Origin of the sequence: Hominimerdicola alba, from assembly GCF_900112155.1 — a bacterium.
Lineage (GTDB): Bacteria > Bacillota > Clostridia > Oscillospirales > Ruminococcaceae > Hominimerdicola > Hominimerdicola alba_D.
This window is the reverse complement of record NZ_FOKQ01000012.1, coordinates 1-57,671: the sequence shown is the minus strand read 5'-3', so window position 1 is coordinate 57,671 and position 57,671 is coordinate 1. Positions and strand designations below refer to the sequence as shown.

At 43.5% G+C, this 57,671-nt stretch carries 42 protein-coding genes (1 of these 42 running past the window's edge); 26 read left to right on the top strand and 16 right to left on the bottom strand.

Annotated elements, in window-relative coordinates:
- The 4 genes from BM265_RS08345 to BM265_RS08330 all read right to left on the bottom strand — a co-directional run.
- Window positions 1-91 carry the 5' end (the start) of a ribosomal-processing cysteine protease Prp gene (locus tag BM265_RS08345; RefSeq protein WP_074961118.1) on the bottom strand. The gene continues 221 nt to the left of window position 1, outside the view, so the window shows 91 of its 312 coding nt (coding positions 1-91); the start codon lies at window positions 89-91; its stop codon lies beyond the left edge, outside the window.
- 14 nt (window positions 92-105) lie between these two features.
- Window positions 106-417: a 50S ribosomal protein L21 gene (rplU, locus tag BM265_RS08340; RefSeq protein ID WP_024857193.1), complete on the bottom strand. Its 312-nt coding sequence runs from the start codon at window positions 415-417 to the stop codon at window positions 106-108.
- A gap of 158 nt (window positions 418-575) precedes the next feature.
- Complete coding sequence (radA, locus tag BM265_RS08335; RefSeq protein ID WP_074961117.1) at window positions 576-1,952, bottom strand: DNA repair protein RadA; 1,377 nt, start codon at window positions 1,950-1,952, stop codon at window positions 576-578.
- Window positions 1,953-1,960: 8 nt separating this feature from the next.
- Complete coding sequence (locus BM265_RS08330) at window positions 1,961-2,251, bottom strand: Dabb family protein (RefSeq protein WP_074961116.1); 291 nt, start codon at window positions 2,249-2,251, stop codon at window positions 1,961-1,963.
- A gap of 596 nt (window positions 2,252-2,847) precedes the next feature.
- Here BM265_RS08330 and glpK point away from each other — a divergent pair.
- The 7 genes from glpK (at window position 2,848) to BM265_RS08295 (ending at window position 14,280) form a co-directional block, all read left to right on the top strand.
- A complete protein-coding gene (gene glpK, locus BM265_RS08325) occupies window positions 2,848-4,338 on the top strand; it encodes a glycerol kinase GlpK (RefSeq protein WP_074961115.1) in 1,491 nt (496 codons plus the stop codon).
- 113 nt (window positions 4,339-4,451) lie between these two features.
- Window positions 4,452-5,738 carry a hypothetical protein gene (locus BM265_RS08320; RefSeq protein WP_242940807.1) on the top strand — a complete coding sequence of 429 codons (1,287 nt, stop codon included), beginning with the start codon at window positions 4,452-4,454 and terminating at the stop codon, window positions 5,736-5,738.
- Window positions 5,739-5,820: 82 nt separating this feature from the next.
- Entirely contained in the window at window positions 5,821-7,077 is a 1,257-nt protein-coding gene (locus tag BM265_RS08315; RefSeq protein ID WP_074961113.1) for a dockerin type I domain-containing protein, read from the top strand.
- 115 nt (window positions 7,078-7,192) lie between these two features.
- Window positions 7,193-7,918, top strand: coding sequence for a DUF3592 domain-containing protein (locus BM265_RS08310; protein ID WP_143098696.1), 726 nt, complete (start codon window positions 7,193-7,195; stop codon window positions 7,916-7,918).
- Between the two features lie 210 nt (window positions 7,919-8,128).
- Window positions 8,129-10,399: a polyphosphate kinase 1 gene (ppk1, locus tag BM265_RS08305; protein ID WP_074961111.1), complete on the top strand. Its 2,271-nt coding sequence runs from the start codon at window positions 8,129-8,131 to the stop codon at window positions 10,397-10,399.
- Window positions 10,400-10,790: 391 nt separating this feature from the next.
- Window positions 10,791-12,530 carry an ABC transporter ATP-binding protein gene (locus tag BM265_RS08300; protein ID WP_074961110.1) on the top strand — a complete coding sequence of 580 codons (1,740 nt, stop codon included), beginning with the start codon at window positions 10,791-10,793 and terminating at the stop codon, window positions 12,528-12,530.
- A complete protein-coding gene (locus BM265_RS08295) occupies window positions 12,523-14,280 on the top strand; it encodes an ABC transporter ATP-binding protein (RefSeq protein ID WP_074961109.1) in 1,758 nt (585 codons plus the stop codon). Before BM265_RS08300 ends, BM265_RS08295 begins: the two co-directional genes overlap by 8 nt.
- A gap of 179 nt (window positions 14,281-14,459) precedes the next feature.
- On the opposite strand, the gene BM265_RS08290 is transcribed toward BM265_RS08295, so the two are convergent.
- Window positions 14,460-15,272: a hypothetical protein gene (locus BM265_RS08290; RefSeq protein WP_074961108.1), complete on the bottom strand. Its 813-nt coding sequence runs from the start codon at window positions 15,270-15,272 to the stop codon at window positions 14,460-14,462.
- An 820-nt stretch (window positions 15,273-16,092) separates the two neighbouring features.
- Here BM265_RS08290 and BM265_RS08285 point away from each other — a divergent pair.
- The 9 genes from BM265_RS08285 to thrC all read left to right on the top strand — a co-directional run bounded on the left by BM265_RS08285 (window position 16,093) and on the right by thrC (window position 24,365).
- Window positions 16,093-17,958, top strand: coding sequence for a TIGR03960 family B12-binding radical SAM protein (locus tag BM265_RS08285; RefSeq protein WP_074961107.1), 1,866 nt, complete (start codon window positions 16,093-16,095; stop codon window positions 17,956-17,958).
- Entirely contained in the window at window positions 17,933-18,640 is a 708-nt protein-coding gene (locus BM265_RS08280) for a TIGR03936 family radical SAM-associated protein (RefSeq protein WP_074961106.1), read from the top strand. Before BM265_RS08285 ends, BM265_RS08280 begins: the two co-directional genes overlap by 26 nt.
- A gap of 170 nt (window positions 18,641-18,810) precedes the next feature.
- Window positions 18,811-19,155, top strand: coding sequence for a 50S ribosomal protein L19 (gene rplS / locus BM265_RS08275; protein ID WP_074831251.1), 345 nt, complete (start codon window positions 18,811-18,813; stop codon window positions 19,153-19,155).
- Between the two features lie 196 nt (window positions 19,156-19,351).
- Window positions 19,352-20,353 carry a signal peptidase I gene (gene lepB, locus BM265_RS08270; RefSeq protein ID WP_143098695.1) on the top strand — a complete coding sequence of 334 codons (1,002 nt, stop codon included), beginning with the start codon at window positions 19,352-19,354 and terminating at the stop codon, window positions 20,351-20,353.
- A 2-nt stretch (window positions 20,354-20,355) separates the two neighbouring features.
- Window positions 20,356-20,931, top strand: a complete 576-nt coding sequence (gene lepB, locus BM265_RS08265) for a signal peptidase I (RefSeq protein ID WP_074961105.1) — start codon at window positions 20,356-20,358, stop codon at window positions 20,929-20,931.
- 37 nt (window positions 20,932-20,968) lie between these two features.
- A complete protein-coding gene (gene ylqF, locus BM265_RS08260) occupies window positions 20,969-21,865 on the top strand; it encodes a ribosome biogenesis GTPase YlqF (RefSeq protein ID WP_074961104.1) in 897 nt (298 codons plus the stop codon).
- A 1-nt stretch (window position 21,866) separates the two neighbouring features.
- The gene (locus BM265_RS08255) at window positions 21,867-22,481 is read left to right on the top strand and encodes a ribonuclease HII (RefSeq protein WP_074961103.1); all 615 of its coding nucleotides are present in this window, start codon (window positions 21,867-21,869) and stop codon (window positions 22,479-22,481) included.
- A complete protein-coding gene (locus BM265_RS08250; RefSeq protein WP_074961102.1) occupies window positions 22,456-22,824 on the top strand; it encodes a YraN family protein in 369 nt (122 codons plus the stop codon). The genes BM265_RS08255 and BM265_RS08250 overlap by 26 nt, the downstream gene beginning before the upstream one ends.
- Window positions 22,825-22,871: 47 nt before the next feature.
- Window positions 22,872-24,365 carry a threonine synthase gene (thrC, locus tag BM265_RS08245; RefSeq protein WP_074961101.1) on the top strand — a complete coding sequence of 498 codons (1,494 nt, stop codon included), beginning with the start codon at window positions 22,872-22,874 and terminating at the stop codon, window positions 24,363-24,365.
- Between the two features lie 26 nt (window positions 24,366-24,391).
- Here thrC and BM265_RS08240 read toward each other — a convergent pair whose 3' ends face one another.
- Entirely contained in the window at window positions 24,392-24,565 is a 174-nt protein-coding gene (locus BM265_RS08240) for a DUF1540 domain-containing protein (RefSeq protein WP_074961100.1), read from the bottom strand.
- A 93-nt stretch (window positions 24,566-24,658) separates the two neighbouring features.
- Between BM265_RS08240 and BM265_RS08235 the strand changes: the two genes are divergently transcribed.
- The 4 genes from BM265_RS08235 (at window position 24,659) to clpX (ending at window position 28,678) form a co-directional block, all read left to right on the top strand.
- On the top strand, window positions 24,659-25,369 hold the full coding sequence (locus tag BM265_RS08235; protein ID WP_074961099.1) for a metallophosphoesterase: 711 nt from the start codon (window positions 24,659-24,661) through the stop codon (window positions 25,367-25,369).
- 72 nt (window positions 25,370-25,441) lie between these two features.
- Window positions 25,442-26,722 (top strand): trigger factor, encoded by a 1,281-nt coding sequence (gene tig, locus BM265_RS08230; RefSeq protein ID WP_074961098.1) that lies wholly within the window; start codon window positions 25,442-25,444, stop codon window positions 26,720-26,722.
- A gap of 82 nt (window positions 26,723-26,804) precedes the next feature.
- The gene (gene clpP / locus BM265_RS08225) at window positions 26,805-27,395 is read left to right on the top strand and encodes an ATP-dependent Clp endopeptidase proteolytic subunit ClpP (RefSeq protein WP_074961097.1); all 591 of its coding nucleotides are present in this window, start codon (window positions 26,805-26,807) and stop codon (window positions 27,393-27,395) included.
- 11 nt (window positions 27,396-27,406) lie between these two features.
- Window positions 27,407-28,678 carry an ATP-dependent Clp protease ATP-binding subunit ClpX gene (clpX, locus tag BM265_RS08220; RefSeq protein WP_074831223.1) on the top strand — a complete coding sequence of 424 codons (1,272 nt, stop codon included), beginning with the start codon at window positions 27,407-27,409 and terminating at the stop codon, window positions 28,676-28,678.
- Between the two features lie 54 nt (window positions 28,679-28,732).
- Here clpX and BM265_RS08215 read toward each other — a convergent pair whose 3' ends face one another.
- On the bottom strand, window positions 28,733-29,293 hold the full coding sequence (locus tag BM265_RS08215; RefSeq protein WP_081358402.1) for a hypothetical protein: 561 nt from the start codon (window positions 29,291-29,293) through the stop codon (window positions 28,733-28,735).
- A gap of 25 nt (window positions 29,294-29,318) precedes the next feature.
- Window positions 29,319-30,119 carry an alpha/beta fold hydrolase gene (locus tag BM265_RS08210; protein ID WP_242940806.1) on the bottom strand — a complete coding sequence of 267 codons (801 nt, stop codon included), beginning with the start codon at window positions 30,117-30,119 and terminating at the stop codon, window positions 29,319-29,321.
- Window positions 30,120-30,494: 375 nt separating this feature from the next.
- On the opposite strand from BM265_RS08210, the gene BM265_RS08205 reads away from it, so the two are divergent.
- Window positions 30,495-32,141, top strand: a complete 1,647-nt coding sequence (locus BM265_RS08205) for a GGDEF domain-containing protein (protein WP_074961095.1) — start codon at window positions 30,495-30,497, stop codon at window positions 32,139-32,141.
- A 135-nt stretch (window positions 32,142-32,276) separates the two neighbouring features.
- Here the strand turns inward: BM265_RS08205 and BM265_RS08200 are convergent, their stop codons facing one another.
- The 7 genes from BM265_RS08200 to BM265_RS08170 all read right to left on the bottom strand — a co-directional run bounded on the left by BM265_RS08200 (window position 32,277) and on the right by BM265_RS08170 (window position 39,866).
- Window positions 32,277-32,501: a hypothetical protein gene (locus BM265_RS08200; protein WP_002851980.1), complete on the bottom strand. Its 225-nt coding sequence runs from the start codon at window positions 32,499-32,501 to the stop codon at window positions 32,277-32,279.
- Window positions 32,502-32,513: 12 nt separating this feature from the next.
- Window positions 32,514-32,969, bottom strand: coding sequence for a hypothetical protein (locus BM265_RS08195; RefSeq protein WP_074961094.1), 456 nt, complete (start codon window positions 32,967-32,969; stop codon window positions 32,514-32,516).
- Window positions 32,941-35,895 carry a signal peptidase I gene (locus BM265_RS08190; protein ID WP_242940805.1) on the bottom strand — a complete coding sequence of 985 codons (2,955 nt, stop codon included), beginning with the start codon at window positions 35,893-35,895 and terminating at the stop codon, window positions 32,941-32,943. Before BM265_RS08190 ends, BM265_RS08195 begins: the two co-directional genes overlap by 29 nt.
- 81 nt (window positions 35,896-35,976) lie before the next feature.
- Window positions 35,977-37,566, bottom strand: coding sequence for a hypothetical protein (locus tag BM265_RS08185; RefSeq protein ID WP_074961092.1), 1,590 nt, complete (start codon window positions 37,564-37,566; stop codon window positions 35,977-35,979).
- A gap of 50 nt (window positions 37,567-37,616) precedes the next feature.
- A complete protein-coding gene (locus BM265_RS08180; protein WP_074961091.1) occupies window positions 37,617-38,306 on the bottom strand; it encodes a signal peptidase I in 690 nt (229 codons plus the stop codon).
- Between the two features lie 18 nt (window positions 38,307-38,324).
- Complete coding sequence (locus BM265_RS08175; protein ID WP_074961090.1) at window positions 38,325-39,056, bottom strand: hypothetical protein; 732 nt, start codon at window positions 39,054-39,056, stop codon at window positions 38,325-38,327.
- 51 nt (window positions 39,057-39,107) lie between these two features.
- Window positions 39,108-39,866 (bottom strand): EAL domain-containing protein, encoded by a 759-nt coding sequence (locus BM265_RS08170; protein WP_074831177.1) that lies wholly within the window; start codon window positions 39,864-39,866, stop codon window positions 39,108-39,110.
- Window positions 39,867-40,372: 506 nt separating this feature from the next.
- Here BM265_RS08170 and BM265_RS08165 point away from each other — a divergent pair.
- The 5 genes from BM265_RS08165 (at window position 40,373) to BM265_RS08140 (ending at window position 56,998) form a co-directional block, all read left to right on the top strand.
- Entirely contained in the window at window positions 40,373-41,377 is a 1,005-nt protein-coding gene (locus BM265_RS08165) for a hypothetical protein (protein ID WP_074961089.1), read from the top strand.
- 789 nt (window positions 41,378-42,166) lie between these two features.
- Entirely contained in the window at window positions 42,167-43,351 is a 1,185-nt protein-coding gene (locus BM265_RS08155; protein WP_074961087.1) for a hypothetical protein, read from the top strand.
- 32 nt (window positions 43,352-43,383) lie between these two features.
- Window positions 43,384-44,343, top strand: a complete 960-nt coding sequence (locus BM265_RS08150; RefSeq protein WP_074961086.1) for a hypothetical protein — start codon at window positions 43,384-43,386, stop codon at window positions 44,341-44,343.
- Between the two features lie 36 nt (window positions 44,344-44,379).
- Window positions 44,380-45,465 (top strand): hypothetical protein, encoded by a 1,086-nt coding sequence (locus tag BM265_RS08145; RefSeq protein WP_074961085.1) that lies wholly within the window; start codon window positions 44,380-44,382, stop codon window positions 45,463-45,465.
- Between the two features lie 28 nt (window positions 45,466-45,493).
- Window positions 45,494-56,998 carry a hypothetical protein gene (locus BM265_RS08140; protein ID WP_074961084.1) on the top strand — a complete coding sequence of 3,835 codons (11,505 nt, stop codon included), beginning with the start codon at window positions 45,494-45,496 and terminating at the stop codon, window positions 56,996-56,998.
- 397 nt (window positions 56,999-57,395) lie between these two features.
- Here the strand turns inward: BM265_RS08140 and BM265_RS08135 are convergent.
- The coding region (locus tag BM265_RS08135) for a hypothetical protein (protein WP_074961083.1) at window positions 57,396-57,671 on the bottom strand (276 nt) is incomplete at its 5' end.

The following is a 57,671-nucleotide window of genomic DNA, read 5'->3' as shown; positions in this document are numbered from 1 at the left end:
CATAACCGAAATCAGCTAAGCCTGCATGACCCGTAACGCGAAAACCTGTGAGCATATCGCTCTCATTCCTGAAAAAATCTGCGGCGATCATTCGACCATCACAAATTATGCGTTGATAGCTTCGATAACTACCTTTGTGTAGGGCTGTCTGTGACCCATCTTCCTCTTCTCACCCTTCTTGGGCTTGTAGGTGAAGACTGTGATCTTCTTAGCCTTGCCGTTCTTGACTACCTTTGCGGATACGGTAGCACCCTCAACATAAGGAGCACCAACCTTGATACCTGCATCAGAACCAACTGCCATTACCTTGTCAAAAGTAACGCTCTCGTCTGCATTAACGCTGAGCTTCTCGATGTAGAGCTCGTCGCCTGCCTTTACCTGATACTGCTTTCCGCCTGTTTCAATTACTGCGTACATCTATATGCACCTGCCTTTACATGAACTCGCTACGCACGGTGGAGCACGACTTCGTCATGACACACTTAAAGAAACCGTGAATATGCGGCTTTATTATCATACCATACTTCCCTATAAAAGTCAATACATCTTCTGAGATTAACAAAAAATTTACATCTCTATCCAAGCTCCTTGAAAGCGTCCTTTATCGACTTTGCACCGATGACTTTTATTCCGTACTTTGCGGTGTTTATCTTCTTAGCCGCATAATAGGGGATTATGCACTTCTCGAAGCCCATTCTCTCGGCTTCCTGAATTCGCTGCTCTGCGTGGGTGATGTTCCTCAGCTCTCCGCCCAGACCTATCTCGCCCAGCGCGATGGTCTTATCATCAACCACTTTGTCAGTCACGCTTGAATACAGTGCCATAGCTACCGTAAGGTCTGCCGCTGTGTCGTCCAGCTTCAGTCCGCCTACTATATTAATAAATACGTCCAGTCCGCCGAAGAAATATCCCAGCCGCTTTTCCAGCACCGCCAGTATTATCGACATCCTGTAGTAATCAAAGCCCGTAGCCGTCCGTCGCGGCTGAGAGGTGCTGCTCTTTGATATCAGCGCCTGAACTTCCGCCATTATCGGACGTGAGCCCTCCATAACACAGGCAACACAGCTTCCCGAAACGTTCAGCGGTCTGCCCTCAAGCATCAGCATCGAAGGGTTGTCCACTTCCACAAGACCACCGTCAGCCATTTCAAAAACGCCTATCTCATTGGTGGAACCGAAACGGTTTTTTACCGCACGGAGTATCCTGTAAGTCATGTTCCGCTGACCCTCAAAGTACAGCACGCAGTCAACGATATGCTCCATTACCTTAGGACCTGCTATTGCGCCGTCCTTGTTGACGTGACCTACTATAAATATAGGTATCTCCTCGGATTTCGCCGTCCTCATGAACATATTTGTACACTCACGCACCTGAGTTACCGAGCCCTGTGCCGAGGATATGCCGCTTATGCTCATGGTCTGTATGGAGTCGATTATGACTATCTCGGGCTTTTCCTTGACTATCGCCGCGCATATGCTCTCAGCGTCGGTCTCGGCAAGCAGGTAGAGGTTCTCATTGTCCACACCGAGCCTGTCAGCTCTCAGTTTTATCTGCCTTGCGGATTCCTCACCCGATACATAAAGTATGGTGTGGTCGTCACCCATGGTCTGGCAAATCTGCAAAAGCATGGTGGATTTGCCTATGCCTGGCTCGCCGCCCAGAAGCACCAGCGAACCCTTTACAAGCCCGCCGCCCAGCACTCTGTTGAGCTCTTTCATGCCTGTGTCATAGCGTATCTCCCGTGTGCTGGCATCAACAGCACCGATATTCAGGATGCTGTCCGAGATATCCTTTACCGCCGAAGCCCTGCCTTTGCCCGCAGTTCTCGCCGATACCTGTATCTCAACCTCTTCAAAGGTGTTCCACTCGCCGCACTCGGGACATTTGCCGTTCCACTTGCTTGCCTCAAAACCGCAGTTTGAGCATACATACGCGCTTTTCGCCTTAGCCATCACTCACCTCAGAATTCGTAGTCGATGCAGGCTCTTTCTTCCTTGACGGTGGCAACAAAGCCGCCGAATTCGATGTGTGTGGGTGAAGTCTGATAAGCGTTCAGGTCTTCAACGTTGTCAAAATCGAAGATCAGCGAAACATCATAGTTGCTGTTGGGAGTTCTCTTGTCGTTGTAAACTACCTCATATCTTTTCAGCTGAGGGATAGTTTTCAGATTCTCAGCCCTCTCCAGAAATTCCTTTATAAGTGCGTCCTTGTTCTCGTTTTTCAGTTTGAACATACAAATATGTCTTATCATTTTTTTGACCTCCTCAGATCATTACTGCAACCATTATAACACCTGATAATGCAAATGTAAAGCCCCAAAAAGCATAAGTCCGTTTTTTTACCCTGAAACAGATCTCTTTTGCGAATGAACTTCTCTGTCGATCTCCTATAATTTACCATTAATTATATGTGGTAACTGCCCATATACTAACCTGTTACGCTGTGCAAACAACTGTTTTTTGATTTAACTCGGACATATTTCTGCAAGAGTTGTACAAAAACGTACAACTCTTCCGCTAAGATCACTTATAGTGAAAAACATATTCACCCGACCTGTGCGCACGATGGCAGGCAGCCGCCGACTATGACTACGAGGATATGAGGCGGCGTGTTATACTGCATAAGACGGGTTCAACTCAGCATCTTGACAATACCCGCGTGAGTCGTATATCGCTGTTTACTGCAAGCATCTCCGCGGGCTCATAAATTTAGGACGCACAATACTTTTCGGCAGCTGCAAACAGATTTTAATTATAAACATCAAACAAAGACCGCGGTTGACAACTTCGGTTTTTGGTAGTATCATATACAAAAGGTTTCAAAACGTAAAACGAAAGGATGATTATCATGAAAAAATATATACTTTCCCTCGATCAGGGTACAACTTCTTCACGCGCCGTGCTTTTTGACAGAAAAGGCGAAAAGGTTTTCTCGGCACAGTACGAATTTCCACAGATATTCCCGAAAGCAGGCTGGGTGGAGCACGACCCCAGGGATATCCTTGATTCTCAGCTTCGCGCCGTTAATGACTGCACAGCTTACCTCACATCAAAGGGTGAGGATATCTCCGAGATAGCCGCCATCGGCGTGACCAACCAGCGCGAGACCACCATGATATGGGATAAAAACACCGGAGAGCCCGTCTATAATGCCATAGTATGGCAGTGCCGCCGCACCGCATCGACCTGCACCCACTTCACCGAACAGGGGCTTGGAAAATTCTTCCGCAGCAAAACAGGTCTGCTCATCGACCCATATTTTTCAGCAACGAAGATAAAGTGGATATTCGATAACGTTGATGGTGTGCGCGAAAGGGCACAGCGGGGCGAACTTCTCTTCGGCACGGTGGATACATGGCTGATATGGAACCTCACAGGCAGAAAAGTCCATGCTACCGATTACACAAATGCTTCACGTACTATGCTGTTCAATATCCACACCCTCGAATGGGATAAGGAGATACTTGGTCTTCTCGGCATACCCGAAAATATCCTCCCCGATGTAAGGGATTCCTCGGGAGATTTCGGCACTACCGATAAGTCGCTGATAGGAGCTGAGATACCCATCTGCGGCTGTGCAGGCGATCAGCAGGCGGCACTTTTCGGACAGTGCTGTTTCCTTAAAGGTGATGTAAAGAACACCTACGGCACAGGTGGATTCCTGCTGATGAATACAGGCAACGAATGTGTCGAGAGCGCCAACGGACTGCTGACAACCATCGCGTGGGGCATGGGCGGAAAAGTCACCTATGCGCTGGAAGGCTCTGTTTTCGTGTCGGGAGCAGTGATAAAATGGCTTCGTGATGAACTTTGCATAATCAGCACAGCCGAGGAGACTGCCGCCATAGCCGAAAGTGTTCCCGATAACGGCGGAGTATACTTCGTTCCCGCCTTTGTGGGACTTGGTACCCCCTACTGGGACAGCGATGCCCGCGGCGTGATATGCGGTCTTACCAGAGGTTCGGGCCGTGCACATATCGTCCGTGCGGCGCTTGAAGCCATCGCCTACCAGACCGCAGATGTCATAAAAGCCATGGAAGAAGACACCTCAGCCCTCGGTCTTATAAAGGTCGATGGCGGCGCTTCGCAGAACGATTTCCTCATGCAGTTTCAGGCTGATATCCTGGGCAGAAGCATAATCCGTCCCCGCAACGTTGAATCCACCGCCACAGGCGCTGCATTCCTTGCAGGACTTCACTGCGGTTTCTGGGAAAGCCGCGAGGAACTCAACCGCGTATCCCAGAAATTCCGCGAATTTATCCCTGCTATGGCTGAAAACAAACGCGACGAACTCATAAGCGGATGGAAAAATGCTGTGGGCAGGAGCGTTATGAAATAAATGAGATAATACCGTAATTTATAGGAGGAGAAACATTTATGGGGAGCTTTTTTCACTCAGTTCATTTTAAGATCAGCGACAAAGAGAAACTTATCAAGGGTTTCAAAGCACATATGAAAAAGAAAGGCTTCGTGCCATGTGTTGATGACGAAGCCGTGAAAACTTACATTATTGCGTTTTCTGAAAAACAGGATTGGGCAACACTTGCAGATCAGGAAAGCAGTGATGATACGAGAGCACTTTTCAGTGAAGCAAAAGCTATTTCAAAAAGTATGAAACTTCCATGTATTACAGAGGAAGTAACAGACAGCGATATCGCTATACTTGAACTTTTTGACAAAACAGGAGAGCGTGCGGACAAGATCGTTGTTGGTGATGGTGAGATCTACGGCATGGGAAATAATGAAATAAAGCCCGAATGCTGGAAACCACTGCTGAATAACAAAGCAGATATCCAAAAACTCATTGAGTTGACCGGCGAAAGTGATCTCATGGCTGATGAAAGACTTAGCAAAATATCATCGCTTTTTGGCGTGGATATGCTTGCTGATAGTGATGAACTCGGCATAAGAAATGACGAAAGTATACTAAAACTCAGTTTTAAAAAGGCTGAAGAAAAAAAGCCGACGTTAAACACTTTGTTTACGCAGATCTATGGTGAGGCACTTGAACCATTAGGCTTCAAAAAGCCAAAAGTTCGTATGCCACTGTACGTTCGTGTTATCAACGATGAGATCCTACATATTGTCGGAATACATGATATGAAAACTCATCTGGTACCGTTTGGCGCGATCGCCACTGTTTACCGTGAAGATCTTTGTATTGACCGTACATTCCGACAAAATGAACTATGGTATAAAAGTTTAAAGGAATTTTATCTTAATTGGCATATATCTGATAAGCCCTTTGATAAAGGCTTTTTTAAATACTATGCTGATTATATGCCTTTATCAGATGCTGTTCAGGATTCATTGAATGAAACAAAGACATGGATACTTCCTGTTCTGGATAATGCTAAAAAGCTTAAAGATGTTGCAGATTATGATGATCGTGTATTTAGGAAATATCTTGCTATATGTTCATTACCACTAAATGAAAACCCTGGCGCATCATATAGTGACTCAGCGATTAGGTTTCTTTTAGACGATCTTATTAATGACCTTGAAAAGCGATACTCGGCTTTATTAAAACGAAGCGATGAAGCAAATAAACGTTTCAATCTTTCACAGGAAAAAATATCACAAAATCGTTTAGAATTAGAACAGTGGTATAATGAAGCTCGCAAAAGATTGCAGACATTTCTTGAAGATGAAGAAATACATAACCAGACAATGGAAGAACTCGCAAGGCGAAAAGAGCATAACCTTGAATTGCTCAGAAAATACAAGGTCATAAAATAGCATTGACATCTGGAAAAATATGTTATATAATATGTGCACGGTAATTCTGCCGTTTTTGAGATCATTGAAAAGGATGAAAAATATGAGAACGACCCGAACACGTTTATTCAGTTTTGCCGCGGCATTCGTTATGCTGTTGACTCTCGCCGCGTTCTTTCCGTGCTGTGCTGTTAAATCGGGTGCTGAAGCCCTTGAAAACCATTTTGATAAACAGGATGACCAAGAAGTTATTTATGATAAGTCAAAATGGATACAGCCCCGTGAGTGGAATAGTCCCAAAATAGATCCGAAGAATTATGAGGGGTATACGATGCTGTATTTCGACAAGATAGGTGTTTATGAAACAGCAGCAGGAAAGACCCAGAGAGTTTACTGCAGTATATCAAATGCCGAAGACCCTGTCAGCCAGATGAAGTTCCACGTTTTTTACGATACAAGGCTGAAAGTCAAGAATAACAGTCAAGGCTATCCCATGAATCCCGGAAAAGCCGTTGCTGATTTTTCAACAGGTTCTGCCATGATCAAAGAAGGTCAGCTGGTATTCTATGCCTATTCGCCAACTGATGTGAAGCTGGGTCGCGGCAGTGTTTTCACGATAGATTTTGAGATCCCCGAAGACTGCGAGGCGGGTGATTTATATCCCATCGGTATTTCATACGTTGATGACGGCATAGCCTACGACACTTTCATGAATTCAGCACAGGACGATCTGGGAAAACTTCACATGACCTACCTTTTTACCAGAGCTATAACTAACGGTTATCTCAGGATCTTGGGTGAACCCAGAATTAAAAAGGCTGATCTTACGCTGAAGACTCCAAGAGACGGCGTAAAATGCACAACAGACCCCAAAGAATGGTTTGGCAATATACCAAGCGGTGTCAATGTTACCGATCTCATGTGGATAGAAAGCGAGTCGATGGCACTGGGTACAGAGGGCGATGTGTTTGAAGAGGGCAAGACATATACACTGCAATTTAAACTTACCCCCGCCTACGGCAGGAACTTTTCCAAGAAATTTCAAGCTTCGGTAAACGGAATAAATCTGCCGTATAATGGCGATGATATAACCATGGGAGGAACTTTTTATTTTGACATCAAAGCAGAGGCCAGGATACGCGGCGATCTTAACAATGACGGCTTTGTCAATATCACCGACCTTACACGCCTTGCCGCTCACATCAAGGGCAGAAAACTTCTCCCGGACCCGACTCTTGCCGATTTTAACGGCGACGGCAAGGTGAATATCATCGACCTTACAAAGCTGGCAGCACATATCAAGGGAAAGAGACTGCTTATCGATCCGGAATATACCGATATCATTGATATACCTGATTGATCTGTGCTATATCGGAACATTAAATACTAAGGCTATTATTCTCCTCCCGACGCAGGCGGGGGGAGAATAACGTCAATACGATATTTACAGCACTTTGTAGTGGTGCGGTAAAGGGATGACCGTTATTAATAATTATTGTCAGGGCAACAACATATTTTTGATAGCAATTGAGGATAGTAAGACAAGGAGAACCAAAATGAGCAAAAAGAAATACAAGAAGAATAAAAAGAAAATCGAGAAGATCGAAAATAACAAAAAGAATAAAAAGTACCAGTATAACCAAACGCCGCCCAAAAAACCAAAACGAAAAGTTTCCAAAGCCACAGAAAAGCCGAAAAAGACCTCACCTGTCAAGGCGGTGATCATCGCTTCTGTCTGTTGCCTGCCATTTCTGATCTTCGGAGCAGCTATGATAAAAATGGGTATATCCGAGATCGCACACCAGATCGACTGCTCAGCCGAAGTTAAGGGCATAATAGTCACGGATGTATCAGTAAAAAAAGTAAGGGGAAGAACCAGTAAGGGGATCCGTTATACAAGACATGATTATTCAGCCAATTATACTTTTGAATACAATGGCGAAACTTTCACTGATACAATTAAAACCAGCCACAAAATCGAAAAGGGAGATGAGATCAAAGTCAGATGTGATCCAGATGACCCTAAAGATCATTATGTCAAGGATCTTGGTGATTCGGTAATGTATGTATTTCTTATCATTTTCGGGATGATCTGGGATGCAATATGGGTCTTCTTGATCCTTATGATATGGCGGCTGTATCAGAAACCTAAGCAAGAGGTCAAAAAACAAGAGATCAAAAAAGATGATGCTGTGCTCTGAGATCTTTGATTTGCAGTGAATTCTGTGATACGTGACCTTATCTTCAAAGATTCAAAACTAATTTATCAGTATCCGTCTTCACCATTGTGGCATTTCTTTCTGTATTCTCCTGTCTCAAAATAGAAATAACCTGTCCTTGAACTGTTGACAATTCTGTCACAATGTACTATAATATATAATAGCTTATTATATACGATAGGAGAAAATACCGTGAAAAACAGGGTATACGATAACCGTGAGCTTTCATGGCTCAAATTCAATCAGCGCGTGCTTGAAGAAGCCCGTGACGAGAGCAATCCTCTGCTTGAAAGACTGCTGTTCCAGTCTATCTATTCAAGCAATCTGGATGAGTTCTTTATGGTCAGGGTAGGTTCGCTGTATGATGCTTCTCTGGTGGACGATTCCCATAAAGACAACAAATCCAAGATGAAGCCCTCGGAGCAGCTCAGTGCCATATTTTCAAGGGTGAGGGAGCTTATCTCCACCGAGGACGAAAGCTTCAAGACCATACATAAAGCCCTAGAAACCAAGAATATCATGCATAAAAGCATGAAAAATCTGACTATCCAGGAGCTTGAATTTCTCGAAGCTTACTATGCTTACGAGATCAAGCCTTTTCTTAATGCGCTCATAATCGATAAGCGCCACCCATTCCCGTTTTTACCTAACAAGAGCATATACGTTGCGGCAAAGCTGACTTCCAAAAGCGGCATTACTCTGGGCATAATCGGGTGCAGTGAAAAATTTGAGCATGTGATATTCCTGCCACGTCAGGACGATTCCATAGCCTATGTGCTGGTGGAAGAACTTATATTCCACTTTACCGACAAGATATTCTCAGGCTATAAAGTCGAGGAAAAGACCCTCATGCGCATAACCCGAAATGCCGATATCGATGTTGACGAAAGCTTCGACCGCGAGCTGGATTTCAGGCAGAATATGTCCGTGCTGATAAACAAGAGAAAGCGCCTGTGTCCCGTGAGATTACAGCTTTCCAAGCAGATCTCAGAGCCTTTACAGAAAGAACTTTGCACAAGGCTGGAACTGTCCAAAAAACAGGTCTTCGTTGAAAAGACACCTCTCGACCTTTCTTATGTGTTCACGGTGTTCGATAAAGCGGCAGACAAGAAAGAACTTTTCTTTGAACCCCAGACATCACAGCTTTCACGCATGATAGACGAGAGCCGTCCCATGATAGATCAGATCGATGACGGCGATCTTTTCCTGTCATATCCTTACGAATCCATACAGCCTTTCATAAGACTGCTGAATGAAGCCGCAAAGGACGAAAGTGTTGTCTCTGTAAAGATGACACTATACCGTGTGGCAAAGAATTCCAAGGTGATAAAAGCACTGTGCGCCGCCGCCGAAAACGGTAAGGAAGTCTGCGTACTGGTGGAACTCCGCGCCAGATTCGACGAGGAAAACAATATCGGCTGGTCAAAACAGCTTGAAGAAGCGGGCTGTCGGGTAATGTACGGTCCCAAGGGGCTGAAAGTCCACTCGAAGCTCTGCCTGATCACCCGCAAGACCCCCGAGGGTGTTAAGTATACCACCCAGATAGGCACAGGCAACTATAACGAAAAGACAGCGGGTCTTTATACCGACCTCTGCCTTATGACCGCCAACAGGGATATCGCCAAGGATGCCGAGGAAGTTTTCCGTGCCCTGTCCATAGGCGAACTTGTGGAGAAAAGTGACCTTTTGCTGGTAGCACCACGTTGTCTGCAAAACCGTGTCCTCGAAATGATGGATAACGAGATAGCAATAGCCAGAGCAGGCGGAGACGGCTATGTTGGCGCTAAGCTGAATTCTCTCACTGATAAGGTGATTATGGATAAGATAATAGAGTGTTCTCAGGCAGGCGTTAAAGTCGAACTGGTGATACGCGGCATATCCTGTCTTGTTGCAGGTGTTGAGGGTGTTACCGAAAACGTCCGCATACGTTCTATCGTGGGTCGTTATCTCGAACACTCACGTATCTATATATTTGGCAGTGGTGTTAGGAAGAACGTGTATATCTCTTCCGCGGACTACATGACCCGCAATACCACCCGCCGTGTCGAGGTCGCCGCACCTGTTCTCGATGCCGAGATCAAAAAGCGCATACTCGATATCTTTGAAACTCAGATGAATGATAACGTAAAGGCAAGGGATATGCTTCCCGACGGTACCTACGTCCGCAAACCCGCATCGGGCGCGGCAGTTGATGCCCAAAGCAGGTTCTTCGCAGAAGCCTATGCGAATGTACCCAAACCCAAGCCGAAACCGGAACCAAAACCCGAACCACAACCCGAACAAATGACAGCCGCACCCACCGTGACTGCTGTGACCGCACCCGAGCCCAACCCCGAGGATACCCCCGCTGTACAGCCCGATATCCCCGAAAAGCCCGAGCCTGCACCCGAAAAAAAAAAAGTCTCTGGTCAAGGTTCATCGGATTGTTCCGTCGTAAAAGTAAAGGTTAAGAAAATTAAATAGCTCCCGTTCACGCCGTGTATTGCTGCTAACGCTGTTCTATCCCACGGACTGCGTATCTCATTGAGGAAGACCCTTTTGAAAAAGGGTCCTCCTCAAACTCATCCCCGAAAACTTTTAACTCTTTTTGGCAGGGGGCAGATATCTTTATAAAATTCACTTAGTACGGTCACTAACTGCACTTTATAGAAATAGCTGCCCCCTGCCCAAAAGAAATAGAAGTCTTTGGAAAGGGGTCTGGGGAATAACCTTTCTTCAGAAAGGTTTTCCCCAGTAAGATACGCACTCGGTAGGATAAAGCAGTGTTTACGGCAATATAGGGCGTGGACGGGAGACAGTTAATTATCGGACGGATGGTGTTGGGCTGTCCGTTTGTCTATGTATGGAGAAAAATATGTTCAGACTTTTTCGTTACCTTAAAAACTACAAAAAGGAAAGTGTCATAGGGCCGCTGTTCAAGCTTATCGAAGCCTGTTTCGAGCTTGCAGTGCCTGTTGTCATGAAACGCATAATCGACATCGGTATAGCAAACGAGGATATGCCCTATATACTGCGCATGGGCGGTATAATGGTGCTTCTTGGATTTCTGGGGCTTGCCTGTTCGCTGACGGCGCAGTTTTTCGCGGCTAAAGCATCGGTTGGTTTCGGCACTGCGCTCCGCACCGATTTGCTGCGCCATATCGACCGCTTTTCTTATTCCGAGATTGATAAAATAGGCAGCAGTACCCTCGTCACCCGAATGACAGCGGATATAAATACAGCCCAGTCAGGTGTGAATATACTGCTGAGACTGCTTCTGCGATCGCCGTTTATCGTGGTCGGCGCGGTTATAATGTCACTCACCATTTCGGTGAAGATAACGCTGATATTCCTTGTGGCAGCAACCTGCCTTGCCTTTGTTATCTATAAGATAATGAGCATCACCATACCAAGATACAAGCATATCCAGAAGACCCTCGACCGTACCAATCTGCTTACAGGTGAATCACTTTCGGGCGCAAGGGTTATACGTGCGTTTTCAAGACAGCAGGACGAAGAGAAAGACTTCGACAAGCTGACCGATGAACTCACCGACCTGCAGATAATGGCGGGCAAGATAAATGCCCTCATGAATCCCATGACCTATGTTATCGTCAACCTCGCCATAGCAGTTATACTCAAAGCGAGCGCACATCAGGTCAATATTGGCAGCATAACTCAGGGCGATGTATTAGCCCTGATAAACTACATGAACCAGATCTTGCTTGCACTCCTTGCCATGGCGATACTCGTTACCAATATCACGAAAATGCAGGCTTCCGCCATGCGTATCAACGATGTTTTCGATATTGCACCCACCGTCACCGATGACGGCAATACCGAAGTCACAGCAGATACATCAGCCCCCGCAGTTGAGTTCCGCGGAGTAAGCTTCTCCTACCACGACAGCGAAGAATATGCCCTTGAAGACATTAGCTTCACCGCAGGCAGGGGAGAGACCATAGGCATCATTGGCGGTACAGGTTCGGGAAAAACTTCCGTTATAAACCTTATCCCCCGATTTTACGATGCTTCAAAAGGCGAGATACTCGTTGACGGTATCGACATTAAAAAATACCCCTTCCGCCAGCTTCGCGGTAAAATAGGCATCGTTCCCCAAAGGGCTGTGCTTTTCAAAGGCACTATCCGCGATAATATGAAATGGCGCAACAGTTCAGCCGACGATACCGAGATAATCAACGCGCTGAAACTCGCCCAGGCTTATGATTTCGTCATGGAAAAGCCCGATAAGCTGGACGAAATGATACATCAGGCAGGCAAGAACCTTTCAGGCGGACAAAGACAGCGTCTCACCATAGCAAGGGCTTTCGTGGGTCATCCCGAAATAGTTATCCTCGATGATTCAGCCTCTGCCCTTGACCTTGCCACCGATGCAAGGCTGAGAAAAGCCATCGCCGAACAGACAGGGGATATGACCGTGTTCATTGTTTCCCAGAGGATATCCTCAATCAGGAATGTTGATAAGATCATAGTCCTTGATGACGGCAAGATCGCGGGGATAGGCACTCACAAAGAGCTTTATAAGTCCTGTGACATCTACCGCGAGATATGTCTGTCACAGCTTTCCGAAAAGGAGGTGAAGGAGATTGGCTGATACTAAAAAAGTACAAAAACCTGTACTCAAACCTCTGCTTTCATACGCAAGACCATATATCTGGCTGTTTGTGATATCGATGCTGCTGGCAGTAATAACGGTCGCCACCACCCTCTATGCCCCTATCCTTATCGGTCAGGGCTTTGACCTCATCATAGGTCCGAAAAACGTCGATTTCAAGGCACTTACGCCCATAATCATAAAACTCTGCATAACCGTTTCCCTGACAGCTGTTTCACAGTGGCTGATGTCCCTGTGTACCAACAAGATAACTTTCAATGTTGTCAGAGATATCCGCCGCAAGGCATTCGCAAAACTGGGCAGACTTCCACTTTCCTACATCGATGCCCACCCCCACGGTGATATCATAAGCCGTATCATCACAGATATCGACCAGATATCCGATGGTCTGCTGATGGGTTTTGCACAGCTGTTCACGGGTATCTGTACAATATTTGGTACAATTATTTTTATGCTGACGATAAATGTAAAGATATCACTGGTGGTTATCCTGCTGACACCCCTTTCGCTTTTTGTTGCAAGATTCATCGCCAAGAACACCTTTGACTTCTTCCACAAACAGTCCGTAGCTCGCGGAGAAATGACCGCCCTGGTTGAAGAAATAACAGGCGACCTCAAAACCGTTCAGGCTTTCGGCTACGAGAATGAGGGTGAATCCAGATTTGAAGTATATAACAAGAAATTGCAGGAAGTCAGCGTAAAAGCTATATTCTTCTCATCTCTTACAAACCCCTGTACAAGGTTCGTCAACGGACTTGTCTATACTTCCGTAGGCATACTGGGTGCGCTGGCAGTTTTCAGCGGCAACGGCTTTACTGTGGGAAATCTTTCCAGCTTTCTTTCCTATGCAAACCAGTATACCAAGCCTTTCAACGAGATATCGGGAGTTATAACCGAACTCCAGAGCGCTCTCGCTTCCGCGGGCAGAGTGTTTGAACTTATCGACGAGACCGAGGAGATACCCGATGCCGCTGATGCCGAAGTTCTCACCGCAGTTGACGGCAGTGTTGATGCTGAACACGTATTTTTCAGCTATGACCCCGAAGTCAAGCTTATCGAGGACTTCAACCTCCACGTCAAGGCAGGCGAGCGCACAGCGATAGTCGGCCCCACAGGCTGCGGAAAGACCACCATGATAAATCTGCTCATGCGCTTTTACGATGCCGACAGCGGCAGCATAAAAATAAGCGGCAAGCCAATAAAGGGCTGCACCCGCGATTCCATGCGCTCAATGTACGGCATGGTGCTTCAGGAAACGTGGCTGAAGACCGCCACTATCCGCGATAATATCCGCTACGGTAAGCCCGATGCTTCAGATGAAGAGGTCATAGCCGCCGCTAAATCGGCACACTGCCACGGCTTTATCAAACGTCTGCCTAACGGCTACGATACTGTTATTTCCGATGCTTTCAGCACACTGTCACAGGGTCAGAAACAGCTCCTCTGCATAGCAAGAGTTATGCTTTCCCTGCCGCCCATGCTTATCCTGGACGAAGCTACATCTTCCATAGATACCCGAACCGAGATAATCATACAGCGTGCTTTCGCAAAGATGATGAAAGGCAGAACGAGCTTCATAATAGCCCACCGACTTTCCACCATCAAGGAAGCCGAAAACATCATAGTCATGCGCTCGGGTCATATCATCGAGCAGGGTACTCACGAAAGTCTTATGGCGAAAGGCGGCTTTTACAGCGAACTCTACAATTCTCAGTTCGCAGCCGAATAACGAAATCTGACTATCAGTTTACCACACCACTTAAAATGCTGTTTTGACAGGGATATATTATGTAACTGCCATACTCTAATTATATTCCTTCGTTAGCTGTTAAGTCAGTTGTATCAGCGGGATAGCCATATAACAAAAAACGGCACGCCCGAAACATCAGGTGTGCCGTAACTTTTTTATTATTCAAGTGAATCGATATTGTATATGTAAGGCAGATAGCTGTCCAGCCAGATGAATACATTGCCGAGCTGTTTGTCAACGGAGAATTCAATAACTTCGCCGTCATCGTACATCTTCTGCGCAAGAGCCGCAGCTTCTTCAATAGCAGCGTCCTTCTTGTCATCAGGGATAGAGCCTGTAGTATCTCTGTACTTGCCGTCTATCTCCATGAAGTCATCGGTAACTTCTCTCAGTCTGTCGAAATCAGCGTCATCAAGCTCGTCATACAGGCGAACTCTTACAGGCTCGGTCTCGATAGCACCTATCTTGGCGGTCACATTGTAAGTAGCAGCCTTTTTGCTTGTTGGTTTGAAGTAGCAGCTGAAAATATTGTCGCCGGCTTCCTTATCAGGTTTCTTGCTTCCGTCGTCCACCATGTCAGCCACCTTCTCACCCTTTTCATCGAAAAGAGCAATACTTATGCCCGAAGCAGCCTCATTGGGTGAGATCTCTACCTCAAAGCAGAAACCGTTTTTGTCATCCAGTGCTGCAAATCTCTGGCTGCATTTCAGTATGTGTATGCTTTCTTCCTGCTCAGCATGAGGATCAGCGGTCGTTTCTTCATCAGTAACAGAAGTTTCCTCATCTGTTGTTTCATCGTCAGTAGTTTCGTCATCAGTTACAACATCATCGATGTTGTTTCCTTTCTCACCTGAAACAGTCTCCTTGGGAGAAACAGGTGTAGCGGCGGTTGTCTTTTCGGATTCGCTGCATCCGCAGATACAGGCGCTCATTGTCAGTGCAAGAGCAGCAGCAAGAATTCTCTTATTCATTGATAATATCTCCTTTTGTTCTGTTTAGCAGTTATTCTGCCAAGGATTTCCGTATTCACAACGGTAATTATTATATCAGCCTGTGTCGGATATGTCAATGAATCGACGAATATTTTGACATTTTGCATAATGGTGATACAAATCATCGCGGGTGAATTTTTAAATCTGACATCCATTGGCTGAACCATGATACTATATTAAAGTATGGTTGTATTATTTTTGTGATTTAATGTGACAGCAATTTGAAATACTGATAAAACCGGAATGAAAAAACGCATCGGTCGTGTAAACTGCCAAGGAGAGGAGCCTTTGGTCAAGCTTTTTGCGAAAAGCTTGCGGGGAGCCACAGTCAGCAAAGATGACTGTTAGAGGCAGAGCCTCTCGGTCAAGGTGCAAAAGCGACGCGGCAATAACACAATCAAGAGCGTGGACAAAATGACTGTCCACGCTCTTTCTATGTGCGGAAAATATTGCCGCGCCCGCTGTTAAACAGCGACAGCGTCTTTGACAGCTCGACCCGAGGAACGAGGGGCGAAAACCGGCATACTAGCGCACACAGCGAATATCCGACTATACCAACAAAGTCTGCCAATCAAATACTAATCCGCCCCGAAAAACTTAATCAGCTTCGGGACAGAGCTTTTATACGGCTGAACGTCATATCCGGCAGATGTTTATTTACATCTCGCAGTTGATTTTGAATGCCCGTTGTGATATAATAATAATTAAATATCAGGCTTTCAATTGATCGAAAACCTTGAACTGCCATTTCTGCGGAAAAACTTCGCAGATAAATAATAACTGCTACGGAAGGTCATCTATGGAAGAGATAAAAAATAAACTTGATAAAATACTGCTTAAAGCCACCAAGCCCGCACGCTATATCGGCGGTGAGATAGGCAGTGTCATAAAGGACAGGGATAAAGTCGATGTGCGATTCGCTTTCTGTTTTCCCGATACCTACGATGTGGGTATGTCCCACCTGGGTATGAAAATTCTCTACGGTCTGAAAAATCAGGTGCCAAACTGGTGGTGTGAGCGCGTATTCATGCCCGAAAAGGACTTTGAGACCCTCATGCGAGAAAATGATATCCCGCTCTACGGCCTTGAAAGCCTTGACCCCATAAAGGATTTCGATTTCATCGGCTTTACTTTGCAGTACGAATTATCGTACAATAACGTTCTGCAAATGCTTGATCTGGCAGGACTTCCCGTACTTGCCAAAGACCGTACCTCTCTGACTCCTCTTGTTGTCGGCGGTGGGCCCTGCGTATGCAACCCAGAGCCTATGGCGGATTTCTTCGACCTTTTCATACTCGGTGAGGGCGAGGAAGTCAATCTTGAACTTCTCAGGCTCTACGAAAAAATGAAGCCCTCAAATCCCACAAAAGAGGAATTTTTACGTGAAGCTGTTAAGATAGAGGGCATCTATGTGCCAAGCTTCTATGATGTTGACTATAACGAGGACGGCACCGTGAAGAGCATCACGCCAAATGTTCCCGAAGCACCGCCGCGCATAAAAAAGCGTATTATCGCCGATTTTGATAAGGTATACTATCCCGACAGCTTTGTTGTGCCTTTCAGCGAGATAGTCCATGACCGCTCTGTTGTGGAAGTGCTGCGCGGCTGTATCCGCGGCTGCCGCTTTTGTCAGGCGGGATTTATTTACAGACCTTTCCGTGAGAAGAATATAGATACTATTAAAAATGAAACGAAGTCCCTGTGTGAGCAGACAGGCTATGAAGAAGTATCTCTCTCGTCCCTCTCTACCAGCGACCATACCAAGATAAACGAGCTTCTGCTAAGCCTTTCGGAGTATACGGACGGTGAGAATGTAAACCTCGCTCTGCCTTCGCTGAGACTTGACAGCTTCAACGAGGAACTCTTGGAAAGAATTCAAGCTGTCCGAAAAAGTGGACTGACATTCGCCCCCGAAGCAGGAACTCAGCGTTTGCGCGATGTAATAAACAAAAACATCACCGAGGATGAGATTATCAACACCTGCAAAATGGCGTTTGAGTGGGGCTATACTCAGGTGAAGCTTTACTTCATGATGGGTCAGCCCACGGAAACAGATGATGATATCCGCGGCATAGCAGAGCTTTCAGATAAGATACTCCAGCTTTACTTTGAAACACCAAAGGAAAAGCGCGGACGCTCCGTGCAGATAGCGGTATCCACCGCGACTTTCGTGCCAAAGCCATTTACGCCCTTCGAGTTTGAACCTCAGGCGACGGAAGAGCAGATAAAGCACAAGCAGGAGATACTAAAATCCGCTGTCACCAGCAAGAAAATAAAGCTCAGCCTGCATTATTCCAATACTTCAGTGCTTGAAGCTGTCCTCGCAAGGGGCGACAGGCGGGTTTGCAAGGCGGTATACGCAGCTTGGAAAAAAGGCTGTTATATGGATAGCTGGGACGAGCATTTCCAGTACGATAAATGGCTGGAAGCATTTGCCGAAACAGGCATAGATACGGCATTCTATGCCAACAGGACAAGAAGCTACGATGAGGTGGCACCGTGGTCACATCTGGATTATCTGGTGTCTCACGAATTTCTTGTCAGAGAAAACAAAAAAGCCCATCTTGCCCAGACTACCAGAAACTGTAAGGAAGGCTGCTCGGGCTGCGGCATAAAGCCCGAATGTGGAGGTGTATACTGTGGCGGAAAAAAGACTTCAACCTAAAAATGTAGACCTGCGCCCCGACCGCTACGATAAGCGCGTGGTCTATGAAAAATGCGGCAGGGCTAAGTATATCTCCCATCTTGACCTCATGCGTGCCATGCAAAGGGCGATAAAGCGTGCAAAACTCCCGATATGGTATACCCAGGGCTTCAACCCGCATATATATATAATGTTCCCCCTGACCCTCTCGCTGGGCTTTGAAAGCAAGGTGGAAGTCATGGATTTTGCTTTGCTTCAGGACTTATCCGATGAAGAAGTGCTGAAAGCTCTCGATGCCCAGATGCCCGAGGGCATGAGGATAGTAAGCTGTTCTGCCCCTGTTCACAGCCACACCGAGATAACTCATGCCGAGTACGATATACGTATCTCAGCAGATAGAACTCCCGACGAAATGGCAGAAATGTTCAGGGATTTCATGAGCAGGGAAGTCATAGAGATACAGAAGCGTACAAAAAAAGGTACATATAAACCTGTGGACATACGTCCGTCTCTGGAACTTATATCCATGGATAACGATGAAAATCATCTTAATCTCAAGATGAAGCTTCCCGCAGGCGGTGGTTTCAACCTTAATGCCAACGTTGCCGCAGAGACTTTTCTCGATATGTACGGCATGACCGCCGATGAGATTTGTATAGAACGCACAAAGATACTTCTGGAAAACGGTGAAGTTTTTTGCTGACAAACACTTGAAATCTCACTTGTGATGTGTTATAATATTCAAGCATGAATACCGTCGGTATCCCCGACGAGAGTTAATGCCAGCCAAAAGGCACGACATTAAAGAGACGGTCCACTGGCTGCCAAAGCGGCAGTGTATGAACGTCCGGAAAATTAAAGGAGGAATTTAAAGTGGACGCTTTAAAACAGATCGCACAGTCAAGCATGAAGGAAAACGCACCCGTAGTTAACGTAGGTGATACCGTTAAGGTACACGTTCTGATCACCGAGGGTGACAAGTCCAGAATCCAGGTATTCGAGGGCACAGTTATCGCTAAGAAGCACGGCGGTATCAGCGAGACCTTCACTGTAAGAAGAGTAGCACACGGCTGCGGTATCGAGAGAGTATTCCCCGTACATTCGCCTGCTGTATCTAAGGTAGAGGTAGTTAGAAGCGGTAAGGTTCGCAGAGCTAAGCTGTACTATCTCCGCGACAGAGTTGGTAAGGCAGCTAAGGTCAAGGAAGCAATCAGATAATTCTTCTGATAAAAGAGTCGGCGAAAGTCGGCTCTTTTTATTTATATAAGTAAACAATATAAGTATAAAAATAATTTTTTTTGAAAAAACCCTTGTAATTTCGGAACATATTTGCTATAATATATTGTATATGAGTAGTCGCAAAAATATAGTATCACGGCGATTACAGCATCTATCACGAAAAGAGGTATTATCTATGAGTGAACCAAACGAAAAGACAACAAATGAGAATATCACAGGGACAGGTGAAGATCTCGAAAAACTTCTGAATGAAAATGCCCCCGATGCTGCATTCGGTGCTGAAGAAAAAAGCGAAGATGCATGGTTCTTTGGCGTTAGCGGCGAAGAGCTTACCGAAGAGGGCAAAGAACTCGAAGATATGCTGAATGAGATGTATCCTGATGGTATGGGTGCAGATGTTCTTGATGTTGAAGCCCTTGTTGATGAGGCTGAAGCTGCAGAAGTAAGCGCAGAAGACATCAAAAAAGCGGCAGGTATCTCCGATGACAGCGAAGAAGTTATCGAAAAAGCAGAAGAAGCAGCCGAGGACGTCAAAGAGGATATCGAGAAAACCGCAGAGGTTGCCGAGGTAAGCGAAGAGGATATCGAAAAGGCAAAGGAAGCCGAGCCTGAGGATATCAAGGAAAAAGAGCCTTTCAATATAGGCAGAGAGATACTGGAGTGGTTTGAATCTCTGGTGTTCGCACTGCTTGTGGTACAGCTGGTGCTTACATTCGTGCTGAGGATAGTTATGGTCGACGGCGAATCCATGACTAATACTCTGCAAGACGGCGACAGACTGATAATGACCCATATTGCATACGAGCCCGCAAGAGATGATATCGTGGTACTCGACAGCGATGCCGCAAATAAGGTGCTTATCAAGCGTGTTATCGGTATAGCAGGCGATAAGGTCGTAGTTGACTACAATGAGAATCATGTGTACGTAAATGACGAGCAGATCTCAAACGAACATATCAGAGATGTCATGGAAGACAGCTTCTGTTATGATCCTTCATACTGTGTGTCCAATGGCGTTTATGAGTACGAAGTGCCCGAGAATACAGTTTTCGTAATGGGCGATAACAGAAATGATTCCAAGGACAGCCGAAGCATCGGTTTCGTTGACAAGAGCGAGATAATGGGCAAGGCGATATTCAGAGTATACCCATTCAATAGCCTGGGCCGTGTTGACTGATAATGGCTGAAAAGCACGGGGATACTCCTCGTTTCACTGATAACGTCCTGGAATGGGCGCTGGTCATCGTGAATTCCATTGCGGCAGTACTTATCGCTACCACACTGTTCTTCAGCCGTGTCAGCGTAGATGGTGAGTCTATGGAGAACACACTGTTTGACGGCGATAAACTGGTGATATCCTGGTTTCTGTATCAGCCGGAAAACGGCGATATAGTCATCTGCGACAGCAAAGCGCTGGGCAAGCTGATAGTCAAGCGTGTGATAGCGGTGGGCGGACAGGAAGTCACGGTGGATTACAAGTCGGGTACAGTCAGTGTTGACGGTGAAGTGCTTGATGAACCCTATCTCAAATATCACGCCCTGGATGATATGGGCGTTTATGATATGACTTATTATGACCCCGAAAGGGAAGTATTTGAATACGATGTGCCTGAGGGAGAAGTATTCCTCATGGGCGATAACCGCGATCATTCTTCGGACAGCCGAGTATTCGGTGCGGTTTCGGAGAATGATATAATCGGCAAAGCAGTTTACAGATTCCATTCAGATGAAGCTAAAACAGGCTTTGTAAGCTGAGACCGATACTTACAAATAACGAAAGGAGGCGGCTGATATGAGCGAAGCTGCCAAGGTGCAGTGGTTTCCCGGACATATGGCGAAGACCCGCCGCATAATGGCTTCAAACCTGAAGCTTGTTGACGCAGTGGTGGAGATAACCGATGCAAGGATACCATTTTCAAGCCGCAATCCCGAGATAAAAAAGATATGCGGCAGCAAGCCCAGGCTTGTTCTGCTGAATAAGGCAGATTCTGCCGACCCTAATGTAACTTCAATGTGGATAGAGTACTACAAACAGCAGGGCGTAGCCGCCCTCGCTACCGACTGCCGCAGCGGCAGGAACGTCAATAAATTCTATCCAATGCTCAAAGAACTGCTCTCCGAGCAGATAGAAAAATGGGATACCCGCGGAATGACGGGCAGACCCATCAGAATGATGATAGTGGGAATACCAAATGTTGGCAAGTCCTCATTCATAAACAGGCTGGCAGGCGCAAAGCTGGCAAAGGTGGAAGACAGACCGGGTGTCACCCGCGGCAAACAGTGGGTAGCACTTGATGAGGGCTTTGAACTACTGGATATGCCTGGTGTTCTCTGGCCTAAGTTTGATGATAAGCTGGTGGGTGAAAGACTTGCATTCACAGGTGCGGTCAAGGACGTAATCCTCGATGTTGAGTACTTAGCGTGCAGACTTCTGGAGTATCTATCTGAGGACTATCCCGAGCTTCTTACTGAAAGATACGGCATATCCCTTGAAGACCTGCCCGAACCTATGGATGAAATGCAGGGCTGTGTAAAGGGATATGAGCTACTTGAAAGAGTTGGCAAAAAGCGAGGCTTCCTTGTTTCGGGCGGCGATATCAATACCGAGAGGGCAGCAAACACCGTACTCGACGAATTCAGAGGCGGCAAGCTTGGCAGACTTTCACTTGAAAAGCCGAGAGGTCGATGATATGACACTTAAAGAGTTTGACGATAGCTACCGCGAAAAGTACAATACTGTCTGCGGATGTGACGAAGCAGGCAGAGGACCTCTTGCAGGGGATGTTTTCGCGGCGGCAGTGATATTTGATAAGGATACAGTCATCGAGGGCATAAACGACAGCAAAAAGCTCACCGCAAAAAAGCGTGAAGAGCTTTTTGAGGAGATAGTCGATAAGGCGCTGGATTTTTCGATACAGTGCGCAACGGTGGCTGAGATAGAGGATATTAATATCCTCAACTGCGCGATGCTTGCTATGAAGCGTTCCGTTGAAGCTATGAAGACCAAGCCCGATATCTGCCTGATAGACGGCAATAAGACCCCGGACCTGGAATGTGACACCATAGCAGTTGTCAAAGGCGATGCACAGTCACAGGCGATAGCGGCGGCTTCGATACTTGCTAAAGTCGCAAGGGACAGATATATGCTGGAAATGGCTGAAAAGTACCCTGAATGGCAGTTTGAAAAGCATAAGGGCTACGGGACGAAGCTCCACTATCAGATGATAGATAAGTACGGCGAAAGCCCGATACACAGACCGAGCTTTTTGAAAAAGTATTATGCAAAAAAAACAGAACAGCCGTGATATCGGCGAGGACTATGTCTGCGGATATCTAAGAGAGAACGGCTATGAGATTCTCGAACGCAACTTCACTGTAAGGGGCGGCGAGATAGATATAATAGCTTCACAAGGCAATAAGATAGCTTTTGTCGAGGTCAAGACCCGAAAAGTCGGGGCGCTGACCACAGGCGAATCAGCAATCACATATACGAAAAAGCAAAGGCTTATCAAGACCGCAAGGGTCTATCTTTCAAAGAAGAATATCAAAGCCTTCTGCCGATTCGATGTTGCAGTCGTGCATCACGACGGCGGAAAAGTAGTGTTTTTCAAGTACTATAGATCCGCATTTGATGCAAGCAGTAAGTAAAGTGAAAAATACCCGTATGGGGAATAAAATAGAAGGGTTGTTGTTTTATGTTTTACAGAAGTACAAGAAACAGCGATGTTAATGTTACATCGGCACAGGCGATAGCACAGGGCATTTCCGAGGACGGCGGTCTGTTCGTTCCCTCTGAGATACCTTCCATTTCCATGGATGATATCAAGAAGCTGGGAGATATGACCTATGCAGAGAGAGCATTCTTCGTTTTCTCCAAGTTCCTCACCGATTACACAGAGGCTGAGATACGCTACTGTGTTGAAGGCGCTTACAATACAAAGAACTTCGATACCGAGAATATCGCAGAGCTTGCTCACCTGTTCGACGGCACTTATATGCTGGAACTGTGGCACGGTCCTACCTGCGCATTCAAGGATATGGCTCTCCAGATACTGCCTTATCTTCTGACAACAGCAACCAAGAAGATAAACCTCGATAAGAAGGTAGTTATCCTTGTTGCTACATCCGGCGATACAGGTAAGGCTGCTCTCGAAGGCTTCAAGGATGTTCCCGGTACTGAGATACTGGTATTCTATCCTGATAACGGTGTATCTGCTATGCAGAAGAAGCAGATGACCACTCAGGAGGGTCAGAACGTTGGCGTATGCGCTATCAAGGGCAACTTCGATGACGCACAGAACGGCGTTAAGGCTATCTTCACAAACAAGGAAATCGGCGAAAAGCTGGCTGAGAACGGCATGATGTTCTCCTCTGCAAACTCCATCAACTGGGGCAGACTTGCACCTCAGATCATCTACTACGTTTCTTCTTACGCACAGCTGCTGAAGGACGGCGAGATCAACGAGGGCGACAAGATCAACATCGTTGTTCCCACAGGTAACTTCGGCAATATCCTTGCAGGCTACTATGCAAAGAAGATGGGTATCCCCGTAAACAAGCTGATCTGCGCTTCAAACTCCAACAACGTACTGACAGATTTCATCAAGACAGGTGTATATGACAGAAACAGACAGTTCTATGCAACTATCTCACCTTCTATGGATATCCTGATCTCTTCCAACCTCGAAAGACTTCTCTATCACCTCAGCGGTGAAGATGATGCTCAGATCAGAGAGTGGTTCGGCAAGCTGGCAAGCGAGGGCAGATATGAGGTAACAGATGCAGTCAAGGCTGTTCTTGCAGACGAGTTCTATGCAGGCTGCTGCGACGATGCTAAGACCAAGGCTACCATCAAGGAGTATTACGATAAGTATTCCTACACCTGCGATACTCATACCGCAGTTGCAGTTTCCGTATATGAGGAGTATGTAAAGGCAACAGGCGATAAGACCAAGACAGTCATCGCTTCCACCGCTAGCCCCTATAAGTTCTCAGGTTCCGTACTCAGCGCTCTGGGCAAGGATACAGGCAGCGACGAGTTCACTCTCGTTGAAGAACTTGGCGAAGCATCCGGTATGCCCGTACCCGCTTCTCTGGCATCTCTCAAGAACAAGGAGATCCGCTTCTCTGAAGTCATCGCAAAGGACGAGATGAAGGACTTCGTATTCAAGGCACTGAATGTAAAATAATATGTACCGCCCTAGGGCGGCGCAGTTTAGTGGCAGCCATCGCAGGGCTTGAAAGTCTTGCAGATGGTCTCGTCACAGCAGTTCGGGTCGGAGCAGGTGCTGCACACCTGTATGCTGCCTGCGGTGCATTCACAGCCCTTGTGGTTGTGGATACAGTTTTCAACATCGCAGCAGATACCTCTGATCTTATCCTTCTCCATTTTGTATCACTCCTTTTCGTCTTGTGAGAATAGTGTCCGCAGAACGATGGCTGATATTACAGGAAATCTATACCAAACAGACAGGAGCAAGATATGAAGCTTTATACAATAGCTGACCTGCACCTTTCATTCGGGGTCGATAAGCCGATGAATATTTTCGGAGGCTGGGACGACCATGTGCAGAGGCTTGAAAAGAACTGGCAGGATAAGATAAAGCCCGATGATATAGTAGTTCTTCCCGGGGACCTTTCCTGGGGGATGAACTTTGAACAGACCGAAAAGGACCTTGAGTTCCTTGACAGGCTGAACGGCACCAAGATAATATCCAAAGGAAACCACGATTACTGGTGGAACACCGTCTCGAAAATGCAGCGGTTCTTCGATGAAAAAGGCTTCAAAAGCCTGAATATACTTCATCTGAACCACTATCAGTTCGGCAGTATCGGCATATGCGGCACCCGCGGCTGGGTCAATGATAATTCAGAACCCGCCAGCGCAAAGGTAATAGCCCGCGAAGCCATAAGGCTTGATATGTCGGTGAAATCCGCAGTTTCAGCAGGACTTACACCTGTGGTCTTCCTGCACTATCCGCCTGTATTCGGTGAAAGCAGAAATTTCGAGATACTTGACGTACTGTACAAATACGGCGTGAAAAAGGTCTTTTACGGACATCTTCACGGCAAAGCCCACGGCTATGCAGTCAACGGTATGTATGACGGTATAGAGTATCGGCTGATATCAAGTGATTTTTTGCATTTTGACCCATTAGACATTACTGAAATTGTGCAAAGTGACAATTATTGAAAAAGTACTGGAAATACAGGTAAAAGTGTGCTATAATATTAAAGATATATTTTATTTTGGAGGAATTAGAAAATGAGTTTAAAAGCTACAAATAATGTTGGCACTAACAGCTATGAGCTGGAGATCGAGATACCCGCAAAGGACTTTGAAGAGGCACTGCAGCAGGCATACCTCAGAGCAAAGAAGAACATTGCTCTGCCCGGCTTCCGTAAGGGTAAGGCTCCCAGAAAGCTGATCGAGAAGACCTACGGTGAAGAGGTATTCTTCGAGGATGCTATCAATCTGCTGTACGCTCCCGTTGTTAACGGCGCTATCGATGAGTCAGGTCTTGACCTCGTTTGTCAGCCTTCTATCGAAGTTACCGAGATCAACAAGGAGAACGGCGTTAAGCTGACTGCTAAGTGCACAACCAGACCTGAAGTTGAAGTTAAGGACTACAAGGGTATAGAGGTTGAAAAAGTTGTCAATGCTGTAACTGATGAGGATATCCAGAAGAAGGTTGACGAGCTGAGAGAGAAGAACGCAAGGATCGTTACTGTTGACGACAGAGCAGCAGAGAACGGCGATACCGTTAAGATCGATTTTGAGGGCTTCAAGGACGGCGTTGCATTTGACGGCGGCAAGGCTGAGGACTTCGATCTTGAGCTGGGCAGCGGTCAGTTCATCCCCGGTTTTGAGGATCAGATCGTAGGTCACAGCACCGGTGAAGAGTTCGAGATCAACGTTACTTTCCCTGAGGAGTATCAGGTAAAGGATCTTGCAGGCGCTGCAGCTGTATTCAAGATCAACCTCAAGGGCATTTCCAAGAAGGAGCTGCCTGAGCTGGACGATGATATGGTAAAGGATTCCACAGATTTCGATACCGTTGACGAGTACAAGGCTGACGTTAAGACCAAGCTGGAAGAAGCTGCTGAGAAGGCTGCTGACGCTAAGGTCGAGGGCGACCTGTTCGATAAGGTGATCGAGAACATGACAGCTGAGATACCCGATGTTATGTATGATAACAGAGTAAACGAGATGGTAGCTGAGCTGGAGCAGAGAATGGCTCCTCAGGGCATCTCCCTGGATATGTATCTGCAGTTCACAGGTCAGACCATCGATACCATCAAGAGAGGCTATGCTGAGCAGGCTGAGAAGCAGGTCAAGCTGAGACTTGCTCTTGAGAAGATCGCTGAGGTAGAGAAGGTAGAAGTTACCGATGAAGATCTGGAGAACGAGTTCAAGAACCTGGCTGAAACTTACAAGATGGAAGTTGAGCAGGTCAAGAGCTACATACGTGCAGAAGATCTGAAGAAGGATCTGGCTGTCGGCAAGGCAGTTGAGATCGTTAAGGATTCTGCTGTTATCAAGTAAGAAAAAAATACGTCGCCTGCACTAGTCGGGGCTTTCCCGACCTTTGCGGGCGAATACTTATATTTGTTTAGGAGGCATTACAATGGCACTTGTACCTTATGTAGTAGAACAGACCAGCAGGGGAGAGAGAAGTTTCGATATATTCTCCCGTTTGCTGAACGACAGGATAATCATGCTCTGCGAGGCCATAGACGATCATGTTGCCAGCCTCGTGATCTCACAGCTGCTTTATCTTGAAAGCCAGGATCCCGAGAAAGATATCGATCTTTATATCAACAGCCCCGGAGGTTCCGTGACCGCAGGTATGGCTATCTATGATACCATACAGTATATCAGATGCGATGTAAACACCATCTGCATCGGTATGGCAGCATCCATGGGCGCATTCCTGCTTTCAAGCGGTACAAAGGGCAAGAGATTCTCGCTGCCTAACAGTGAGATCATGATACACCAGCCTCTTATCGGCGGCAACGGTATTTCCGGACAGTGTACCGATGTAAAGATACACTCCGATCACCTTGTTGCAACAAGAGAAAAGCTCAACAGGATACTTGCCGATAATACAGGCAAGAGCATTGAACAGATAGCAGTGGATACCGAGCGCGATAATTACCTTTCCGCTCAGGCAGCACTGGAGTACGGACTGATCGACAAAGTTATCACTAAAAGGTAGGTTAGATCTTAATGGCTAATGATACACTGAAAAAATGTCTTTTCTGCGGTAAGCCCGAAAACAAAGTCAGAAATATGTTCTCGGCGGGTAATAACCATATCTGCGATGAATGTGTGCTTTTCTGCTATGATATCCTTGAAGAGCAGGGCGGCGTAGCTCCCAGGGCTAAAGTTACCGAGAAGAAAAAGAACAAGGCAGCTGATAACGGCGGTATCACTCTTAAAAAGCCTGCCGAGATAAAGGCTGTCCTCGATGAATATGTTATCGGTCAGGACGACGCTAAGATCGCGCTGTCCGTGGCTGTGTACAATCACTACAAGCGTATACTGACCCTTGAAGACGATACAGATGATGTTGAGATACAGAAGAGCAACGTTCTGCTTCTTGGTCCTACAGGTACAGGTAAGACTCTGCTTGCCCAGACCCTTGCAAGACTTCTGAACGTTCCTTTCGCTATCGCCGATGCTACCACACTTACCGAAGCAGGTTACGTGGGCGACGACGTTGAGAACGTGCTCACTCGTCTTATACAGGCGGCCAACTACAATGTTGAGGAAGCTTCCCATGGTATCATCTATATCGATGAGATCGATAAGATCGCCAGAAAGTCCGAGAATACCTCTATAACAAGAGATGTCAGCGGTGAAGGCGTTCAGCAGGCTCTGCTGAAGATAGTTGAGGGTACAGTGTCAAACGTTCCTCCTCAGGGCGGAAGAAAGCATCCTCATCAGGAGTTTATCCAGATCGATACCAAGAATATCCTGTTCATCTGCGGCGGCGCATTTGACGGTCTTGAAGCTGTTATCAAGAAGCGTACTGACTCTTCGTCTATGGGCTTCGGCGGCAAGGTCAAGGATAAGAGCTCCGATTATAATATACTCAAAAAGGTGGTTCCTCACGACCTCGTAAAATTCGGCATCGTGCCTGAGCTTGTTGGACGTCTGCCTGTTATCACGGTGCTTGACGAACTTGATGAGCCCGCACTTTGCAGGATACTCACCGAACCTAAAAACTCGCTCATCAAGCAGTACACCAAGCTCTTTGAGTTCGATAATATCGACTTCGAGGTAACTCCCGAAGCTCTCACAGAGATCGCAAAGGTGACTATCGAGCAGAAAACAGGTGCAAGAGGTCTGCGAGCAGTTGTTGAGAGCATACTCACAAAGCTCATGTTCGACGCTCCCTCAGATTCCAGCATCACAGGTATCAAAATTACCGCTGAGTGCGTAAGAGACGGCGCTGAACCTGAGATAATCAGACGACAGGAAAAAGATGTTGTTTGATAGTTTGAGTAAATAAATGATCCCGAAAGCAGCGGCTGCTTTCGGGATATTTAATTAATAAAAATTCTTGTTTCCCTGAATCTCATCAAGCTTATCAAAGAAATTTACCATGGCAACGATCTGCGAAGAAATAACGGAATTGTCAGCCGCCATCTCAAAGCTGATACCGTTCCTGAATCCGCACTCGCTGTTCATGAAATGTCCGCTGACAGTGCATTTGCCAATTTCATCAAAGGCGAAAATAAGCTCGCTTCTGAACGGCTGCTCGCCGTAATTTCTCAGCACAGCGGTTGTGTTCTTGCCGAAATTGATATCCCATGCAGTGTCAAGATCGTAGCTGAAATAGTACAGATTACCGATAGACAGGTCAATATCAAAACAGCAGTCCATACCTCTGCTTTTGTATACGGCTTTGAATCTGCCCGATAAACCGTGGCTTTTGATCGAATGTTCGGTAAGCCCCTCATCGAACCTGTCAAAAATAAGCTTGAATCTTTCGTCTCTGTCACCAATATCTATCAGAGTGAAGGGAAGTTCAATAATATCTGTGCTGAACGCGGTGATCGCCTCCTTAGTTTTGATGCGAAAACGCCGCAGTACATGACCGCGGCGCATGATTCATGTGATTCAAAGATGATCCTTAATCATCTTCATTGTTCCTGTTGCAGATAGCCCTGATAACGCGGAGATAATCGTCGGTCTTTCTTACCGAGTATGTAAGATGCCCCTCGCCCCTCAGCGTCTTGAAGTTTGCAGAGGGATAAGCCTCTATCAGGTGTTTGAAACATGATTTGAAGTTCTTCTCATCCGAAGCATAAACAAAGAAGATATTTTCCTGCATTTCATCAGGCAGGTAAGGGAAGTTGAAAGTGTATCTTGCCTCAGTCTCGTTCTTGATACTGCCGTCAGTAATAACAGGCGCAGTCTTGACCATAGATTCGATAACAGGGCGCATGGTCTCGGTGTCATCCTTTGTGAACTGGTCAACGGACTTCCAGTTGACTACTTCATCAACGCTTTGATTCTTCATCTTGTTCATCATCGACTTGTGCTTGAAGTTCATAATAGCCTTGTAAAGCTTTGGCTGTTTCAGGAAAGTACCGCCGTCAAAGAAAGCAGACTCGATAGTGATATGCTGTTTCAGACACTGTGCAATAAGCACCATGCCTATCTCAGCACCCATAGCCTGTCCGTATATAAGGCACAGATGTCCGATGCCGTTTTCTTTGAGGAAGCCAACTATCTCCTTAGCCTCCTGCTGGCTGGTGGTGAAGTCACTGCTGCCTTCATAGTGGCCGTTGTATTCGGGAACGATGATGTAATATTCGTTTGTCAGCTCTTCATAAAGATATGACAAGGAATCTGCAGAACAGAAAGAACTTGTGAGCATGACTATAATAGGATTACTTCTGTTGCCATAGGTGTTAAATCGCATATTCATTCTCCTCCATCAATAGTATAATCTTTTAGCTTATTTATATGGTATAAAAATGAAGAAATAATCAAACTATATGTTGTATATATTATACCATAAAAACACGAATTAGTCAATCACCGGGACGAAATTTTAGAATTTTTTGGGCAATATTTTTTTATTTCATACCGGCTTTCCGACAAGAGATCAAAATTGTTAAAAGCACGTATAATCGCAGTTTTTGGCAATTTTTGTGAATTGTCGTCAGACAATGAATTTGTAATTAATCTAATCAATTACAATAAAATTTTCAAAAAAATCTTTAAGAATTTTTGAGGATATGTTATAATACTGGTGTGGATAAAACTAATTTTAAATTCTGTCCGCAAAGGAGAGTACCCTATGAAATTTCTGGAAAAGAGGTATATAGGACTATATCTTTTCAGCATAATGATAATAGTGTTGATACTTGCTTTTTCTATCGATAAAGATGTTCCTGTGGGTAAAGAGTATAATGTAAAAAAAGTTGGCACTGACTGGACTTATGAGCGTGTAAAAAAAGAGGACGAAAATGGCAGGAGCATCCTGCAGCTGACAATGACGCATCCTCTTAGTGATGATATCAAAGGAAAGACGCTGTCATTCAAATCTTATGATTCCTATGTGAACGCTTTCCTAAGCGATAAGCCGAAGGTCCATTCAGGTGAGCTTATCTATCATTTCGGAGAAAAACCAATTTTCGGTGATTCACCGGGAACCTATACCCACTTTATACACCTGCCCGAAGAGGGCGGAAAATACCTGAACATAGTAGTGGATACTGTGTACCCCCATAAGTATATGGAAAGCTATCAGGTATTTTCAGCCGAAGAGAACGAGCTGGTGTATTACTACCTTAAAAAGGAATTCAATCTTTCACTGATGAACATCATCATGATTGTCTTTGGCATACTGCTGATGGTCATACACCTTGTGGGTTCATTTAAAAAGATAAATGCACCTGAGGCTTTCTCGCTGGGTTCGCTGTCACTTTTGTTTGCAGTCTATTCCAACTGTCCGCTGTTTTTCAATCAGTTCTTATGCTGCAACCCGGTGGCACAGTATTACATGATATATTTCTCCCTGTTTATGCTGCCACTGGCTGCAATACAGTATTTTGAGGATATAGTACCTACACTTAATCTGAAATGGTTGTTTTTCGGCTTCGTTGTCATTGAACTTGGCCTGTCAGTTGTCCATTTCACTGAGATTGCTTCCTATACAAGAACAGTCGTGATATTTACCGGCGCACTGGGAGCTTTCGCAATTATCACAACCTTCCTGATGATCCAGCGTTTCAGGCTGATCGATCCTGAATACAGGATAGGTCTGTTGTGCCTGCTTGGCTTTGCTTTTGCAAATGTGGTGTTCTATCTGTTTGTATCAACAGTTGGCGACCAGTCTTTTATCGTAAGAATAGGCTTTATCATCTACCTGGCATTTGAAATAGTAAACGGTCTGCGTAAGATCATGAACGAGGTCAACCGTGAGCGTGAAACTCAGCTACTACATACCCTTGCCTATACCGACCAGCTGACTGGTCTCGGCAACAGATACGCACTTGAAAGAGATGCCGAAGCTATACCGCTGGAGAGTATCAGCGTTATGTCAATGGACTTGAACCTGCTGAAGACCACTAACGACAGCTTTGGTCACTTCGGTGGTGATATGCTTCTGGTCTCAGCAGCTAAGTGTATGCTCTCAGTCTTCGATAAGGTTTACAGAGTCGGCGGCGATGAGTTCATCGCACTGCTGAGTGATAAGTCCGAAGACGAACTTAAAGAGCTCCACGCTACCCTGCACGACATGATGGATAAGATGAACATCGACCGCAGCGAGTATGGCGAGTTCGCCTATGAAGAGGAGTTCCTGCTAAGTATCGCAGTAGGCTATGCATCATTCAACGAAGGCGACGAGAACTTTGAGCGTATACTCTCACGTGCCGATAAAGCTATGTACGATGAGAAAAATCGAATGCACGATAATAAAGTTCCGCTAAGTAACAGATAAAAAGCAAACTTGCATAAACTGTCAACTAAATCGGAATATCAGCTGACCTAAACAATTTATTAGCACAAAAACAGATCGCCCCGAAGCACTTTAAAAATGCTTCGGGGCGATCTTTCTATAAAATTCCAACCATATTTATAGCGAATTCAGCTTTTTTTGCAGCTCTATCATGTGATTTCTGCAAGCGGTTATCTCTCCCGTGTACTTGTTGAACCACTCAACGTCGTTCTCATCAGGCTCTTCCTGCAAAAGCACTGCCTGTACAAGTGCCGACTGCGATCTTGAACGCTTGCGCTCTATCTCTTCAATAGTCTGACGGCATATCTTGATCTCGCGTTTGAGCTTTCTCTTTTCATTCATATTTGACCACTCCTAATAACCTAATTTGTCCACAGAATCGACCACGGCCTGAGCTTCCTCGTAGCCTTTGTCCAGGTCTGCACCTATGTCATCAAAAGCCTGTTTCAGTTCTTCAAGCTTAGTACTCATCTGCTCGGGATACTTTATCAGGCAGGTGTTAACTTCATTGATGACTTTCTGCTCCTCGGCAAAACCTTCGTCGATCAGGAAAGCGTAGGAATTGGCACAGGTGACATAGCTCAATATCCGCTTATAACGGAGCTCTGTGTCGCCCTCGTTCAGGAGATAGGATTCTATCTCCTTGCTTGCATGGCTCAGCTCCACCTTATACTGTTTCCTGTACGTTTCCTGAACACTTTTGGTCTCGTCGATGTATAGTCCTATAAATACTAGAAGAGCTATCAGCGTTATCACCCAGAGAATCAGGATAGTTATGAATCTACGTTTCAGTATCTTCTCTTGGTTCATCAGCTGTCACCTCTTCCTCGGGCTGATAGTTTTCTGCTGCCAGCCTTTGTTTTTCTTTTTCGATAGCTTCTCTGATAAGCTCCTGACGGCGATCCTCAAAGGATACCTTTTCAGCCTCGCTGACTTTCTTGCTGAGTTTAGCCAGGCTCTTCAGTTCATATATGAATACTGCAAATACAGGTATGATGACCAGTATCATCAGCAGTTTCCTCGGGCTTGCGAATGAGTTGACCCATATGAAGAATCTCGCCTTGCCGGTGTATTTTCCGACTATCCTATTGGGCTTTACAGCAACGCTGTCCTCGATGCTGTTGGCATCGCCCTTTGTTACAATGGTACCGTCCTCTTTGATATCGACAATCCTGTGGGTCACAAGCATACCGTAGATATCGCTCTGCTCCGTATAGAAAGATATGATATCACCTTTGTGGAGTGCTCTTGAATCCGTCTTTTCTACTACGATGTAGTCGCCAACGTTTATCGAAGGCTCCATACTTCCCGTGACGACTTTCAGAACGCTCTTTCCGAATACATCTACAGCCTTGTGTCTTGCCGCACATATCATCACATAAGCTGTGAAAATAATAGCAGCAATAAGTATGATGCTTGTGATGATGTTTGCCGCCCTGCGTATTCCGCTTTCGTCCTGCTCGGTATCTGTACCGCCGCTATGTATGCGGTCTATAAGGTCAGCGGACTTGTTTCTGCGTTTGTTTTCGTTGATGTTTCGGTTTATCTCATTGATCTGCCTGCGCATCTTCTCGAAAATGCTTACGTGATACTCCTTGTACAGACGCTTCATCTCATCATCGATAGCCTTCTGCTCTTCCGGAGTACGGTTAGGCGGGTTATATACAGGTTTCGGCTTGCCCTTCATTTCAAGACGCTTGCGCTTCTTGAACTTTCGGTCTGCCAGCATTCTCATGAAGCGGTACTTGAAGGTCTGTGCATACTTCTTGTAGTATACTTCCATCTGGTTGTGCTTTTCCAGCTCTTCCTTCTTCTGACGCTTCTTATCTTCTATCTCAGCCAGTCTGCGCTTGTAATCCGGATTGTCTGTATCCTTCGGTATTATGCCGAACCATATGACCAGCAGATAAGTGATGAATCTCGGTATAACGTATATCGGATTCTTTGAGTATTCCTTGTATATCGTCCAAAACGGCTTGCTCTCGAAGTATTCTCTCTCCGCTTTGAGCCTTTCGGCACGTTCAGCTTCACGCCGTTCTTTTTCTTTTTGCTGCTGTTCCAGCTTGATCCTTGCAGCAACTGCACGGGGGTCTTCAAATTCAGCCGATTTCTCTTCGTCTTCCTGCTCTTCCATAGCAGCTCTGACTTCTTCGACCTCTTCTTCCGTGACTTCCGCGTATGCCAGTTTCTGCAGCTCTTCCTCACTGGGACCGCTGTTTATCTTTTCGCTGTCAAGACCCTCAGCCTCGCCCAGCTCATTCCTCATCTTAGACTTGTTCAGGCTGATTCTCTCACGCTCTGCAGCCGCACGTTCTTCTTCCTCGCGGCGCTGTCGTTCTTCCTCTTCGCGCCTGCGCATATCTTCAAGACGTGCCTGTCTTTCGGCTTCCTCAGCCTGCCTGCGGCGTTCTTCTTCTTCCTGCTCACGCCGCTTCTGCGCCAGCATCTCTTCCAGCCTGCGGTCTTCCTCTTCGCGGCGTTTGCGTATCTTTTCCAGTGCTTCTGCCCTTGCCGCTTCGATGCGCCGCTGTTCTTCCTGTCTTGCTTCTTCTTCAAGACGCTGCTGCTCGGCTTTCTGCCTTTCAGCCTCGCACTGTGCTATAAAGGCGCGCTCGATATCGATAACATTATTTACCTCATCGAACACCAGTCTGATATCCGCAGGAAGTTCCTTTTTTACCTTGAATTCGCCTTCTGATGCCACGAAACCTGCAACACCCTCGGCGTAAACATCGTAATCTCCCGACAGTGAATTGCTGAACCGTTTAACGACCTTAGGCGCAGCCTTTTTCAGCTTCTGGGTCTTCAGCTCAGGGAGCTCTCTGCCCTTTTCGTCTGTATATGATCTGAAAAGCAGAAGATTGAGTATCACCAGCTTGTAGAAATCCTCAATGTAATTGTCCTGAGGCTTCACCGCTGTATCCTCAACGTTTATCTCATAACCGACCTTTTCGTACCCGACTATGTACTGCCAAAGTGTAAGGCAGGCTTTTAGATCCACGTTTTTCATTATTGCGTTTGTACGCATTATAGGCGGTCGCACGAAGGTATTTCCCAGCGCCTGGCAAAGTTCCGAGCCCTTGTAGCCCTCGATTATCTTTTTAAGTTTTTCAACTCTCTGCCAGACCGTGTATCCGCTTTTATTGTAGCTGTCAAGGCTGGAAGTCGTTTCCAGCTTGACCTGTATCTTCATTTTTCCTCCCGCGCCGTCGTCTATGGAGGTATCATATCCCAGTGTGAAGACTTCTTCATCACGGGCGACCTGCGCGAGTTTTTCGTATCTAGTGGTAATGAATATGTAAAGCCTGTCAACAAGCGTGTTCACGAACTTGTTCTCGTATGTCATAAGGCTTTCTTCCTTATGTACATTCAGTACCTTTGAAGGCGTGACCTTGCCTGTCTTTTTGTCGAAGCTCTGTATAAGGTCGGTGTGCTGTGCCAGATGTTTTACCGATTCCACGGTAATTTTCCTTGAAAGGGCTATGGGCACTATCTCCTCAACGTCTTCAATGGTACGCCTTGGGTTTCTCAGCACGTTGTCCAGATGTACCAGCCCGTTCTCGATAGCTTCTACCCAGCTGACATCTATCGCCTTAGCCATGAGCTTTTTGTTCATCGCAAAGGTGTTCCTGCTTGAATGTAACAGGTTGTCCAGCGATCCGAAAAGCTCATCATCATCAAAAAGTCCCGTGGACTCTTTAAAATCCTCATACCACTTGCCGTACAAGCTATCCAATCGCCTCACCTGCCTTTGTATGAATGATAATCAGTGCGGAATCACCCGCAAATCTATGCAAAAAAAGTACGGGAACAGCTGTCAGAACAGCTTCTGCAGTCTTTCCAGATATTCGATGGATTCTTTCATCTTGTTCTTTCCGAAGGACTTGTTCATATAGTTTACCAGCTCTCTCAGCTCATCTCTCAGCATCGCAAGGTTCAGCGATTCAAACTTTCTGAATATCTTGGTTGCCAGAACGTAGTCAACACCTTCAAGTTCCTCACCGCCGCATGCTACGTAAACAGGCACGAACAGACCCATCTGCTTGAGTATACGGTTACCGAAAGCCACACGCAGCTTTTCTATTACCCACAGGTCAAGCTGCTGTATCTTCTTGAGGGTTTCCTGAGATATTGGATATTTGTCGAAAGCTTCCTTGAAAAGCTGATCCAGATGATCGAAGCCAAGGTCGATAGGACCGGTATCGGGAGCGTCGAAAGCGACACCCTTGGCATCCAGGTTTATAGGCTGAGCACGGTCGTATACCTTATCTGATATAGCGTATGTCGAGTCATCGTTGTTCGCTGTACCGATGTACCATACGTTCTGAGGTATTTTCAGCTTGCCGCGGTTAAGGTTCACAGGGTCTGTGCTCCATACGTTTGGAACCAGATCCAGCTCCCATTCGTCGGCATTTGGCATTTCAAGAATAGACAGCATCTCCGCGAAGTAGTACTCGACACGGGCGATGTTCATCTCATCGAGAAGTACCAGGTTTATGTCGTTGTTGTAGCTTGAAGAGTATATCCTTTTAAGAACTTCCGTCTCGTTGAAGTTCTTTGTGAATTCGTTGAAGTATCCGAAAAGCTCGGTTCTGTCACGCCATGAAGGCTGTACCGAAGCGATGGTTGTATCATGCTGTAAGAACTTACCGAAAGAGTAGGGAAGTGATGTTTTACCTGTACCTGAGATACCCTGCAGGATGATAAGCTTCGTAGAAGCCATACCCGCAATGAAAAGACGTATGGTCTTAGGCTCATAGAACAGGTGCATACGCGAGCAGGCAAAGTTCCTGTAGGTATCGCAAAGCTCTTCCAGAGTTATGCTGTTATTGTACTCAGGTGGAGTATATGAGCGGTAGAAGCTGTCCACTTCCATAAGTCGCGAGAATCTTCTGTCCGCCGTCTGGACAATGCCGTCGTCGCCTGTCTCTCCGACCACTGCAGCAGCACCTTCCGTGCCGCCTTCCATTCCAAGAGCAGGCACCATACCCTCTGCACCCGCAAGAGACAGCGCGCCCGTAGTAGGTATGCCCATCTGTGCAACTTTCATCGCCATGATCTCGTCCTTTTCCTTCGTCATCTTCAGTACCTGCCTCTGAAGATCAGCGATCTCCTCGAGCAGATCCTCATTGCTGACGATGGAGTGCCTGAATCTGACATACTTTCTGATCGCCAGAACTATCATCAGACCCAGCAGCACAAACACGCCTGCCACCAGGATTATCGCAAGTATGGATAATATCCAGCCCAATGCACCGAAATCAGTGGAATAGGTCTTGAATATCTGAATGTAATTCTTTATGTTGAATATCTGCTTTATGCCGTTCCAGAGTCCTTTGAAGATCATGGAAAAGCCTTTCAGCATCTCTGTCATAAATACAAAAAACCATTTGAGAAATCCTGTCATAGCCTTCTCCTTATTGATTGATAAGCTCAGCTTTCCCCGCTGTTCCTGTTTTACTTCTCAGCCGCGGCGGACTTATCCTCGCCGTTTACGGACAGCTCAGCTTTTTTCTTGTTTTCTTCTTCCTGCTTCTGTGCCGCAAGGTATTCCTCGATAGCACGCTTCTTGATCTCTTCCTCGTCTTCATCAGTAAGCTCGGGCTTTTTCAGTTCGACGAGTGTAACGATGAACTTGTAAAGCTCTACCAGGAAGAACACTGCCATAGGTATAACGATGCAGATAAAGAAACCTGTCTTCGTCCTCAGAAAGTTCATTACCTTGCCAAAGCCGCCAAGCTTGACATCTGTCCACTTGCCGATCACATCGTTGGCGGAAGCAGGTACTGTATCGTCCTGAGCATTGTTGTCGCCTCGTGTAACGAAGCTTCTGGTATTGTCCAGTTCGTTTATCTCCACGATACGGTGGGTATTCTTTACTCTCTGACCGTCGATTATCGTCCAGAAAGTGATAACGTCACCTTTCTGAAGCGAGTATACGTCATCGACTTCTTTACAGATTATCAGGTCATCTTTCTGGAATGTGGGCTTCATGGAGTCCGATTCAACAGTCATGGGAATATATCCCAGCAGATTTGCCACACCGTTGTTTCTTCCCGATGAGAATACCATTATAGTTACCAGCAGTGCAAGGATAAGTATTATCCACACAAGAACGTTTGCAGTTATCTTAAGAACTTTTTTCATATATCTTTTCTCCTAACATTAAGTAGTTTCAACTATCTTGAAGTCCATGCCAAGCTTGAGTGTGCCGCCGATAAGTTCATCTGTACAGTCAGGGTCGTTGCCCTCCAGCCAGATGACCACAGTATACTTATCTTTAGCCTTAGGCTCAAACTTTTCGCGCTTGTTCTTCATTACCACAGTGGCTGACGTAAATTCGCTGTCACAGTCGCTCTCCTTGCCTGTTCCGTCCGATTTCGTCTTACCGTAGACAGTTTTTTCACCATTGACGTAAACCGCAACTCTTATGGCTTCATCAATATTGTTCGTCACATTTTCTATGGACATCTCGCCCTCATAGCTTATTGTGTCATCACCGCCGTTGATAAGGTAGAATGTGTAAGCTATGTAGCTTTCGCCGTTGTGACTGCCGTTTATCATGTCCAGATTATCCGGCAGGTCATCGCCGCTGATGTTGGTCATGTCGTAGACTATATTCGCATTCAGCACCGAGTTCGTCTTGTCGAATTCGGGAGTCTCGGAAAGTGTCAGACCTTGACGCATCATATCGTATTTATTGATCTTTACCGTAAAGCTTCCGTACTTGTCGTAGAAATACGATATCGCATAAGCGATGGCGATGATAGCTATCAGAAGTATTACCAGAAGCCCCAATACCCTCATTACCACGACGTGCCGTTTTGCTTCCTTGGCAGTACGCCGAAGTGTCAGCACATCTATAACTTTGGTATTATTGTTATTATTGTCTGCCAAATCAGATACCCCATTCCTTTATAAAAACTGTAATATACTATATTAAAAATATCAGTCCTCTTTGCCCCTGCGCCTTATGTACCTTTCAGCCATGTACTTTCCTGCAAGCTCGCCTGCGCAGTAGTGACATTCAAACTCGTAAAGTATTTCAGCTTGATGCACATTTGAGATACCGTCCGCCACAGGCTCGGCACCCAGACCCGTTACAAAGTCGATAAGTGATTTTACCGCACTGTCCGACCTTTCGTCCTTGCCGATATACTGCGTAAGCTCGGGGCTGAGCATCACATAGTCCACCTCGTATTCCGAAAGCTTCATTATGGGACTGCTTATGCTGCCGAAATCCATCAGCATAAAGTGGAATCCTCTGTTGCGCATCTTTTTTATATTGTCCGCCACAACAGATTCCGTCTCCTCAAACAGCTTTTCCGAAAGCGCGAAACACAGCTGTGAGGAATGTACCCCCATCTTTTCGCTTTCTTCCAGTATCCTGTGCTCCGCTTCTATGTCACGCAGGAACTTCGCAGGCATATATACCGATATCCAGTTGAACAGCAGTTCGCGCTCATTAAAGGTAGTCACCGCCTGCATCGCCTGAAACATCTCCAGCTCAAACAGGTTAAGGCACTGCTGGGTTATCTCGGATACGTCCCTGAAATTCTCGGGCATCAGCACCCCGAGCCCCGGCGTGTTCAGCCTTGTCTGGGACTGATAAAAGGCGGTGTTTCCTGCGGAAATATTCCGTATCGGCCTGTAATAAAGCTCGACAGCACGCATACCGCCCACAGTAGTCTGAACATCTGATCTCATTACGCCGCCCTCCTTACGTATTTTTATTCTATTTTATTATACAACATATTGTGAATAATGTCAATCGAAATTGGGTATTTTTTATAGATTTAATTAATTATTATTTAACAGCCGAGTTAATGTTTTATTTAATGAATGCTGACGCAAAATGCAGATCATCTAATTGTTAATAATAATTAAACGGCGTTATATAGTGCTTAACAATTTCTTGCCGATCAGAACACAATGCTTACAAGGTTAAATTTCGGGTTAAAACACTGCACTTTGTAGTTAGATAACATTAATATTAACCTTTAACTAGCAAAATTACACAAAGCAAACTTCTACCTTTGTGCATGTAACTGATTTTGAAAGTTAAAAATATGAATAAAATCCAAAAGTCTTGACGGTGCAAACAAAATCATGTATAATAAGTTCAGGTTAAGAAACAAAAACAATCTGTTTCGTGGAAGTTTCGAGTCATCGGCGAACGTGGCGCCGAAATCTGATATGAAAGGAAAATGCATATGAAAACTAATACAAAGAAAAAGGGCAATCCTGCCAAGAAGTTAATACCCGCTGCCGGCTCGCTGATGGTTTCGGCAGTAATGCTTGCAACATCGACCTACGCTTGGTTTACCATGAATAAGACAGTTACTGTTACTGGTATGGAAGTTAAGACTAAGGTTGGATCGAACCTGCTTATCTCTGAAACACCGAGCGATTCAGAGTTTGCAAAATCCCTTTCGCAAACTAGACAGGCTTTATTGGAGCCTACTTCTACTGTAGATGGCATTCAGTATTTCTATACTGTTAATGCAGGTTCTAATGGTGATGCTTTGGCAGAAAATTATACACCTTATAGCGAGGGAACATCTCAGTCTGATACAGCAGCAAACAAAACTGCATATGACGGTGGCTTCAACACGGCTTATGGCGCAACTCCAAGCACAACAGCATATGATACGGCATATGGTTATATTGATTATGCTTTTTATCTGAAAGCTACCAATACTAATGGTTCAAATACTGGAACTGTTGTAATGTCAAAGTGTAATCTTTTGTATGATGCGAATGGTGAAGGAACATCGTGGACAGCTCCGACCGACAAAGCATGGAGAGTTGCAATGTTTGTTCAGGAGTTAGGTTCAAGTGTTAGTGCAGGAACAGCTCCTGCAGTTGATACTTCTGGTTCAACTCCGTCATATAGTGGAGCGCTTAAGAAGACCATTCTTAGAATAAGTGGTGCAGGAAATCAGAGTGGAACAAATGCGGTTAATTCAACAACTACATTAACTGCTGCTACCTATGACACAGCTGCAACCGTAGATTCTACAATTGCCAACAATGCAACAGAATACTATTATGTTGTAATTAGATTGTGGCTTGAAGGTGAAGATACTACTTGTACATCTCAGACATATGCTGCACTGACCAATAAGTATAAGCTTGATCTTCAGTTTGATCTTAATGGCGGCGATGGTACACCAGCTGCGACAGCTGCAACGAATATTACTACTGCTACTTCATAATCAAACCTAAGAAATTAACAACTAACCAACCACATTCCCCAACCCCATAAAAATAGAAAAAATAACCCCTTAAATAAATTAAACCCCTCTCTAAACTCCTTTCCCCCCACCCCACCCAGGTGGGGGATACTTTTTGTCTGCGCCTTTGCAATACCCGCTGTTACAAGGGTTCGGCACCGGCACAGCACAAAATGGGAGTTTTTTATTTTTGCGGCAAGGGTCACGCTCAGCGTTCTGCCTCCGCCGTGCCCTATCCACCCGCCCAATTTCTCCGCTGACGAGATAATCGCCGCGCATAACACTATCATCAACAGCAAGTTCTCGCGAAGAACAGCACAGTTTTGATTCAGCAACTTTACTATCGAAAAAATATTAATTGAATGTTAAGTTAAAAATACTACCTCGCACAGTTTTCTTGCTTTTTGTGACTTTATTAACAATTGATTTTACTCATAGTAATGGCCAAATACAGTAAATTTCACGCGGCTGATATCACCAGATAATGCGCAGTATTAATGCATCTTGCTGCTCTTTGTCTGCAAGAGATCCTCGAAGATCTTTTTGATTAAATATTTATTTATCTTTCTAATTTATTAACGGAAATCGAGCCTAAAACAATTGACATTAACTGGGCGGTGTGATATAATATAATCGAGAAGATATATGAACTTTTATTTTATATACTATTACTAAAGTACATATGTTCCGCGATCTATCTGAAAAACACATTTGTACAATGCCTTGAAATCTGCGTAAAATAAGCAAATAAACAGCATGGAGGTGAAGCAGATGGAAAACAACAGTTTTGATGTAAAGAAAATGTTGAGTGCGAGTGCAGATGAGTCTGCTTCACTTATCGCTGTTGATATTGTCGCCGCCGAAAAAAAGCGGCAGTCAAAAAAGACAAAGCTGATTAAACTAGGCACAGCATTGTTTTTTAGTGCGATGGTTTTAATATTTATGACTATAGCGTGGTTCAGCATGAATAGGGAAACGAGTACATCGGGGATGGGGGTAAAGACTGCCGGGATGCCGTTTGAACTCGCAGTAACAGGGGATAATGTTGGTCCCAAGAGCTACGTTCAGTCCGGAACAGGAGAGACTGCAACATATGATTCCGGAACAGAAATAAACAACATGGCTGGTGCGGTGAATGTCGAAGATGGAACGCTTGGAACATATACCTATATCACTGATATCAACAGTGGAACTACTTCATCAGGCAGTTTTTATTCAACTGGCGGAAGTAAGGAAGCTATAAAGTGGAGGTTGAGTTCTCCAGAAGAGTCTAATGGATTAGGTCCGAATTCTTCGGGAAAGCTTACTTTTTATATCGTTCCTAAACAGACAGGGACCTTAAAGGTTAAGATTAAACTCGAGTTGGAAGGATATTCCGCAAGTGTTTCTCGAAATGAGAATAATACTTTTAGAGCATCTAACTTAAGCAAAATATCATCAGGGGATTCGCACTACCAATCCGTTGAATACCTAAATAACCATATTTTGTTCTTTAAGGATTGGACCGGAGATCATGAAGGAGCATTAGCTCCGTATTACTACAGATCTCTTATTGAAAATGGTGAATATGAAATTGAAATCGAGAATTGCGTTATAGATAGACTTGTGCCGGTTACAATCTACTGGATTTGGCCTAATACATATGCTCAGTTGACTTGTATTGCTGCAAGTAATAATGTGGCAAATTCATCATCTGGGGCTACAACGGAAGATGCTTCAACAGTAGCTTCGCTTAGGAATTATATTATTAACAATAGAGCGGACATTCTCAAGTCTGACACAGATTTAATTAATCTGATGGCTGATTCCGATGTTGTGGAAGAAGAAACAGTATATTCATTTAATGCTTCTTCTGCAGCGACAAATTTGGAAGACTTAAGTATGGCATATAACTTGGCTGACCAGGATATTGGAACTGATATACAGTATTTTCTTCTGACCTTGACAGCTGAGTAGTGAATTGGTAATTATGGAAGGAGGTGACGGCAGTGAATAAGAATATAGATGACAAAGAGAAAAAACTAAACTTCAAACTGTCATTTGGTGGATTTCTTAAATCTTTTAATAAAAGTAAAAAGATTCAGATTATCATTGCTGTCTTGCTTACCATATGCTTAATAACTGCTTATCCAACATATAGTTGGTTTCGCATGCAAAGGCAATTGCAAAGATATGAGAAGATAAGTTCTCCTAATTCATTGTTTATTACAGCTGGTCATAAGGAAAATCCTATATATTTTGATATAGGTGGCATAGATGTAATGGGAACATGGAAAGGAGCTAATGGTTCCGAAATACAAGCAACCTATCAAGATTATGTATTTTGTGTGGCCGGGGCTTACGTTACATCATATACATTGCAATTAGCGCATACAGAGAATAATCCATTTACTTACACAATATACGAGGCAACAGTGTCGGATACGACTCCTGGAGGTATACTGGGGCGTGATTACATTACATATACTGTGACTGAGGACTATCCTGCTGATGAAATAAGGGATATTACAGATAATCCTGTGTTTGAAGGCTTAGAGGCTGGTGACATTCTTTACTATAGCATAAGAAAAGATAATAACAATGTTCCTATGTGTTTGAATGCGGCGGATGCAACGACAAATCCAATCACAAAGTCTTCTTACACAATTACGAGTCAAGAAGATACAGTTACTGTTAAGTATAATGGCCATTATCTCAATATGCAGACAACGGGTGAAAATGCGGGGCTTGCGAATAATACATTTCATTCTGATACATATGAGTATAATTATGTTGAAAGACATTCTGAACCATTGTATTGGCAGGCGAATAAAATATCCGGTGGTTATGCAAGTTCCAGATCACCTTTTTATCATCAATATATTCTGAGGGTGTCATGGGATCCATCAACGGCAACTACGACATATAAAGATACTGATATTATATACATAATGGCTGAACCGGATTAAGAGATAATGAGATTTTTATGGAAGGAGGCTTTTCCAGTGAAAAGGGTGACAAAGTTTATAAAAAAGCATTTAATACCCATATGGATAGTTGTCGCGATTCTTGGAATAGCTTCAGTTGTTACTTTTGCTGAATATATGGCACATAGCAACAGAGCAAAAAGGGTTGCTGCAAATGTTGCAGGTGCGGGACAACCGTTTGATTCAAATTATCTTGCTACAGGTTCACCGCTGCTTAGCAACATACCTTTTCCGGCAGGAACGGAGGGGAATTGTCCTATAGATATTAAAATATGGAATTATAATCGTGCAAACACTCAGAAGACATATAAGGGGCCGCTAACATATGATTTGGTTGCACAACTTGTGAATATTAGAGGAGAATTACTTGAAAATGGTGCTCTTGGAAGTTACCAGATAGGAATAAGTAGCGATGGTGGAACAAACTATACTTATTTTTCAACCTATGACGAAGATGATGGGTATTATCTTTTGGTTCAGGATGACCGTCTGTTTGCTCCAAATGCAAGTGGAGTATACGAACCTACGGAACATGGGTATGTTCTAAGTTTTCCAACAGCTTTTTTAACTGATTCTCCGGGAATATATGTAAAAGTATCAGCAATTCCATCAGATACAGAAAAACTTAGTACTATCAGTGCTATATTTGGAGTGACTGTTCAGGAGGAAACACTGTCAAGGGTTTGGGAAGGCCGCTTTAATGAGGACACTTCTAGAACGGATTATGATAGTTTTAATTATGTGATTTCTGGAAGCGGTGAATCCAGTATTACATTTTCATGGTGTACGGATTACCTTCAGGTAAATGAATTTAATCTTGATGATTATAGCTTTACCGCAACCAATTCTACCAGAACTGAGGGTGGAGTTACAACAAACTGGAAAACAATCACAATTACTGCAAATTCAAGTGATACTTATAATTCTTTAGGTGTCTTAGTTACGCCCGGAAAAAGCAGATATGATTTTCAGTTGTATATGACAACTGCTCTTGAGAATTCTTTGAATAATACGATGAGTGCACCTGAGGCAACATATACTGATTATTGGGACGTTGTTAACAGTTATGTTGATTTTTCTGCAACGTCGGTTTCAGGAGAGTAAGTGAACTAATTGTTGGAGAGTGATATATATGATTCAAAACAAGAATAAAAAACATCCTAAATCGGATCATATAAAAATACACAAAGTGGGCAGAAGATACTCATACTTTAAAAGAGTAATTAGTTTTGCTATTGTCTTTGCTATGGTTGTTAATCTTATGCCGATGCAACTTCTTTCGGATATATTTCATATAGATATCTCTATGAAGGTTATGGCTGCTTCGGAAAGCGATATTATTTATGATTCGACCACGCATACGGTTACAATAGGTTCTCCTGCAGATTTAGTAACATTTTCGCAGGTTTATGCTGCGTATGATCCTGATGATAATACAACGATTGATCATTCTGGAGATACGATTTCTATCGCATTCGGATCAGGTAATTCGACAGCACTTATGACCGGTTATATACCACTTGGAACATCGTCGAATCCATTTAAAGGTACCCTTAAAATAGCAACATCATCTTCTTTAAACATTTTCAGACTGGATGATCCGTTCTTTGATTATGTCTGCGATTCGGCTTCCATTATTTCTACAGAAGATTTAACGTCAACGACTATGGAAATCATGGTAACCACAAATGATACCATGAAACCTGTTCTTGCGAATCACGTTGTTCACGATTCAGAACATGATTGGGAAAATGATTCTGTTCATGAGTGGAGCGTGAAAAAGAGCATATATATACCGAACGATCCAGGTGAGAATACCCATGCATACACTACTGCCGGAATAATTGGACAGATGGATGAAGATGCGCAACTCATTATAAATGTTGAAGATAATGTCAAGCAGAGCGGAACTGGTATAGATTTTCCAAATGCTAATATTAATGGAAATACAGATATTGGTTATATCTGCCATGTCATGGATAAAGGATCTAAACTTACCGTAAAAACCGCTGGTGGTACAAATAATGATTATACTATTACTACATCTTCGGGTAATGCCGGTGGTGTAGTTGGTGTAATGCGTGAAAACTCGGTTCTCACGATGCAATGTAACATGAATAAGATAAATGCTTATGTTACTGCGGGCGGAAGCGGTAACTATGCAGGTGGTATTGTCGGAAAATGTGATGGCGGAACTATAGTACTTGATAGCAGTGTCTTTAATTATACAGATTCGGAGAATAATAGCAAATATCAAATTGGTAATGTTATTACCGGTGTTGCTGGTTCCGGTGGAGTAGCAGGCTACTACAGACCTCTGCTTTCTTCTGGAACAAGTACATTCGATGTATTACTATACGATACTTCATCTGCCCGTGTTGAAGGAGCCGGAAATGTAGGCGGTTTATTTGGTGTGCTTGAAAATAAGACAGTTGTCAATGACGCTGATGCCGCAGGCGGTGTTATTACAATAACTGATTCACAGAATAAAGTAAATACTATTACCGCAAACCATACAACAAGTGCTTGTAACAATTATGGTGGATTAATCGGTTTGTATCAGGCATACAATCTAGCGGATACTCTTGTAATACAGAATGTGTCTGTGACATCGTCTATCGGTGCAAGTATTTATTATAATTTTTATGGCGGAGGTATAGGATTAATTGATTCAACAGCTGCCGGTTCAAATAGCAGTGCATATGTGTTATTTTCGGGAACTGAGTTTACAGTTACAGCTGGAAATGATAAAGACAACAGCAGCTCGAGAAATTATGGCGGACTTGTTGGCCAGGCAAATAATAGTTTTATTGACACTAATAATGTTTCAACTGCAAATGGCAGTAGTTTTAAAGGCGGCGGATTGATAGGCTCTATTACAGATGGTGTGTTGAGACTTTCAGGGACTTCAACATTAACTGGTAGTGTTTCCAATAATTCAAACTATAGTGGTCAGTTGGTAGGTTTCCGTGATGATTCGGTTGTTTTTGCGGAATCCGGATGGCGTTATAACAGGATGACTACTTGTTCTGTTGATGATATAGGTGCATGGGGAGAGGTTATTCGTTTTAATGGAGGAACTGCATCTACTGATGAAGGAACAGGACATACTCTTAAAACAGAGCTGATTGAGACAGGTGGAAATGCAGTTCTTACTGTCGATGAAACAGCACATACCATAACCATAGGAGCGCATACAGTTACAACGGATTCTGAGACAAGTATTTCAGATACTTCCTTGGGCTCGTTGACGGACTTTGCAAAGGCAGCACTTTGTTTTACGATTGACGCAAGTAGTGCGCCTGCAATCAGTTTTGCTTCCGGAAGTTCAAGTTACAGCGTAATTAAGAATGCAAATATTTCTTTGACGGCTGATATTACCCTTTCTGGGACGGGATTAACAGGTTTAACAAGAGATAATGATTCAGCCGATAATGCAAGTGTTGCTGCTGCAAAATGCGTTTATTCAGGTCATTTTGATGGTGGTAATCATACAATCTATCTTTCAACTGGAGAAGCATTTGGATACAGAAATGATAGTGAACTTTCAGATCACTCCTCTCAAGGAAATGGTAAGATTTATTTCCATAAATATAATGGGTTATTTGGAATTCTGGATAGAACATTTTCAGATAGTTCAGATTATTCTATAAAGGATGTAACATTTGCTGGAAACACCTGTATCAGTGCCACCAGAGCGATGTATGTCGGTTCTGCTGCCGGAAGAGTCACTAATGATTTTAAAACATCGAATGTTCACAGTAGTACTGTGTTCAATTATGGCGGATCTTCTGTTCTTTACCTTGGTCGTCTTGTTGGTGATTGTAGCAGTTCTATAAATTCGATTAATATTTCGGGAACATCTTCTTCTGAACTGAGTGTTTTCTCAGGCAATGTTACTGGTAATAATTCCAACTCTGATTCTTGTATTGGTGGTGTTATAGGAATAATCAGCCATGCTTCCAATGAGACAGAAAGCTGGTATTTCAGCAATGTCAAGTCGATGGGTGAAATCAAAAATACCAATGGTAATATAAGACAGCAGCTGGGTGGATTAGTTGCTGTAATTAAGAGTTATTCATGGCTTGGTACAACAGATAGTGAAAATGCTGTGTTTAACAGCAGAACCTTAACTTTAAATGGTGTTGTAACAGATGGATTGATCATTCAAGGAAAATTAAAGAATACTGAAAAGGATCATGCTGTAGTATCTATGGGAGGACTTCTGGGCTACTCATGGTTAAATACAGATGTGGTTTTTGCAGATGTTGATGTAAATAATTCATCGAAGGTTTCTCTTATCAGTACTAATAGCAATAAAGGTGATTTTGCTGGCTTGGTTTATGCAGCAACAGGAAAATGGACTGTAACAGATCTAGATATAAATAGTATAGTTATTGAAACAACAAATGGAAGCGGAAATGCAGGAAGCGCCCGCTCATTTGGCATGCTCGTAAATAAAGGTTTTAATGGCGACCCTGCGAGTACAGGAAGTTCTGCAATATATATGCTTTTACCGAGTACTTCATCATATTCAATTACAAGCTGTACATTTAATAATATGCCAACACCGGGAACAAACTTTGACTTTGATGAATTAGTAACCTATTCGGCATATTATAGAAATGAGTACAATGAAAATGGGCTTCCGACAGGAGATCATATTCCATATCCAGAAGGAGATGAAGACAATCTTTATATACTGCAGAATGGTTGTGGTGTTATTTCCATAAGGACATCGACGGCTTCTGGACTTGTAATGAATGATTCGTCTGCAAGCAATAGTTATGCTGCACAGACATCTTTGGGTGTTTATCCTAATCCATATAGCAGATATTACTATAACCTTGATTTGATAACATCAAATGATGCTTCGGATCTTACTACACCGCAGAAGAAGTTGATGAGCTGGGCGCTTTCTGTATACGCTCACAGGAGTATTAAGACAAACTTTACAAGCACTTTTACGGATGGAAATATAGAAAACCTTGCTTATGATATGACTGGTTATAGCTGGTATCCGGTCGATATTGATACCAGTGGAGATAAAACCAATGGTGGATTCTATACTTCGTCTGTTTCGGAGAGCGTTACAACATACACCTGGCATTCTGTAAATAACACTAAGGTAAATGGCACTTTTACTTTTGCTAATAAAGAGTTCGAGTTAAGCGAGAAAGCAAAGTATGATGCTAATATTTCGTCTGAGTGTGACCGAACTTCTCTCTACTACAGTTCATTATTCCCGCATACACAGCATTATCTTCTTCATGAAGGGTTGTTCCGTAATGTTAAGAATACATTAAGAGTTGGAGCCGTTACATTGAATGGCAATATAGGAGCAGTTGTAGTTAGTGATAATACTGCATCTATTTGCGGTGCTCTTGTGTGTGGCAAGGTTGAAGGTAAAGATGCTGATCATCTTGCTAAGGTTGATATGACAAGCGGATCTATTTCTTTGAATGGTATTTCTGTTCATAATCTGTCTGTAGCAACAGGAACGTATGGAACAGTTAGTTCAGCTTATGCTCCCCTTTTGATAAATAAAAGTGGAAAGAACACTTCTTTGACAATCAGTAATGTTTCAAATACCACTGCTTATAATTCTGGCTCTACTACATTGTATGCTGCAACAAGTCTTATCGGTGATGTTGGTTATTCTACAGCAGATGATGTAAATATTAACTTCTCTAAAATAAAATTGGATGCCAGAGATTCGAGTGCAGTTATCAGCGATACGGATCTTTCAGGTTCTACGGGTAACTTTAATTCGATGTATAAGACCTATCATGCGCTGTTTACTAAGGCAACACTTTTGCATTCATTTTCTTACGCATCAGGCTCAGGCGTATATAACTACTCGTGGGCAGCTGATTGGGATGCCAATAATGATGGAAATGCAGATACAACTCATAATGGTAATGTAACATACGGTTTGGAACTTTGGGATGGATCTGATAGTGCATCAAGTATAACGAATAGTTCATCTGGAAGAACACAATATATAGGTCAGGAACATTGCTATTCCGGATCATCCACATATACAAGTCCTAAAGCATCAGACGCTACCAGTCCGTATAATTTTGCGGGCTTTCTTCCGTATGTCTATACAGCGTATGATGAAGATGAATCGTATTATCAGATAGAAGTCAATCATGCAGTAATTGTTCTTGACGGATGCGGAACATACAATGATCCTTATGTTCTTGCTACGGGAACAAAGCTTATGACCGTTGCTAACTGGATAAATGGTGGTTCTTTTGCGGGTACACAGGAAATATGTGTCCCTAACGGACTTAAGAATTCAAATTATAGAAATACTTTATGGTGTAATAATGATCATGTAGTATTCACTTCTGATGGTACAACATTTAAGGATTCCAGCAATAATGAAATAACTTTTGATGATATGCGGAAATATCTTGCAGGAGCATATTATATTATTGACGCTGATTCTGAAACAGAAACGAATCCTGAAACAGAATTAAAGACGGTAGATTCGATAACTATTGAATCTGGTTTTAAAGGTTTTGGAAATACGACAACAGCTGCGAACCGTTTCAGAGGTGTTATTGATGGAAACGGCAAAACAATAATTAATGAAACGGGTTATCCGCTTATCTATTATAGCAATGGTAGCGTTGTACGGGACGTGACAATAAATGTCACTGGCGATGTTACACTGTATGGAAATAATAACTCTTTTGAAACTCCTGTTTCTATATCTAGTTCTAGCACTACGAGTGGAACAAAAGTTACAACTACTGTAACATCTTCCGGAGGTAATGAGGCTTATGGCGCTGTTATAGGCCGTATCATGGGTGGAGATAATATTATTGATGGTGTTCAGTTAGTATTAGGTAGTTCTAGCGATAAAATCAACATTAACATTCGTGGAAATTCATATAAAGATGAAGTAAATACAAGTAATTCATCAATAAGTGTTAAAACATATGGCAATTATGCGCAGCTTGTTCCTGTTGGTGGATATGTTGGTGTTGTTGTAAATGGTGGTCTTGTTTTCAGAAATATGAGCCGTAGCAATACATATAATGAAACGCTATTTAGCAATGTGAATTTCAGAGCAGTAGCTAATAGTGCAGTTGATACTTCACCAATGAGTGATAGTAACAATGAGTGGCTCTATGTCAATCCTATTGTGGGTCGGGTTATTGGTGGATACGTAATTAATGAATCGACTGATAATAAATACAGACCATATGAAGATGGAACAAGAACATTTACAGGCGGAACGACTAATGAAACGGATACCTGGTCTGATGGTGCGGTGACGCTAAAAAATGGAACCAAGCATTATTCTATAGCTGACGTAGATTCTACAAGTGCAGGAGGGAAACTCGGCGTTACAAGTGGCAGAGCTATTACTGTGCCTGACGGACAGAGCCTATTTATGCTTTCTTTAATTACCAATGGTGGTATGGGGATTAAGTCAGCTATTCATAATAAAGGAACTGATGCCCCTGGTAATGTTACGCTTGGAACGAAGACTGGTTACTATGATGGTTTCTACACAGTTCGAAGTGCCTCCTATTCTGATGTTGGATGCGGAAAGAGCACGTCAAGTTCTTCTTATCCGGATTTCTTGACATATGCAGCTAAAGATAATTATTATGATAGTTTTAGTGCGACATATGGAGGGTTTACAGCAAACTATTATAAGAACTATCGCTATAATCCGTATATTATCCGTAAATATACACAGGAAACTACTGATGTAATTAAATATAAAAACGCATCTAATGTGCAAAACACAGTTGTAAATGGCGAAGGCGGAGATCCGGTTTATTATGCTGGAATAATTGCTAATGGAACCAACAATTCATCAATAACTTTAAGTGCTTCAAATTCAACATATGTTCTCCCGGATGGATTCAAAGGAATTAACAGAATTCTGAGGAATGGAATAACAACTACCAGTGTTAATACTAGTGCCATATTGTACGTTAATTCTTTTAATGGAAATGGCAATACTATTTCTCAAAATACAAGTTATGTATATTATCAAAAAGCTAATAGTGAATTTGATACATATTATAATCCGTATAATAATCAGGACTCAAATGGTTTGGGATTGTTTAATTGCTATGCTTCAAGTGCAAATGCGACAATAACAAATCTTAAACTAAAAGGAATCGTAAAATGTCGCCTTATACAGAGTAGTAAATCTGATGGCGGCGAAGTAGAGAACACAAAAGATAATGTATTTGATAAAGGTTTTGTTTGTTCTGTGGGATCGCTTTACGGAACAAACTATGTGGGTGGCAAAACCTATACAATTAATTCTGTTGCATTAAATAATGTTGATGTTTTTAGTCCTAAGTATGCTGGTGGATTAATTGGAAACAATGCAGTAAACTTGACTTTAAATATTCAGAATAATGCTCTAGCTGGCGGTGCTGGTTATGACTCTTCTCAAATTAGAGTACATTCTGGAGTAATAGCAGGTGGATTGTTAGGTAGAACAGGTAATAATCCAATTACTTTTTCTTTGGATTACAACGATAAATATTTTAGTATCACTGAAATTGTAAGTGACTGTCAGGGAGGAATAACAACAGATTATTTTAACTTTGGTGTAGGTGGCTTGATAGGTGTATTAAGAGCAACTGGTACCCAAAGTGCCCAATGCACGATTAATAATATTAAAATTGGTAGTGATGACTCTTCCTTGACAACGCTTTCTTATGTGACGAGTGATAAGGCTAATCTATATGCCGGTGGTATGATAGGAATTATCAATCGAGCATGGATGAAAATGGATGATTGTGATGTGTTTAATTTGCAGGTCGAATCTCCTTTGGCATCTGGAGGACTTATAGGGCATTGGGCTACAAGCGGTGGTCAACCAAGCGGTGGAAACAATTGGACCAGAAATGCGAACATAACAAACGATAGACAATCAGAAATCTCGAATGTTAGCATATCTTGCACGATTGATGGTTTAACGCCATATATAAGGAGTACAGGAACAACAGTGTATTCTTCTGCAGGTGGTTTTCTTGCATCTGGTAAGGAGGATTTGTTTGATACGTATTTTGTTAATTGCAGTATTAAGGGATACTCTATATCTGGAAATGTTGCCGCCGGAGGTGTTGTTGGTATTTGGGGTGACACATCAACAAAAGGAGCGTCAAATTTTGATCAACATATTTTGATACTTGATAATGTTGAAGTCTCTGATTGTAGCATTACATCTAATGGTAGCGATATTACGAATATTGATAGTAAGGGCACTACAATTGGAACCATACTTGAAGGAAATGCAGGTGGACTGGTAGGAAAACTAAGTAATGGAACAACGGATCAAACATCAAGGGACGCAAGTGGTGGAAGTAGCCAAAATGGAGAAACGTTAGGTAATTACTATATCTATGGGTACAATATTTTGACCAAAAATATAGACCTAACAGGCAATAATATGGGCGGTATTGTTGGAACCAATGCTAATTCTAAACATAACTGCATTATGATTGCTGGCTTTTCCAGACAGGATTCAAGAAATGTGCCCAATATTACTGAGGCGATGATTGGAAGATCATTCGATTGTAGTGCATATACTTTTTCTACTACAGAAACAGCATCAGGTGGAACTTATATAACTCCGGCAACTAATAACTATTATGGGACAAAGCTGATTTATAATTCTTCGACAGAAACCAATGATAAGTTTGCCGGATACGTTGTATGCGCGGATTACGAAGGTCTTAGTTTGGAGAACTCAACAAGAAAGACTACTTGGTCTGATTTTGCTGAAAGTAATACACACAATGTTACAATTGGGTCACCGTATGTTACATCTAGCGGTTTTACTATCGTTGATAATGGAAGCCATTACCTCACGGGTGATGGAGTAGATTATTATACGCATGAAGGAGAAGATGCTCCGATTATCGACTACAGCCATTCAGCTATCGGTCACATTCTTGGTGATGTTGTTAATTACTCAATTTCTGGAGACACAGTTACAGCAACACCATTAACTGCGGAACCGAAGAGGTATGCTTTTGCATATAGTCAGATTGAATCTTTGAGCAGTGGCTCTACAGGAACACTAATTAAAAAGTTGTATACCAACAATAAGTATTCCTCGTACAATACAGAACTAAGTACATTTGCGGGCCCGACGAATGATTTCCCTGTTCTGGTTGTAGATGATGTCCATGCGGCAAACACAACAGAACTGATAAATAATTATATCAGATATCTGACGAACACAGATTTCAATTATGCTCGAAATTCGCTTGGTAATACTGAGAATGCTGAGATGAATACTGCATCAGAAGTGTATCGTATTGTAATTGGAACTTGTGTATGGGATGATGAGAATGGTGTGTTCAATTATTTCGCTACTGATCCTAATCTTCTCCAGTCAAGTGGTCAGTTTAAAATGAAATCCGGTTCCTATGATAACGGTGGAAGTGTTGGCCAGTTTACACTTGTTGATGTTCAGTACATGGATCCAGGTGATACGACACATACGAATGTTGCGTTTCATCTTTATATTCCGGTTGTTGTGGAAAAAATAATGCGTTACGATTTCAGAGCAACTTTCCTTACTGGAACAAGTTATGTTAAACAGCCATATTTCAATGAATGGAATGACGCAACTGGTGGTAATTCTCTTATAGAGAATATTGGTAACCCTGTAACACTTGAAATGCATTATACATACAAGAAAACCATTTCTGAATGGAATGATATGGTAAATTCGGGAGAAAGTTTTCTGTATACATATTCTAAAAAGATGCAGGTTATAGATGCTACCGGACGTGGATTGCCTTCAGGTACTCGTATGGTGCTGGTTGATCCTAATGTGGGTAACAGATTTTATTATGGAACTACTTCGGTATATCAAAGCGGAACAAGTAATTATCTGAACCTGAATTTATTCCATGTAAATAAAGATGGAACGGGTGATGCGTTTACTTCAGTTTATATGAATGATTTCTTTGATGTATCGGTTTCTGATGCGGGTGGAACTGGAAAGTATGATATTGTTACTCTTGCTGAAGGTGTAGATGCAACTGTTGCAAATTATAAGAGTGCCGGTGCTGTTATTAGAAATGGAGATGTATATTACAAATATAAAGAAAATGGAGATGGAGCTTATAACATCTCGATAGCGTATAAAGATGGTGTTTGGGATTCTGATACCGAGTCAGCAAATTATGGCTATCTTGGTGAAGACTATTACATTTCATTCTTTACGCCGGTATCGGATAACAATTTCTATCATTTGGAGTTTTTTGATCCGGGTACATTTAATTACTCAGCATACCCTTCTGTTGTGGATACTAATTATCATTCACATCTGCTTACTGGAAAGATATTTACGAATGACTTTAGTATAACAGAAACTAATACGACCACAAAAATGTCACTTGCTTCTGAGTCTTTAAATGATACTATTTCAGCGCAGCTAACTGCAAATGTCGGCATAGAGAGTTCAATCCGTACGACTATTTATACGTACTTGGGATTTGATTCCGTTAAAGTTTATCAGAGTTTCCTTCTTTCATTAAATATGCAAAACAGTGCTTCAGATCAAATCAGGGGTATTCAGGTAAGACCTAAGGTTAGCTTTGGAACAGAAGGGTTCAAAATCAATAATGGTGAGGACATTAGCGATAGTGTCAATGTAATCGTTGGATCAAACTTTATAGAATTCAGAGATGGTGTTGACCTCAGTCCGTATCTTCAGGCAACATGTAATACTTCAAATGCAGCATACGGACAAAATGTTGTGATACAAACAACTGTCAATTTGAAATACGATAACAAAGATGATATGGAAGATCAATTCCCACTTAGAGATACTTCTGAGGAGAACAATCATTCATCCGTGATTGGTACAAAAATGCTCGGTTCTTCGAACCTGTCATCTAGTGCTACATCTGCAGCGTATTCAAAGACAGTAGATGAGAAATGGGGTTCTAGAGGCCTGCTATACTTTATTACAACTTCCAGCAAAGCTAAACTCACATTGAATTCTGATGATTCAGGCAATCAGAATGGAGAGTACTATCAGTTAGGCATCAATGCCAGAGATATGGACTCAATTGATTCGGCGAATGGTTATGTGCCGATGAAAATGCGCGCTTTCTATGATGTTTCTGATGTCGGTGAAGCGGATAATGCAAGAGGAATGAAACTGATTGTTACAATTCGCAGAAAGGATGATTATACAGATACCGGAGTATTGACGATAAATGAATATGTGACAGATCTGGTAATAGGAGATAAATACTTTGATACCTTTGAACCGGAGAATGAGGGAGATGTATATTCTTCTACTGTTACTACAGCTTCATCGCCTTCGGCAACCAGTTATGTTTATGTGATCCAGAATCCTTCTTCAACCATGAAGTATGTTGCGGATGATGGAAAGACATATTACGAAATACCGTTGACACTTTCGGTATTTACAGGTACGGGCAGTTTGTTTGAAGGTGATTCAAGTCCTGCGTCAAAATACTATTCAAATTACATGATAGATTTGAAGGCAGAATTATACTATGATACGGACTGTGAGAATTATATTGAAGGAACAACGGATAATGATCATGTAATATGGACGAATGCAAAAATACTAACAGAAGTGATTGATCCGGATTAATACTGTCATCACTAACAAATACCAAACGGTGGTTAGGCGAACACAGCCGGAAAATCAAATAATTTATTATCAACAATAACACCCCAGGGGAAGAGAAGATTAATACTTTTCTACTTTACCCACCGGGGTGTTATTTATTATTAGCGGGGACACTTTAGCGGTGTAAATGGGTGGAGTAAAAGGGACGGTGTGTGACTACTATTGTAAATATTTTTTAAACTTGCAATAGGCATGTTGATAAAACGCTAGCAAGAGACGATTTGATTTACACAAATGCCAAGTTGCTTGTAGATTATATTAAATCTGAATAAAGCTTAGTGTTTCGTAACCGTCAAATATCCCGCACCCAATAAAATATCCGACCCTGCAAGGAATCAACATCCCTGCAGGGTCAAATTTAATCATCACCATTGAATTTGAGATTTTTATCTACATACCTGATCATGTCTTTGTACTCGATCTCAGCTTTCTTCAGCTTGATCGACATCAGAAAATGCAGGAATGCATTAGTCTTTTCAGACTGATACGGCTCAGCCTGAAACATGTTATTGCATTTTGTGCAGGCAAGACTGGGTTCATGCTTTATCGTGAATTCATTCCTGTGACCTTGAAATGTATGAATCGAGGTCTCACTTATCTCGAGTTTCAGCGGTGCATTGCAGTAACAGCATTT

Coding starts and splice junctions, on each gene's coding strand:
- clpX (WP_074831223.1), top strand. CDS start 27,407: ATGGCTAATGATACACTGAAAAAATGTCTTTTCTGCGGTAAGCCCGAA.
- BM265_RS08240 (WP_074961100.1), bottom strand. CDS start 24,565: ATGGAGAAGGATAAGATCAGAGGTATCTGCTGCGATGTTGAAAACTGT.
- radA (WP_074961117.1), bottom strand. CDS start 1,952: ATGGCTAAGGCGAAAAGCGCGTATGTATGCTCAAACTGCGGTTTTGAG.
- BM265_RS08330 (WP_074961116.1), bottom strand. CDS start 2,251: ATGATAAGACATATTTGTATGTTCAAACTGAAAAACGAGAACAAGGAC.
- BM265_RS08285 (WP_074961107.1), top strand. CDS start 16,093: ATGGAAGAGATAAAAAATAAACTTGATAAAATACTGCTTAAAGCCACC.
- BM265_RS08255 (WP_074961103.1), top strand. CDS start 21,867: ATGACACTTAAAGAGTTTGACGATAGCTACCGCGAAAAGTACAATACT.
- BM265_RS08200 (WP_002851980.1), bottom strand. CDS start 32,501: ATGAATGAAAAGAGAAAGCTCAAACGCGAGATCAAGATATGCCGTCAG.
- BM265_RS08290 (WP_074961108.1), bottom strand. CDS start 15,272: ATGAATAAGAGAATTCTTGCTGCTGCTCTTGCACTGACAATGAGCGCC.
- tig (WP_074961098.1), top strand. CDS start 25,442: ATGAGTTTAAAAGCTACAAATAATGTTGGCACTAACAGCTATGAGCTG.
- glpK (WP_074961115.1), top strand. CDS start 2,848: ATGAAAAAATATATACTTTCCCTCGATCAGGGTACAACTTCTTCACGC.
- BM265_RS08205 (WP_074961095.1), top strand. CDS start 30,495: ATGAAATTTCTGGAAAAGAGGTATATAGGACTATATCTTTTCAGCATA.
- BM265_RS08235 (WP_074961099.1), top strand. CDS start 24,659: ATGAAGCTTTATACAATAGCTGACCTGCACCTTTCATTCGGGGTCGAT.
- BM265_RS08195 (WP_074961094.1), bottom strand. CDS start 32,969: ATGAACCAAGAGAAGATACTGAAACGTAGATTCATAACTATCCTGATT.
- BM265_RS08310 (WP_143098696.1), top strand. CDS start 7,193: ATGACCGTTATTAATAATTATTGTCAGGGCAACAACATATTTTTGATA.
- BM265_RS08170 (WP_074831177.1), bottom strand. CDS start 39,866: ATGAGATCAGATGTTCAGACTACTGTGGGCGGTATGCGTGCTGTCGAG.
- lepB (WP_074961105.1), top strand. CDS start 20,356: ATGGCTGAAAAGCACGGGGATACTCCTCGTTTCACTGATAACGTCCTG.
- ylqF (WP_074961104.1), top strand. CDS start 20,969: ATGAGCGAAGCTGCCAAGGTGCAGTGGTTTCCCGGACATATGGCGAAG.
- BM265_RS08180 (WP_074961091.1), bottom strand. CDS start 38,306: ATGAAAAAAGTTCTTAAGATAACTGCAAACGTTCTTGTGTGGATAATA.
- thrC (WP_074961101.1), top strand. CDS start 22,872: ATGTTTTACAGAAGTACAAGAAACAGCGATGTTAATGTTACATCGGCA.
- rplU (WP_024857193.1), bottom strand. CDS start 417: ATGTACGCAGTAATTGAAACAGGCGGAAAGCAGTATCAGGTAAAGGCA.
- BM265_RS08140 (WP_074961084.1), top strand. CDS start 45,494: ATGATTCAAAACAAGAATAAAAAACATCCTAAATCGGATCATATAAAA.
- BM265_RS08165 (WP_074961089.1), top strand. CDS start 40,373: ATGAAAACTAATACAAAGAAAAAGGGCAATCCTGCCAAGAAGTTAATA.
- BM265_RS08210 (WP_242940806.1), bottom strand. CDS start 30,119: ATGAATATGCGATTTAACACCTATGGCAACAGAAGTAATCCTATTATA.
- BM265_RS08215 (WP_081358402.1), bottom strand. CDS start 29,293: ATGCGCCGCGGTCATGTACTGCGGCGTTTTCGCATCAAAACTAAGGAG.
- BM265_RS08250 (WP_074961102.1), top strand. CDS start 22,456: ATGCAAAAAAAACAGAACAGCCGTGATATCGGCGAGGACTATGTCTGC.
- lepB (WP_143098695.1), top strand. CDS start 19,352: ATGAGTGAACCAAACGAAAAGACAACAAATGAGAATATCACAGGGACA.
- BM265_RS08315 (WP_074961113.1), top strand. CDS start 5,821: ATGAGAACGACCCGAACACGTTTATTCAGTTTTGCCGCGGCATTCGTT.
- BM265_RS08185 (WP_074961092.1), bottom strand. CDS start 37,566: ATGACAGGATTTCTCAAATGGTTTTTTGTATTTATGACAGAGATGCTG.
- BM265_RS08320 (WP_242940807.1), top strand. CDS start 4,452: ATGAAAAAGAAAGGCTTCGTGCCATGTGTTGATGACGAAGCCGTGAAA.
- clpP (WP_074961097.1), top strand. CDS start 26,805: ATGGCACTTGTACCTTATGTAGTAGAACAGACCAGCAGGGGAGAGAGA.
- BM265_RS08300 (WP_074961110.1), top strand. CDS start 10,791: ATGTTCAGACTTTTTCGTTACCTTAAAAACTACAAAAAGGAAAGTGTC.
- BM265_RS08155 (WP_074961087.1), top strand. CDS start 42,167: ATGGAAAACAACAGTTTTGATGTAAAGAAAATGTTGAGTGCGAGTGCA.